The sequence below is a fragment of the Nocardia ninae NBRC 108245 genome (assembly GCF_007990755.1).
In the GTDB taxonomy this organism is placed as follows: domain Bacteria; phylum Actinomycetota; class Actinomycetes; order Mycobacteriales; family Mycobacteriaceae; genus Nocardia; species Nocardia ninae.
Window position 1 is genome coordinate 1 of the sequence record NZ_BJXA01000045.1, and the last position, 57079, is coordinate 57079.

Consider the following 57079-nt stretch of genomic DNA (forward strand, 5'->3'; position numbering starts at 1 on the left):
CTTCAACGTATAGCTTTTGGCGGTAGTCGAAGCATAACTACCGGAGACTCGAATGCTGGCGGAGGCAGTGTGAGCGAGCAGGCGAGGGCTGCTGTCGTAGCCGCGTTGATTGAGCTTGCTCGAAGCGCTGATGTTCGCAATCGGGCCGATGCTGGCCATGGGCTGGCAGCATTTGCTGAAATGCCTGATGCGAAAGCCGTATTGATCTCGCTTGTTCTGGATGCCGACAACACGTTCGTCACCGCTGTTACGGCGGAGGCGCTGCTGCGCCGGAAAGATGTTGTGGGACTTGGGGTGGTCGCCGCCTCGTTCGCCGACGCGGATGGCAGTCAGTCCGAATGGATCGGGACGGCGTTGAACGACGTGTACGGGGTGTTTGCTGACGAACGAGACGTTGCGGTACGAATCTGCTCGACGTTGTCCCGTGACCCGGATGCCCAAATCAGGCGTGGGGCAATCGATCTGATCGGCTTGCTGGAACGGATCGATCCTGTTCTTCGTCCCATGTAACGGTCGTTGCTGAGACTATGCAGGGTCGGCGAGAGTGGAGAGAGTTCACCACTCGCGTTCTTCGGATACGCCGATGATGTAGCCGTCGGGATCTTGGAAGTAGAACAGTTTCATGCCGTGTTCGGTGTGTTCTTTGATCACGTTGACGAGGGGGCGGATTTTGGTGGTGTAAGCCTCGTGGTCTTTGACGGAGAGGTAGAACATGCCGAAGGCGCCGGTGGGGAAGTTTTGGAGTTGGGGGAGCCATTGGCGCAGGTTGTCTGCGTTGTAGACCATGAAGGCGAAGTTGCCTTGCCAGGTGAGCATGCGGATGTCGTCTTCGGGGTTGTCGCTGCCGGGGGCGGCTTCGAAGCCGAGGCTTTCGTAGAAGGCGACGGACGCGGTGGTGTCTGCGACGCCCAGGCAGGGGGCTACGCCGGTGGCTTTCATGGGGAACTCCTTCTGTGGGTTGGGGTTTCGAGTGATGTCAGGCGCCGGTCCATGGCTGGCTGATGCAGAAAGGTTGACCGGAGGGGTCGAGTAGGACGGTCCAGTTTTCGCCGCCGGGCTGGTGGTCGGATTTGGTTGCGCCGAGGGCGAGGAGTCGTTGCTCGGCTGCTGCGACGTCAGGGAAGGCGAGGTCGAGGTGGAAGGGTAGTTCGTCGGCGGGCCAGTTCGGGGCGGTGAACTTGGTGGCGGTGTAGAAGACGTAGGCGGTGGTGCCGTCGGTGATCATGAAGGCGGTGGGGACACCGTTTTCGTCGGGGAATTCTTGGGTGAGTTGCCAGCCCAGTGCCGCTGCGTAGAACTCGGCGAGGGCTCGGCCTTCGTGAGCCCAGAACGCATAGGAGGAGACCGTGCCGGTGGGGGCGGGGTTCGTCATGGCTGTTCACCATCGCTTTCCGTGCGTCGCTGGGTTGTGGGGTGGTTGTGAACGGCGGCGTCATCAGGGAGCTCGTACCGCTGGGCGAATGTTGAGCAAATCGCACTGAGTACATTTGTACCTTAAGGCGCGGCGGTGCAACAGGAGGTTGTGACGCGTCTCGCATTAGGTACATATGTACCCTGATGGGCATCTACCCGCGGAAATAGCTCTGATGGAGGCGCAGTGGCCGACGAACCAGCCGTCGAGGCCAAACCTGTCCGGCGACGGCGGTTCGATCCGAACCGCCGTCGCCGCATTGCGGAAGCCGCGATCCAGGTCATCGGCGAACGCGGCGTGGAGGGTCTCACGCACCGGGCCGTCGCCGAGGCGGCGGACGTTCCGATTGCGGGCACGACATACCACTACAAGGACAAGGAAGACCTGCTCCAAGCGGCGCTGGAAATTTGCGTGGCCGACTATGCCGCGATCATGGCGGCCATCCCGTCCAGCAATCCCGACTTGACGATCGCCGATGTCATCGACCAGACGGCGGATGCGCTCATCGGATGCTTCACCACCGAGCGCACCATCACGACCGTCCAGCTCGAGCTGTATGTCGCGGCTATTCGACGCCCCTCGCTGCGGCCGATCGCCGACCGCTTCATCGGGGCTACTCGAACGATGTATGCCCATTACGCCGATCAGCTCACGGCCACCCTGCTCGCCGACGCCGCGCAGGGAATTACGTTGCGCGGCATGGCAAGTGCGGAGCCCCCGACCCGGGACCAGATCCGCGACCTACTCCTTCGCTGTCTGCCCCGGTAGTCAGCTGAATACGGGTGTGTGGTCGGTCGCCGATGCGCCGACTTGACCTGAACCATTGTTGATGTTCGACGCTTGTAGTCATCACCTGCACGCGTCGAAAGGACCTGTTATGACGGAGAATCCGATTCAGCTCGCAGTGATCGTGGGAAGCACCCGGCCGGGGCGCTTCGGCCCCACGGTCGCCAACTGGTTCGTCGAACATGCCGAACAACGTGCCGACGTCGCGATCGATCTCATCGATTTGGCGGAAGGTGAACTGCCACAACATGATTCCGACCACGCAGGCACTCGCTCATCGCAGCCTGTCGGTGCGCGACTGGCGGCGGCCGACGGGTTCGTCATCGTGACACCCGAGTACAACCACAGCTACCCGGCGCCCCTCAAAAGCGCGATCGATGATCATTACACCCAGTGGCAGGCCAAGCCGATCGGATTCGTCTGCTACGGAGGCGTTTCCGGCGGCCTGCGCGCCGTCGAACACCTCCGCCACGTCTTCGCCGAACTCCACGCCGTCACCGTCCGCGACACCGTGAGCTTCCACGGCGCCGCCCAAGTCTTCGACGCGACAGGCAAACCCGCGGACCCGAAGCCCCCGGCCGTAGCCGCCGATCAACTCCTGGACCAACTCGTCTGGTGGGGAGCTGCCCTCCGTTCGGCCCGCGCCGAACGCCCCTACGTGGCCTGATCAGCGCGTGGCGCGGTGCGGGCCCGGGTGATCCTTGCGGCGGATGCAGGCGACACCGGCGCGGGGAAGCACTGCGCCACAGCGTGGTTCGCTGACGATCCGGCTCAGGTCGCCGACGTCCACTCCGGCGCGGGCGCGCGCCAAGGCGGCGCGCAGAGCGGATTCGGGATCGGGCCCGTCCGGACCCCACCCCTGCGACATTGCCGCATTGATCTCGTCTTTCGACATCACCCGGGCGATGGTCTCGTCGAGCAGTCCGGCGGCGACGACGGTGCGGATGAGGCCCTCCGGTGCTGATTCAGGCCGGTAGTCCCAGCCGTCGAGGCCGATATCTTCGGCAAGCACGTCGAGCAGAACGAGGGCTTGCCACAGCTCGGTGACTTCATCGAGAGTCAGTTGTCCGCAATGGATCAGCGCATTCGCCATGTCATAGGCGGCGTCTGCCCTGCGTGGACCTGCGCAGAGAACCTCGATGACGCCGACGCCATCGACAATCCTGCTGGCGAATACGACGCGGTGCTGTTTGCCGAGTACGTCGAGGGTGTTCCAGCCGGCCAACCGATCGCTGGTGCCACGGTTGCTCAAAGGGTGGGAGCCTGCTGGATTACCGCACAGCGTAAGCAGATCGACCAGGACGGATTCGCATTCGGCAGCTGGTAGATCCTCGAGATACTCGACGAACGCGTCGGAGAACTCGAACTCCGCCTGGCCGCCGGGGAACGATTCGCCTTTCCTCACCGATTCGCGACGCGCTCAGCCGCAAGGGTCCGCACCCTGGACTCGTCGACGCCGAGCCGGACGCACACCTCTGCGAGGTCGAACTTCCGGGTCCGCTTCGAAGCGAGATCGGCTGCGGCATCAAGGATTGCGAGTTGGGCCTCGCGAATCTTGCGCATGTCCTCGTCGATCCGATCGGCCGAATCCACAACGGCCACTGGCCGGCCGTGGCTGGTCAGTATGATGCGCTGTTCTTCGCTCGCTGCGACCAATCCGGACACGCCTTTGCGAGAAGCGGTGGTGATGGGCACCCGAACAGAAGTCATACTGCAAAACTACCTAGAAATAGGTAGAGATGCAATGCACGGAGGTCTGTTAGTGACCGGTGCTGGTCAGGGTGGCGGGGAGGGGTTGGCCGCAGTTGTTGGGAGTGGGGGTGTTGGTGAGGTGGTCGGCGAACCATTGGATGACGCGGGGGGCGACGGCTTTTTCGTTGGCGTTGTCGTGGCCGACGCCGGGGTTCCATTGGGTGGTCACGGGGGTGCCTGCGGTGCAGTAGCGCTCGACGAGGGCGGCGGTGAATTTCGGGGGGACGAGGGTGTCGTCGAGGCCTTGGGCCAGGTAGACGGGGATGCCGGGGGGCATGTCGGGGGCGCGGTTCTCCTCGAAGGCGCGGCGCCAGGCGGGGTCGGCGAGGGGGTCGCCGTTGAAGTAGTCGCCCATGCCGGGGACGACGGTGAGGCGGGCGAACAGTGCCACGAAAGGTGTTGCGGCGCAGCCGGCTGCCGCCATTTCCTGGTTGCGCGCGGCGGCCTGCGGGGTGAGCAGTGCGTTGGGGTCGAGCTGGGGGTAGGCCTTGGCGTACTGGGTGGTGAGGAAGGGGGTGACGGCCCAGCCGTTGAGAAGTTGGGGTGGACTCTCGCGGAGGATGCCCGCGATATCGGAGGCGGGGGCGGTGGCGGCGTCGGCGACGAGGTGGAGTTCGGGGGCGTAGGTGGGCGTTTGGGCGGCGGCGGCCAGGGAGATGAGGCCGCCCTGCGAGACGCCGTAGATCAGCATGTCGGTGCCAGCGTGCGCGTCGGGCATGTTGCGGGCGGCGCGGGCGGCGTTCACGGTGTCGCGGCCCTGGTCGGTGGCGACGAGGTAGTGCTCGCCGTCGCCGGTGCCCGCCGCGCCGGCGTAGTCGCTGGCGGCGACCACCCAGCCGCGGCCGAGCGCGTCGTTCAGCCAGGGCATAGATGAGGCGATCTCGGATTGCCTGCTAGGTGCGCATTCGGCGCCGAGGCTGACGGTGCCGTGCGCGAAGTTCAGGATGGGTCGATCGGTGCCGTCGGTGAGGGGCGTCCAGATCATGCCGGAGGACACCGTCGGGGTGCCGTGCCGGTCCTGCGACCAGTAGAGGATGCGCTGGCCGTGTCCGTTCACGCCCGGTAGCGACATCGGGGACGAACGGATCACGGTGCCCGGCGGGCCGGGTGAAATGCCTTGTGGCACTTGATAGAACGCGTCCAGTCGAGACTGCTCCGCGTCCTGTCGGGCAGCTTGGGTGACGACCGTTCCATACCAGCCCACCGCCACCGCGAGCACGACCAGCTGCACGCTCACCGCGACGGGCCGCCACCAGCGCAGCGTGCTCGCGCGGGGCAGCGGAGCAGTCAGCCGGACACCGCGGACCACCATCGCCGCGCCGGTGATCAACAGCGTGAGGATGGTCCACGCGGTGAAATCCAAGCCGGTACGAAACGGCAGCGTCGCGAGGATCACGCCGGCAAGCACCTGCCAGCCCGCGAACGCCGCGGAGGCGACGAGCACGTCATCGCGGCGCGCACCGGACGCCAGCCCGCAGACGCCGAGCCCGATCCAGCACGCCCCGACCCAGATCAACGACGTCGACACCGACATGGTCAGCGCGGCGATACCGAGCGCACCGAACCCGATGGCGACCAGCGCCTCGACGCCCAGCAACCGTTCAGTGCGCACGTATCCGGCGGACTCGTGGTCCGGCCGCTGATTGTCGGCTCGCGCCCACCACCACCGTGCGGCGGCAGACCCGCCGAGCATCAGCATCGCGGCCGCGACAACAACCCGTCCCTCGATGAGCGAGACACCGAAGGGCGAGTACAGCAGAACACCCGACACGAACACAGCCAACCCGGGCAGCCACCACGCGATTCCGCGTACGTCCCAGGTCCGGGCCTTGCCGGTCGCCACCTTGTCATCCTGACGCTCGCTCACGGCTGCGCCTCGCCGACGCTCGGCTCCGCCGTGCGCGAGGGCGCACTGTGCCTTCGGTTCACTCGCTGACGCTCGCTCACGGCTGCGCCTCGCTGACGCTCGGCTCCGCCGTGCGCGAGGGCGCACTGTGCCTATGGTTCACTCGCTGACGCTCGCTCACGGCTGCGCCTCGCTGACGCTCGGCTCCGCCGTGCGCGAGGGCGCACTGTGCCTATGGTTCACTCGCTGACGCTCGCTCACACCGCCGCCTCCGTCCTTCGGTTACGCGGCAAAAAGCTGGATGCCGACAACTCTACGGACGGCTGACGAACGGTCGATGTGATCTTCGTCGGCCTGTGGGGTCAGCGGTCCCGCCACCGCCGTCGCGCCCATTTTCGCGCCGCCGGGCTGACGGCGAGAATTGGGAGGAACAGTACGAATCCGACCAATACGACCGGAATCAGCAGGTAGATGAGTAGCTCGCCGAGGATTTGAACGATGGTCGGAATCGCGAACGGCACCGCCAGCGCCGCGAGCGTGATCGCCACCGGATAGGCCCCACCCGAGGCTGCGGCGATCGCCGCGATCGCGAATCCGGCCGCGAGGACGAGCCCCAACAGGGCGACGAGATAGTTGTCCCACCATGCGTGTTGTTTCGTGTGAATCGAAGCGCCTCCCAAGACGTCGGGTCCGACCCAGCCGCAGAGCCTAGCGCGGTGTCGCCACCATGACCGGCAAAGGCACGGAACACATTGTGCTGGTCAGGAACTCAGCGCGACCGGCTGAACGGGCGGTGGTGTCGCTGCGCGCGGCGTTTCCTTGCGTGTGTTCAGCCACGCGCCGACGAACATCAGCGCCGCCCCGACACCCTGCACCGGCGAGATCGTTTCACCCAGAACGACCCAGGCGCAGGCCAATCCGAATGCGGGCACCAGGAACATGGCGGTCGCGGCGGTCGCGGGCCCGACCTGCCCGACGGCGCGGTAGTAGAGGACGTACGCCAGCGCGGTCGGCAATACCCCGAGATAGGCCTGGTTGAGCCAGAATTCGAGACCGAGCTCGGACCAAGCGACGTCCGGCAGCGCCGGTGCGGCGAGCACCCCGAGCGCCACCGTGCCCGCCGCGGACGCATAAACGGTGACAGTCGGGGCGGCGAGGCGAGTAAGGATCGGCGCGCCGAGCATGGTGTAGCAGGCCCAGCAGGCCGCGGCGGCCAAGAAGGCGAGGTCGCCGAGCAGGCGGTTCCCGCCGGACGACGGAATGCCGACGAAGAAGACGACGCCGCCGGCCACCGCGGCGGCAAGGCCGAGTGCTCGCGCACCGGACGGGCGCGTACGCGAGCGCACGGCCAAGACGACGACGGTGATGACCGGCGCGGTCATCGGCACGATCACGCTGCCATCGGCTGCGGGCGCGAGGGATAACCCCAGGAAGAACAGAACGTTGTAGCCGAAGACGCCGATCAGGCCGAGCCCGGCGACGCGGGTCGCCTCCGTCGTCGGCAGCCGGGGCAGCCGCAGCACGATCACCAGCACCACGGTGCCCACCAAGAACCGCAGGAATCCGGCGACCTCGTGCGGCACATCGTGCACCGCCAGCTTCGAGGAAGCGAACGCGCTGCCCCACAACGCCATGACCAGCACAAGCAAGAGTCGAATACGCACGCTTGCGATCCTGGTTCCGAGACCGGTGCGCGGTATTGAACGCTGGTGCGGTGACAATGGTTCGGTGGCCGAGCAGGAATGGGTGACGTACCGGCGGATGGCGCACCGCCCGGTCGAGGTGATGCACGCGCACTTCGAACGGCACGTCTACCACCTGCACAGCCATGAGACGTATTCGTTCGGCCTCACCGAGTTCGGCGCGCAGAGCTTCGATTGCCGCGGTGCGTCACGGGTGAGCGCGGCGGGCATGGTGATGGCGTTCAACCCGGATGAGCCGCACGACGGCCACAGCACCACCGAGCTCGGTTTCACCTACTCGATCGTGCACATCGGCACCGAGCTGATCACCGACCTGCTGGCCGATCAGACCGGACGCCCCACCGGCCTGCCGCTTTTCGCCGACCCCGTCCTGCCCGACCCGCTGTTGTCCTCAGCGCTGCATCGCCTGTGCGCCAGTCTGATTCGACCCGCGACCGAGCTGGCCGCGGACGAGGCGCTGGCCGCATCGGTCGCCGCCATGGTGCGCCGCGGTGCCCGCCGCCCCCTGGTGAACTCGTCGGCCACCCTGCACGGTGGCGCGAGCGCCGACATCGCCCGCCGCGTCCGCACCGTCCTCGACGACCGCTACCTCGACCCGCTCTCCATGGACGACCTCGTCGAAGCCAGCGGCTGCAGCCGTTTCGCCCTCTACCGTGCCTTCCGCACCACTTACGGTCTCTCCCCGAGCGATTACCAACGCCTGCTCCGCCTCCGCGCCGCCCGCCGCCTGATCGCCGCAGGCCACCCCGTCGCCCGAGCCGCCACCGAATCCCGCTTCGCCGACCAAGCCCACCTGACTCGCTGGTTCCGCCGCTGCTACGGCATCACCCCCGGCATCTACGCCACCGCCGCTTGAATCGCGAAACCGGGCGGTACCAGGTAACCGGATCGACTACCGAACCTCGGGCGGCCGCGGCCACGGGTTGTCTTCGATGTGTTCGACGGACTGATTGAACCGGGCGATCAGTCTGCTCAACTGGTCGACGTCGGTGTCGTCCCAGTCGGCGACGACCGTGCCGATCCCTTCGCGGCTCTGTCGGCGGTCGGCGGCCAGTACTTCGAGACCCTTGCTGCTGGCTTGGATCTTGCGGGCGATGCCGCCGTCGGGGTCGGGGACGCGGTCGACGAGGCCCTGCTTGAGCATCGCGGCGACCTGGCGGTTGATGGTGGAGATGTCGAGTTGGAAAGCTTCGGACAACTCGCGCAGGCTCAGAGCGGTGTCGAATTCCAGCCTGGTGAGGATGAGGAAGGCCGAGCGGTCGAGCTGGAAGCCGGGGCGGCGGAGTAGCGACGCGGGGAAGTGCCGGGCGAGCAGGGTCAGCTCGAAGACCAGGCGGGTGAGGGCCGCGTTGTCGGCGGGACCGGATTCGGACATGGGGCTCACTATGTCGTGTTCGTCACGACGATATCAAATTGTGCACGATACACATCGTGTGTAGCGTGCACATTCGTGACTGTTGCTGCCGACGCGTCTTCGACCGCCTCCGATACCGATGACGGACGGCGCCCGGCGCCTGCCGTGCTCATCGCGACCCTCGGTATGGTCGGTGTCGTCGTCTCGCTGATGCAGACGCTGGTCATCCCGATCATTCCGACGTTGCCGGACCTGCTGAACACCTCCGCGTCCAACGCCTCCTGGGTGGTTACCGCGACGCTGCTCGCCGGTGCGGTGGCGACGCCGATCAGCGGTCGCCTCGGCGACATGTTCGGCAAGCGACGGGTGCTGTTCGCCAACCTGCTCTCGCTGGTCGCCGGTTCCGTGGTCTGCGCCACCTTCTCCGCGCTGGTTCCCGAGATCGTCGGGCGCTCGCTGCAGGGTGCGGCGGTCGGCGCGATCCCGCTGGGCATCAGCATCATGCGCGACGAACTGCCGGCTGAGAAGGTGGGTTCGGCGATGGCGATCATGAGCGCGACGCTCGGCGTCGGCGGTGCCCTCGGCCTGCCGCTGGCCGCGGTGATCGCGCAGAACGCGGATTGGCACATGCTCTTCTGGACCGCGGCGGGCCTCGGCCTGGTCTGTGCCGTCCTGGTTTTCGTGTTCGTGCCGGAGTCGCCGGTGCGCACCCCGTCCCGGTTCGATTTCGGTGGCGCGCTGGGCCTTTCGATCGCGTTGCTGGCGCTGCTGATTCCGATCACCAAGGGTGCGGACTGGGGCTGGGGCAGCCCGACGACGCTGATCCTGTTCGCGGTGTCGCTGGTGGTGTTCCTCGGCTGGGGTTGGTACGAGCTGCGCCAGGGGGCGCCGCTGGTCGACCTGCGGGTCTCGGCGCGGCCGCGGGTGCTGTTCACCAACGTGGCCTCGATCGCGGTCGGCTTCGCGCTCTACGGGATGTCGCTGACCTTCCCGCAGCTGCTGATGGCGCCCGAGCAGACCGGTTATGGTTTCGGCCTCAGCATGGTGAACGCCGGATTGGCGCTGGCACCAACCGGTTTCGTGATGATCCTGCTCTCGCCGGTGTCGGCGAAGCTGTCCGCCGCCCGTGGTCCGAAGATCACGCTGGCGCTCGGCTCCGCGGTGATCGCGGCGGGCTACCTGTGCGCCGTAGTGCTGATGAACAGCGTCTGGGAGATCATGCTGGCGTCGATGATCGTCGCCGCGGGCGTCGGCCTGGCCTACGCCGCGATGCCCGCGCTGATCATGGGTGCGGTGCCGATCACCGAGACCGCGGCGGCCAACGGGCTCAACTCGCTCATGCGCTCCGTCGGTACCTCCACCTCGTCGGCGGTGATGAGCGTCGTGCTCGCGCACATGACCATGCAGCTCGGTGTGCACGTCTTCCCGTCCCGCGACGGATTCCACACCACCTTCCTCATCGCCACCGCGGCCGCCGTGGTCGCGATCGTGCTGACCACGCTGATTCCGATGCGCAAGGCGCCGGATGCGGCGGCGACGGTGGGGCACGCCTGACCCGAACAGCATTGAGGCCGGCCCGAGTTCGCTCGGGTCGGCCTTGTCTGATTCCGGGGCAGGCGGATTCGCCGCGCACATCGATGCCTGCACACCGAGCAGTAAGGCGAGCGACGTACTGCCCGTGATCAGTCGTCCTGGCTTACCGCCTCGGTGTAGCGGCGGGCCAGCGTGCGGATGTGCGCGACCAGCTCGGGCGGACCTTCGACGCGGAAGTCCATCATCAGCATGCTGAGGTAGATGGCGATGGTTTCCAGGGCGTCGGCACCGGTCACCAGCACGCAGGTGTCGGCGTCGACGGCTTCCACGACACCGACGGCGGGATTGATTCGGGCGATGACGGTTTCGGCAGGGGCCAGGACGGTGACCCGTGCGTGCACCTTCCATGCGGTGCTCGCGATGTGCCGCATGACGAAGGCGACCAGGTCGTCGTCGGGCAGGGCGCGAGCGGCGAAGCGGCGGCTGCCCGGGCTCGCCTGCTGGATTCTGGCGACGGGAATCGCACTCCAGGAATGGGTTTCGAGATGGTAGGCGACCAGGTACCAGCGGCGCTGCCAATTGATGAGTCGATAAGGTTCGACTTCCTCGCGGTGCGCCGGGTCGATCTGGTCGATCGAAACCGTTGCCCCGTCCCGGATAGCACCGGCCAGTGTGGTCAGGACCGCGGCCGGGACCGGGGCGTCCGGTTCCCTGGAGCCGGTGGTGGCCGGGCCGATGGCGGTGGCCTCGCGCAGCGCGGTCACCTTGCGCTGCAAGCGTTTCGGCAGGATCTGGTCCAGTTTGGCCAGGGCGCGGGTGACGTTGTCGCTGATATCCGCGATCCCGGTGGCGCCGTCCTCGGCCAGCCCGACGGCGACCGCGACGGCCACCGCCTCGTCGTCGTCCAGCAGTAGCGGCGGCATGGTGGAGCCGCGACCGAGCCGGTAACCGCCGATCGCACCACGTTGCGCCTGCACGGGATAGCCGAGTTCGCGGAGGCGTTGGATGTCGTTGCGCAGGGTGCGATCGGTGATGTCCAGCCGCTCGGCCAATTCCCGGCCGGTGTGGGCGCGGTCCTGTAAAAGCGCCAGCAAACGCAGCACGCGCACTGTGGTCGGCGTCACATCAAGCCTCTCGAAAATTAGGAATGATATCAGCCTAATGGACTCATAAGCTCATGTCAGAAGCAAGGAACACCCACTCGAAAGGCCCTGACATGAACGCCACCAGCACCGCCATCGCCACCCTGAACCCCGTCTGGCGCGACGTGCTCGCCGAGTCCTACCGCGCGCTGGCAACCGTGGTCGCCGGCGTCCGCGATGACCAGTGGCAGCTGCCGACCCCGTGCTCGGCGTGGAATGTGACGCAGGTGGTGCAGCACGCCGCGGGCGATCAGCTCGCCTACGCCGCGACCCTCGGCATCGGCGGCGGCCCCTCCGAGAACCCCTTCGAGCCGTCCGGCCACATCGACGGCGCACCGGCCGCGTTGGTCGGCGACGCGATCGAGCAGACCGCCGCCGCTTGGGCGACCGTCGCCGACGGCACCGAATCCGTGCCGACGCCGCTGCCGCACGGCGTCCTCGCCACGCCGGTCGCCGCCGTGATGGGCGCGCTGGACGCCGCGGTGCACGCCTGGGACATCGCGATGGCCACCGGCCAGCCGTCGCCGCTGACCGAGGAATTGGCCGGCTATCTGCTCACCGCCGCGCGCTCCGGACACCCCGCACCCGGCAGTGGCGAGGAGACGGAAATCGTTGAGCCGCTGCGTCAGTGGGGCGCCTACGCCGCGATCGTCGATGGTAAGTCCGAGGACACCGCGGTCGATGAACTGCTGCGCTACCTCGGTCGTGACCCGCAGGCTTGAGGCACCGAGCGCGGCGCAATTCCGGTTTGCCGCCGACGCGAGAAACGCACCCCTTTTGACTTCCCGCACCCGAAATCGCAGGCGATTCGATGGGTGTGGGGGATCAAAGGGGGTGCGGTCGTTAGGAGCGGGCAGATATCACCGAGCGGTGACGAACCCCTGCGCGACCATCCAGTCGCGGGCCACCTCGGCCGGCTCCCGGCCCTCCACGTCGACCTGACGATTCAGCTCGGTGATCTCCTCGTTGGTGAGGCGCCGGGAGATCGGCTCCAGGACGGTGGCGACCTGGGGGTGGGCGTCGGCGAAGGATTTCCGCATCACCAGTGCCGCATTGTATTTCGGGAAGAAGGCCTGATCATCTTGCAGCAGCACGAGATTCAGGGCGGGAATGCGTCCGTCGGTCGCGGCGACCGAGCCGAACCGGCACTGTTTGGCGTCGGCGGTGGCCTGATAGACCACGGCATCCTGCACGATCTGCTTACGAACCTTGCCCGCGTCGATGTTGTACTTGCGGGCCAGACCGGGGAATCCATCCTGGCGCACATTGAATTCGGTGCCGACGCAGGTGGCCGCGGCCGCAGGGTCTTTCGCGATCAACGCGGCGTAGTCCGACAACGTCCGGACGCCGGTCTCTTCGGCGGTACGCGAGCTCGTCACCAGAGCGTAGGTGTTGTTCATCGGCGCCATCGCCGTCCACACCATGCCGTGCGCGGCGAGGTCGGCCTCGCGGACCGCCTCGAACTGGCCGACCTCGTCCGGGATCGGGGTCTCCTTGCCGAGGTAATTGATCCAGCCGGTGCCGGTGTAGTCGTAGGCGACATCGATCTGGCCGTGCAGCTGGGCGTCGCGAAGACTGTTGGAGCCCTGGATGTTCGTCAGGTCACGCACCTCGGCGCCTGCCGCGGACATGGCGAATTCGATGAGATAGCCCAGAATGTTCTGCTCGGTGAAGTCCTTGGAGCCCACGATGATTCGGGCGCCTTCGAGTTCGGGCACCGGACCGATGCTGCCCGGCCCAACCCGAAGCGGCACCGCGCCACCGGATTCCAGTCCACAGCCCGCGACCAGCAGCAGCCCGGCCGCCGCCGCAAGGCCACGCCACCACCGGTTCACTTCAGCCCCCTCGGTCCGAGAAACTGCTCGGCGAGCGCGCCGAGCCAGTCGACCAGCAGGGCGAGCGCGACCGCGAGAACGGCGCCGACCACCAGCGTGACGTTGTCGCGCAGCTTGTAGCCGGTGTCGATCAGGATGCCGAGACCACCGGCGCTCACCAGGAACGACAGGGTCGCGGTGCCGACCGCCAGCACCAGCGAGGTGCGCAGGCCGGCCAGGATGTAGGGCACGGCGAGCGGGAACTCGATGCGGCGCAACACCGTTGCCGCCGACATGCCCTGTCCGCGCCCGGCGTCGGTGAGGGTTTGATCGACCTGCTGATAGCCCAGGATGGTGTTGCGCAGCACCGGAAGCAACGAATAGAACGCGATCGGCGCGACACCGATCCAGAAGCCGGTGGTTCGCGTGGCGAGATAGCACAGCACGATGAGGCCGACGGCCGGTGCGGCCGCGCCGATATTGGCGATGCCGACGAAAACCGGTGCCAGACGGCGGTATCCGGGCCGGGTGAGCAGGGTGCCGAGCGGCACGGCGACCACAACGACGATCAAGACGACGGTCGCCGAGATCACCACGTGCTGCCAGGTGACGGTCATGATGTTGCGGGCATTGAGGCTGGCCTGCTGGGTGGTGGTCAGGTCCCGGGCGAAGGCCCACACCAGCACGCCCGCGGTGAGCAGCAGCACGACCACCGGTTGGATGAGCAGCCGGATGCGCTCGGCCCGGCGCTGAGCGGCGGGCGCGGACGTCGCGGGTGGTGTGCCCGTGGCCGCCGTCACGGGGCTGCTCCCGGTGCGGGGCGGCCGGAGCCGTGCTCGGCGCGCATCGCCGACAGGTGCGCGACCAGCGTGTCGATGGTGATCAGCCCGGCGTACTCGCCGCGCTTGCCGGTGACCACCGCGTTCGCCGTCTGATCGGCGAGCAAGGCCTCCAGTGCGTCCTGCAGGGTCGACCGCAGCGACAGCGGCTCGCCGATCGGGGATCCGGTGCCGCGCAACGAGTTCGCGTGTGCCAGGTGGTCGGCCGATACCCAGCGCAGCGGTCGTCGTTGCTTGTCGAGCACCAGCGCCCACGGCCAGTCCTGCCCGGCCAGCGCGGTCCGCAACGCCTCGACCGGCTCGTCCTCCGTGGCGGTCGGGCATTGCCCGAGTTCGACATCGCTCACCCGGGTGAGGGTGAGCTGTTTGAGCGACGCGTCCGCGCCGACGAAACCCGCGACCGTCTCGTCCGCGGGGTCGGCGAGAATCGCCGCCGGAGTGTCGTACTGCAGGATGCGGGACTGGTTGCCCAGCACCGCGATCCGGTCGCCGAGCTTGACCGCCTCGGTGAAATCGTGGGTGACGAAGACGATGGTCTTGCCCAATTCGCCTTGCAGCCGCAGCAATTCGTCTTGCAGCAGACCGCGGGTGATCGGATCGACCGCGCCGAACGGCTCGTCCATCAGCAGTACCGGCGGGTCGGCGGCGAGCGCGCGGGCGACGCCGACGCGTTGCTGCTGGCCGCCCGACAGTTGCCGGGGGTAGCGGTCGCGATAGGTGTCGGGGTCCAGGCCCACCAGGTCCAGCATCTCGTCGGTGCGGGCCGCGATCTTCTTGCGGTCCCAGCCGATCAGGCCGGGCACCGTCGCGACATTCTTGGCGACCGTCATGTGCGGGAACAATCCGGCCTGCTGGATCGAGTAGCCGATGCCGCGGCGCAACTGGTCGGGGTTCATCGACGCGGCGTCGCGCCCGCCGATGGTGATGGTGCCGGAGGTGGGCTCGATCAGCCGGTTGATCATCCGCATGGTGGTGGTCTTGCCGCAGCCGGAAGGCCCGACGAGCACGACGATTTCGCCCGCCGGGATGGTCATCGACACCTGGTCGACGGCCGGATCGCGCTGGCCTGGATAGTGTTTGGTGACGCCGTCGAGCACGATCTCCTCGCCGGACACCGCCGATTCGATGGCGCCGGAACGGGTTTCGGTGTCAGTCACGGATTCCCCTCGAGGTGGTGAGACGCCCGATCAGGACGTAGATCCCGTCCAGTACGAGCGCGAGGACAACGATCAGCACCGTGCCGACCAGGGCCTGCGGCACCGCGTTCGGGCTACCGAGGCGGGCGAGGCCGGAGAAGATCAGGTTGCCGAGTCCCGGGCCCTTGGCGTAGGCGGCGATGGCGAGAATGCCCATGATCAGCTGCGTGCTCACCCGCATGCCCGCCAACACGGCGGGCCAGGCGAGGGGGAGTTCGATGGCAGTCAGTATTCGCAGCCGGTTCATGCCGACGCCGCGGGCCGCGTCGGTGACCGCGGGATCCACCGAGGACAGGCCGATGATGGTGTTGCGCAGGATCGGCAGCAGGGCATAGAGCACCAGCGCGGTGATCGTCGGGGCGACACCGAGGCCGAGTATCGGGATCAGCAGGCCGAGTAGCGCGAACGACGGCACGGTGAGGATGGCGCTTGCCACCGCCGTCGCGATCGATGAGCCGAGCGGGCTGCGGTGCACCAGAATGCCGATCAGCACCGCGACGATCGTCGCGAGCAGCACCGACTGCACCACCGCTGACACATGCAGGTAGGAGTCGATGAGCAGCTGATGTCGCCGGTGTACTACGAAGGTCCACAGCGTGTCCAGGGTCCTACCTCCCCGTCGCCCGGTGTCCTGGGAGGGTAGCGCGGATTCGGTTCGCCCGGACGGTATTCCGGGCGGCGGCGCGCCGCCCGGAATCGAGCTCCGAGGTCAGACCGCGGATCGGATATCGGTGTGGCCGAAGTCGTTGCCCTTGTACAGCAGTGGCTTCTTGGTGACGGTGGCGAGTGCGTACGCGAAGCAGTCGCCCAGGTTGAGCTTTGCCTTATGCCCGCTGCCCTTGCCGAAATCGCGATACGCTGCCCGAGCGATGGCGGCTTGCTCGAGCGAGACCGGGACGAGTTCGATCTGTGCCCGATCCATCAGTTGTTCTGCGCGTCGCGCCAGCACCGGATTCGGATGCCGGTCGACTTTGATCGATACCTCGAAGTGATTGACGACCGACATCGCGAGGCTGTGGGTCGATCCGAGAATCTCGATGAACGAGTCGGATTCGGGTTCCTCGTTGAGGATGGCGAGCAGAGCGGACGCATCCACGATCATGCGGGCAACCCCTCATCATCGTAGAGATCGTCCGTGGTCAGCGGCTCGTATCCGGACTCCTTCATGATCGCGTGGATATCTGCGGCAATCATCCGGAGTTCTTCGAGCCGAGTGTGCTGCTCGGCGTCCAGTTCTTTCAACATGCGTTTCAGTGCCTCCTCGACAACGCTGGTTTGGGACATCCCCGTCCGCTCCGCTGCCTCACGCACCAAGGCGTGCACCTTCTCATTTTTTATGTTCAAGCCCATTGGGTTCTACCTTCCAGGACCGGGATGGTAGAACTCTACCGCTAGCGGGCTCGGGAAGGAAATGGTTTTTCGAGAGGGGAACCGTGATGCCCGCTTGTTCGTCCAACTCAGCAAGGACCAACGACGGTCGCGAGCACGATGAACCGGGGGACAGATGGCGGAGCGACAGGTCAGCACCTCGCATCGGGTGCGTTCCCACAGCGCGGGTGCCAGACACGGTCGTCCAGACCGGCGGACCGGCCCATGGCTCGCGGTGGTGCTGGTGGTAGTCGCGCTCGTGGTGGCGGGGGTGTTGGGAGTGCTCTGGTGGCAAGACCATTCGAACCCGGCGGCGATCGTCGGGCAGCGCGGCACCGAGTTCCCGGTGATCGATCGCTCGACGCTGGACCAGACGCAGGCTCGAATCGTCGCGGTCACGGAGCGGGAGTTTCGTGACCCGGGCGCAGGCACCAAGTACGCAGAAGGGGTGACCGAACCGTGGTGCGCGGACTTCGTGAGCTGGGTGATGCGCGAGGCAGGCGCACCGCTGGCGAACCCGAATTCGGGCTCCTGGCGGATCCCCGGGGTGTACACCCTGCAGGAGTACTACGCGAGCACCGGAAGGTTCGCGCCCATCGGCTACCAGCCGCGCACCGGTGACGTGCTGCTCTACGACGGCACCAGCCCGTTCGGTCAGCACACCAACATCGTGCTGAAGTCCGACGCAGGCACCGTGACAACCATCGGTGGAAACGAGTTCGGTGAGATCAGCATCCACACGTTCCCGTTGGCCGAGGCCGGGGGAATTGTCGGATTCGGGCGATTGTGAGAACCGTTGTCGGCCAACGGCGGTCGGTACGGGGTGCGCGGGGCGGGCGAGCCGCGGTGATAGCCCTACGATAGAAGTGGCGGCGCCCGGCAGCGCCGTCGCCGATCCCCGCCCTGCCTCCCCCTCATCGGCAGGACGGGGATCTCGGGTTCAGACTCGTGCAAGTTCCGGGCAATGTCGGTCGCGTAGCGTGTCGAGTGTCCATCGAGAGGTGAGGGTTCCGGAACATCTGATGCAGCCGAGCGACGAAACGAGCAGCGATCCCGCCTGGATCGACTATGCCGACTTCGGCGAGCGCTTCGTCACCGCCGCGGTGACGAAGGACCGGATCGAGGCGGCGGTGGCCGGGATGACCGGCCGCGGCATGACGATCGGCCCGTTCTCGCTGGGTCCGGCCGGCCTCGCGGGTTTTGTCGCCGAGGGCAAGGTCGGTAAGCCGGAGGTGGTGCACAGCGGTCCGCACGTCACCTTCCAGGTCACCGTGCCGGTGTCACTGGCGCTGAAGGTGATGCTCGGCGGCAAGAAATTGCGGCTGGAAGCACGCGTCGAGATCGATCTGACCCTGCACGCGCGTACCGCCGACCCCCTGCTGATCGTCATCGACATCCCGCCGGTCACCCCGCCCGATGTCAGCTTCGTGCTGCGCGCCCAAGCGGTGGACGCGGCCGGGGAACTGCTGCTCGACCCGATCGCGGGACTGGTGCAACGTGAGGTCGCGGCCAGGGTGAACGGCATGCTCGCCGACCCGCAGGCACGGCGCAGCCGAGTCTTCGACGTCGAGGCCATCGTGAGTGGCACCCCTTCGGTGCACCGTCAGCAGGCCGAGTTCGACTGGATCGGCTACGACGAATTCGGGCATCGGTTCTTCTCCCACATCGTCACCCGGGATCGGGTGTTCGACGTGGTGGAGCGGATGGCGGGACGGCCGATCGAGGTCGGGCCGCTCAAGACCGGGCCGGGCAAATCGGCGACGGTCACCGTGCGCGGCAATGTCCGCGTGCCGCAGCTGGCCGACAAGGCGGACACACCACGCGCTTTCGACCTGACGCTGCCGGTCAGCCTCGACATCACCGTGGACGTGCTGAAGGCCAATCGCTATCGCGCCGATGTGGAGGTGCCGCTGGTGTTGACCGCGCGCGCCGCCGACCCGCTGCTGATCGTGATCGACGTGCCGCCGCCGGACCCGGACGATATCCGGCTGGAGTTCAAGGCGCACGGTGTTCGCGCGGCGACGCTCGGTGCGCTCGCGGGGATCAAGAAGCAGGTGATCGCCCAGGTCGCCGGGGTGGTGCGGAAAGAGCTCGCCGACAGCTCGGGTCGGACGATAGACGTCGCCGCTCGTATCGGATCGTCGGCTCCCCGGAGTACTCCTGGCGCGTCCGAATCTTCAGAGGCCGACTCCGCAGACTCGGCAGAAGCGTCCAGCCGGACCTAGCCGCCGGTACCGCTCGCCGGTGATAGTTCGCGTCTCGTGCCAGCAGTAACCGATTCTTGCGAAGCCGAGTCTTCGCGAACTACAGCGTGCCGGATTCCGGTATCCCATGCCCGGAGCAGGTCGATCCCCATGTGACCAATGTGAAAGGGTGTGTCCCGTGGGTCTGGCGGTTCCCAAGTGAATATGGTGAAATAAGTACACGTTCGAGGCTCCCGGCGCGTACGCAATGTTTGGGGAAGGTGCGCCGGGCACGCTGCCAGCCATAGTCGGGGTTGCGCGAAGGAGTCCTACGATGCGTTCCATTTCGGTGTCCCGGCGTGAGCTATTCGGGTATGCCGCAGCCGCGGCCGCGCTCGGCATGACCGCCGCGGCGACACCCGCCACCGCCGCCGATGCCTACGGCACCCTCATCGACTACTCGGGCGGCGTGCCGTCGGCGGAGTCGATCAGGGACGCCGGGCATCTCGGCGTGATCCGGTACGTCTCCGACCGGCGTCCCGGTGCGGAGTGGATGGCGGGCAAGCCGCTGCGTGCCGACGAGGTGGACCAGCTGCACGAGGCCGGCCTGTATATCGTGTCCTGCTATCAATTCGGTAAGGGGCCCACCGCCGACTGGCGCGGCGGACTGGAGGCAGGCAAGAAGCACGCCCAGCGCGGGCTCGACTTGCACCGTGCCGCAGGCGGTCCCGACAACGTGCCGATCTACGCCTCCATCGACGACAACCCGACCGCGGTCGAATTTGCCACCATGATCGCGCCCTATCTGCTCGGCTGGGAGTCGGTGCTCGGCAAGGAGAACACCGGCATGTACGCCAATGCCCCCACCATCGAACTGGCCCGCGTCGCGGGCCTGGGTTCCTGGTATTGGCAACACAATTGGGGCTCGAAGGGGGTCCTGCACCCCGCCGCGCACCTGCACCAGTTCGAGATCGACAAGCGCTCACTGGACGGCATCGGCATCGACCTCAACAACATCCTCGCCACCGACTTCGGTCAGTGGTAGCCCGCCGAATGTAGGCCCTGTGTCGAAGTCCCACCCGGCCGGATGACACGGCCCTAAGTCTGGCAGTGGCTCAGCGGCGCTTCACGCAGATCGGGTTCCTCATCGGGCACCACCCGCAACGTCGGCCGCGTGTCCGGTGCCTCGTGATCGCCGAGCCAGGAGAACAGCGACCACCGGGACAAACCGGAGAACGCCGAACCCAGGCTGGTGAACGAGAACGAGGAGATGGCCGACCCGAACGAGCCGATGGAGCCGATCGACAGCACCGAGCCGACGCTGCCGATCGAGAGGATCGAGTAGGCCGAGCCGATGGACAGGATGGAGCCCTCGGATCGGATGGACAGTATCGATCGATGCGAGCGCCTGCTCCGAATGGAGCGGCCGGGCCGTATCGAATGTTCGATCGTCGCCATAGTTAGCGGTCTACCACAATCGCCACCCGCTCATGCGTCATCGCGGCGATTCGGCAGCGGGATGTCGTACAGACGACAAAGGCGGCGACCACAATGGGTCGCCGCCTTCATCCGAAAATCATGCGACGGTGAAGAATCCGAGCGTCGGCAGGAACGAGCAGGTGCGCGGGTCGGCGTCGTCGGCCTTGGTGGTCAGCGAGCCGGACACCACCGCGACGACCCGGCCGGAACCGGTGTCGGCGATCGCGGACAGCGTGGCCGGGCCACCGGGGTTGATCTTGGCCTCGTCGGTCAGCGGCTGGAAACCGGTCTGCCGGGTATCCAGGTTCATCCACTGCACCGTCATCGGCGGGTTCTGCTCCGCTGTCGGCGCCTTGGTGCCGAGCGCGGTGAACACGAACCCGGCCTGACCGGCCTTCGGTCCGGGCGGCGGCAGCTGGGCCGGGCCGGACACGGCGAGTGCGGTACCGATCGAGTCGGCGGTCGGGCCGATGCAGCCCTTGCCGATGGTCGGGTACAGGAACTGGGCGATGACCGGGCCGTCCTGCGGCAGTTCGGGGCCACCGCCACCGCTGCCGTCCAGGAAGGTGATGATCCGTTCCAGCGTGGACTTGATCTGCGGCGGCAGGCCCAGCGTCGCGAGCAGCCTGCGGGCTTGATCGAGGATGGCGGACTGCGGACCAGCCGCGATATCGGCGGGGCCGGCGATCGAACCGATGATGGCGGGGGCCAGGGCGGCGAGGGCGTCGATCGGGACGCCTTCCGGAACCATCGGCACGGTGTTCGGGGACGCCGCAGGCGCGGGCGCGGGCGCCGCGACTGCAGTCGTCGGCGCGGCAAGCGTGGCACTCGCCGCGATGGCGAGCGCGGACAATGCAATCCGCGATCCTCGGGTGCGAAGCACTGGTCTAGCCGTCCTTACCTCGGGTACATCTGGGGCCGATGCTGAAAAGCCATCGTTTCGGGGGTCACTCTAGGGACATCGCGGCTATGTGTACAGCTGCAGCGCCCTACTGATGGTGCGGACGATCAGTGTTATCAGACGTTAGCGTGCCCCAGGTGTTACTGGTGTTAAAGGTGATGCAAATGTTATCAGTGATTCCCATGGAGCCACTGATGCCAGGGTGCGACGACCGGGATCGACGCTGCGGTTAATCTAGTCGCAGCCGTCCATCCTTGTCGCCGAACACTCGCATCGCCGGGTGCCGGGCCGACGTACCGCACCCGAGTCGAAAGCCTGCGATTTGAACCGTCAACTCCGATGGGCTGTCTCGGCACTCGGTCTGTCCGTGCTGGCCAGGCTGCTCTGGATGTTCTTGAACAAGAACGGGATCAACGTCGTCGACCTCCACGTGTACGTGGACGGCTCGGCGTCGCTGCTGACCGACCGGCTCTACGACTTCACCTACGCGGAGAAGACCCCGGACTTCCCGCTGCCGTTCACCTATCCACCGTTCGCGGCGCTGGTGTTCTTCCCGCTGCACTATCTGCCCTTCACGGTCGTCGCCGTCGGCTGGTTGCTGGCCACCGTCGCCGCGCTCTATGTCGTCGTGCGGATCGCGCTGGAATTGATCCTCGGCACGGAGCGGGTGCGCGAGCCGGGCTGGCAGGCCGCCGCCGTCGGCTGGACCGCGCTGGGCCTGTGGATGGAGCCGGTGCGAACCACGATCGACTACGGCCAGGTCAACGTCTTCCTGGTGCTCGGCGCGATGGTCGCGGTGCGCAGTTCGCGGTGGTGGTTGTCCGGCGGGCTGATCGGCGTCATCGCCGGGATCAAGCTGACCCCGGCGATCAGCGGCCTGTACTTCGTCGCGCAGCGGCGCTGGCTCACCGTGGTGTGGTCGGCCGTGGTGTTCGGCGCGACGGTCGGGATCAGCTTCCTGATCGCCCCGCACATGGCGGACCATTACTTCGGCAAGCTGCTCGGTAAGGCCGATCGGATCGGTCCCGTCGGCTCGGTGTGGAACCAGTCGCTGCGCGGCGCGCTGAGCCGGATCCTCGGGTACGACGTGGAATCCGGCCCGTGGTGGCTGGCCGGGGTGCTGGTCGTCGCGGTGCTGGCCCTGCTGGCCTGGCGGGCGCTCGCGTTCGACGACCGGATGGGCACGCTGATCGTGGTGCAGATGTTCGGGCTGCTCGTCTCGCCGATCTCCTGGTCGCACCACTGGGTCTGGCTGCTGCCGACGGTGCTGTGGCTGCTCTACGGTCCGCTGCGGCAGGCGCCCGGCGCCAAGATCATGGCGGGCTACTGGCTGGTGACGACGTTGATCGGGGTGCCGTGGGTGCTCTCGTTCGCCCAGGACTCGATCTGGACCATCCCGCGACCGGCGGTGCTCGCCTGGCTCGGCACGGTGAACGTGCTCGGGGCGCTGGTGTTCTTCGTCTGGGTGATCAAGGTCGGCCGCCGCTCGCAATCCGACCCGGCGGAGACGGCGCGCGTGCTCGCCGTGGGCCGCACGCGCGCCGCCTAGGGGTATCAGCCGAGCTGTGCGGCGAACTGGTCGATCTTGCGGGCCAGCTCGACGTCCAGCGCGGTGAGACCGCCGGAATCATGGGTGGACAGCGCGAACCGCACCTTGCGCCAGCGGATATCGATGTCGGGGTGATGGTTGGCCGCCTCGGCCGCCTCGGCGACCTGACGGACCAGCTCGATGCCCGCGAGGAAGCTGGGCGCCTGGACGGTGCGCGTCAGGACATCGCCGTCCCTGGTCCAGTCCGGCAGTTCGGTCAGGGCCTCGGCGAGTTCGGTTTCGGTCAGCAACGGAGCACTCATAACCCCGGTTCTACTCCTGTGCCGGGAGTGATGTCCGTCATTGTCGGATCAGCCGAGCGCAGCGCGTCGCGCGGGCCGGCGCGGCGGCGCGAAAAGGTCAGGCGGCGCGCGCCTGCTTGAGCGCTTTCTTCAGGTCTTTGCCGCAGATGCCTGCGGCTTCGCACTTCTTCATACGCATAATGACCACAGGGCATTTCAGGCAGCGCGTCTTTTTTCGACAGCACTTTTTCTTCGGTTTCAAGCGTGAAACCTGCTTAGCCTTGACCTTGCCCATGTCGGTTAGCATACCCTTAGTACGGTGCCTGAAGCGTTGGGGTGACCCGAACGCAGGTAGGGTGTATATGGCCGCAATGCCCGGTGAGTTTCGATTCTCCACCTGTTTGCAGGGGTCGGCCGGTACCAACACCTAACAGCAGGAGGATTCAGCGTGTCGTCTGCGCGCGATTTTCGCAACGTCGCCATCGTGGCCCACGTCGACCACGGTAAGACGACGCTGGTCGACGCCATGCTCCGCCAATCCGGCGCCTTCGCCGAACGAGCCGAGCTCGTCGATCGGGTGATGGACTCCGGTGATCTGGAGCGCGAGAAGGGCATCACCATTCTCGCCAAGAACACCGCGGTGCATAAGCACCACCCGGACGGTTCCGTCACCGTCATCAACGTGATCGACACACCGGGCCACGCCGACTTCGGTGGTGAGGTCGAACGCGGCCTGTCCATGGTCGACGGTGTCGTGCTGCTGGTCGACGCCTCCGAGGGTCCGCTGCCGCAGACCCGGTTCGTGCTGCGTAAGGCACTTGCCGCGTCGTTGCCGGTGATCCTGGTGGTCAACAAGACCGACCGTCCCGACGCCCGGATCGAGGAGGTCGTCGAGGAGAGCCACGACCTGCTGCTCGACCTGGCCTCCGATCTGGACGACTCCGCCGCCGAGGCCGCCGAGCTCGCGCTCGACCTGCCGGTGCTCTACGCCTCCGGCCGTGAGGGCAAGGCGTCGAAGGAGCGTCCGGAGAACGGGCACGCCCCCGACGCGGAGAATCTCGACGCACTGTTCGAGGTGCTGCTCAACAACATCCCGGCGCCCAAGGGCGACCCGGCCGCGCCGCTGCAGGCGCACGTCACCAACCTGGACGCCTCGGCGTTCCTCGGCCGCCTCGCGCTGGTCCGCATCTACCAGGGCGAGCTGCGCAAGGGCCAGAACGTCGCGTGGATGCACGCCGACGGCGTCAAGCAGGTGAAGATCACCGAGCTGCTGCAGACGATCGGTGTCGAGCGGCAGCCCGGCGAGGTCGCCGTGGCCGGTGACATCGTCGCCATTGCGGGCATCCCGGAGATCATGATCGGCGACACCCTCGCCGACATCGACAATCCGGTCGCACTGCCGCGGATCACCGTCGACGAGCCCGCCATCTCGGTGACCATCGGCACCAACACCTCGCCGCTGGTCGGCCGGGTGCAGGGCCACAAGCTCACCGCCCGCATGGTGAAGTCGCGCCTGGACCAGGAACTGGTCGGCAACGTGTCGCTGCGCGTGCTCGACATCGGCCGCCCGGACGCCTGGGAGGTGCAGGGCCGTGGTGAGCTCGCGCTGGCCATCCTGGTCGAGCAGATGCGCCGCGAGGGCTTCGAGCTGACCGTCGGCAAGCCGCAAGTGGTCACCAAGCAGGTCGACGGCAAGGTGCACGAGCCCTACGAAGAGCTCACCATCGACTGCCCCGACGAGTACCTCGGTGCGGTCACCCAGCTGCTGGCCGCCCGCAAGGGCAAGATGGTGCAGATGGCCAACCACAGCGCGGGCTGGGTGCGGATGGAGTTCATCGTCCCGTCGCGCGGCCTGATCGGCTTCCGTACCGACTTCCTCACCGAGACCCGAGGCACCGGCATCGCCAACGCCGTGTCGCACGGCTACGCGCCGTGGGCAGGCGAGATCCGGGCTAGGCACACCGGTGCGCTGGTGTCGGACCGGGCAGGCACGGTGACCCCGTTCGCGATGATCCAGCTCGCCGACCGCGGCCAGTTCTTCGTGGAGCCGGGTGCGGACACCTACGAGGGCATGGTCGTGGGCATCAACCCGCGCGCCGAGGACCTCGACATCAACGTGACCCGCGAGAAGAAGCTGACCAACATGCGCAGCTCCACCGCGGACGTGTTCGAGACGCTGGCCAAGCCGCTGCACCTCGATCTGGAAGCCGCGATGGAGTTCTGTTCCGACGACGAGTGCGTCGAGGTCACCCCGGAGGTGGTCCGCGTGCGCAAGGTCATCCTCGGTGCGACCGAGCGTGGTCGCGAGAACTCGCGCCGGAAGGCTCGGGACCGGGCCGCGCTGTAAATCGCGGTAGAGTGCGCAGCGTGAGCTCGGGGGCTGTATCTGGTCGCGCCACGTGGCGCACGCTGCTGGTCATCGTGACGGCATCGTTGACGGTGTTCGCCGGTTGCACGGCGAACCCGCCACCGCCGATCGAGAGCACCGACAGCCCGAAGACCACGCCCGCCAAACCGGGCAAGACGACGGTGGTCGCCGCGATCGACACCATCGGTATCGGCTTCAATCCGCACCTGCGTTCGGATCAGTCGCCTGCCACGGCGGCGTTGAGCTCGATGGTGCTGCCCAGCCCGTTCCGTCCGGTGCCGAACCCGGTGGCGCCCAACGTCACCGACTGGGTGCCGGACACCTCGCTGATCAGCACGGCCGATGTCACCGCGCAGGAGCCGTTCACCATCACCTACACGCTGCGCAACGAGGCGAACTGGTCCGACGGTGCGCCGATCGCCGCCGAGGACTTCCAGTTCCTGTGGCAGCAGATGATCTCCCAGCCCGGCGTGGTCGACACGGCGGGCTACCGGTTGATCACCGACATCGGCTCCGCGGGCGGCGGCAAGACGGTGACGGTGACGATGCGTGAGCCGTACCCGGCGTGGCGGCAGCTGTTCGCCAATCTGCTGCCGTCGCATCTGATGAAGGATTCGCCCGGCGGATTCCAGGACGGCTGGGTGCAGAGCATCCGGGTATCGGGCGCGCAGTTCGCGATCAAGAACATCGACCGCGGCCGCGAGGAGATCCTGCTCGAGCGCAACGCCCGCTTCTGGGGTACGCCGGCCGCGCCGGACGAGATCCTGTTGCGGCGCGGCGGAACTCCCGCGCAGCTGGCGGAGTCGCTGCGCACCAACGACGCGCAGATGACGCTGGTGCACGGCGGGGTCGCGACGCAGGCGCAACTGGCCGCCATCCCGTCGGTGCGCACCGCGATCATGCCGCAGTCGCGGGTGCTGCAGCTCGCGCTCAACGGCCGGACCGGACCGGTGAGCGATATCCGGGTCCGCCGCGCGGTGCTCGCCCTGCTCGATCCCGCGCTGCTGGCCACGGTCGGCGCGCAGACCGGCGGCTGGGTGGAACCGGCTCGCGCGCAAATACTTTCGCCGTCCGACCCCGGCTACGCGCCGACCGCCCCGCCGCGCCCACCCGCCGAGGAAGCCTTCGCGCTGCTCGCGGACGCGGGCTACGGCCGTGCGCCGGAGCCGCCGCCGGTGAATTCGCCGACCTCGCCTGCGCCGACCCCGCGACCGGTCGCGAAAAACGGTAAGTCGCTGACGATGCGGATCGGTGCGGTGGAGGGCGACCTCACCGCGCTCGCGGTCGCGAACACCGCCGCCGACCAATTGCGCAGTGCCGGAATCGATGCCACGGTGCGCAGCGTGGCCGCCGACCAGCTGTACGGCCGCGAGCTCGTCGAAGGCACGGTCGACGCGATAGTCGGCTGGGAGCGTGCGGGTTCCGATCCGGCCACCGTGCTCGCCTCCCGATATGGTTGCCCGCCACCGGATCCCGCCACGGGCACCGCGGGAACCGCGCAGCAGAGCGCGGATCCGGCGCGGCGCGCGCCCGCCAACTTGTCCGGCGTGTGCGACCCGGCGCTGCAGTTCCCGATCGATGAAGCGTTGCGCGGCATCGAAACCGGCCGCGTTATCGCCGAGGCCGAGCCCAAGCTGTGGGAGCTGGCCACGGTGCTGCCGATCGTGCAGGACAACCTCGTCGCCGCGGCGGGCCCCCGGGTCGACGGTGCGTCGCTCAGCGGCAGCATTCAGGTCGGCATCTTCGGTGACGCCGGACAGTGGCGAAAGATCCAATGACCGGCGGTCTGCTGCTGGTGCACGCGCACCCGGACGACGAATCCATCACCACCGGCGGCACCATTGCGCACTACCGCCGCCGCGGCGTGCCGGTGACCGTGCTGACCTGCACCCTCGGCGAAGAGGGTGAGGTGATCGGGGACGAGTGGGCACAGCTCACCGCCGACCGTGCCGATCAGCTCGGCGGCTATCGCATCCTCGAACTGACCAGGGCATTGCAGGCTTTGGACGCCGCGCCGCCGCGCTTCCTCGGCGGGGCGGGGCACTGGCGGGATTCCGGCATGGCGGGCACCCCGGCGGCGGACAAGCCGCGCGTCTTCGTGAAATCCGGCGACGAAGCGGTGCAGGCGCTGACCGAGGTCATCCTGGAGCTGCGGCCCCAGGTGGTGATCACCTACGACCCGAACGGCGGCTACGGCCACCCCGACCACATTCGCGCCCACCAGATCACCACGGCCGCAATACCCGCCGCGGCCGAACGCGGTTGGGACACGCCGAAGTTCTACTGGACCGTCACCGACACCGACATGCTGCGCCAGCACACGGCCGCGCTGGCCAAGCGCACCGTGGACGGGCTGCCCGGCAGGCTGCCGCCGGGCTGGCGGCTGCCCGCCGAGGGTGAGCTCGCGAGTGTGCCGAGCCGCACCGTGACCACCACCCTCGACGTGTCCGACGCGCTGGCCGCCAAACGCGCCGCGCTGCGTGCGCACGCCACCCAGGTGACGGTGGCGCCGTCCGGCCGCGAATTCGCGCTGTCCAACAATGTTGCTCAGCCGGTACTGCCGGAAGAGTGCTTCGTCCTAGTGCGCGGTCGCCGGGGTCCGGTCGGATCGGATGGCCGTGAACATGATCTGTTAGCCGGGCTTGAATAGCGAACTTCTGTCGATTGTCCGGCTAGCCTTCCGCAGTTCCTGCCATATCACGGCATAATCACCGAATGCCTCCTGAACTGCGAATATTCGTAGCTTGAGGGTTGCTGTCACCCCGAAAACTTTCGCCGGGTACCGTTCCCGTGATCTCGAATTCATCGATGTGGAGGGCGAAGCGGTTCATGACGGCGGTCGGCGACAAGGCGCACCTCAGCATCGAGGACGAGGGGTATCACAAGAGTCTCAAGCCGCGGCAGTTGCAGATGATCGCCATCGGTGGCGCCATCGGCACGGGGCTGTTCCTGGGCGCGGGCGGCAGGCTCGCCAACGCGGGACCCGGCCTGTTCCTCGTCTACGGCGTCTGCGGATTCTTCGCGTTCCTCATCCTGCGCGCGCTCGGTGAACTCGTGCTGCACCGGCCCTCGTCCGGGTCGTTCGTCTCCTACGCGCGCGAGTTCTTCGGCGAGAAGGCCGCGTTCGTGGCCGGCTGGATGTACTTCCTCAACTGGTCGATGACCGGCATCGCCGACACCACCGCCATCGCCCAGTACTTCCACTACTGGTCCGGGTTCAGCAGCGTCCCGCAGTGGCTGCTCGCGCTCATCGCCCTGGTCGTGGTGCTCAGCATCAACCTGATCTCGGTGAAGTGGTTCGGCGAGATGGAGTTCTGGGCCGCGCTGGTCAAGGTGTTCGCGCTGAGCGCGTTCTTGATCGTCGGCACCATCTTCCTCATCGGCCGCTTCACCGTGCAGGGGCATCCGACCGGGCCGAGCGTGATCGCGGAGAGCGGCGGACTGTTCCCGACCGGTGTGCTGCCGCTGGTCGTCGTGGTCTCCGGCGTCGTGTTCGCCTACGCCGCGGTCGAATTGGTCGGCACGGCGGCGGGCGAGACGGAGAACCCGGCCAAGATCATGCCGCGCGCGATCAACTCGGTGATCGCCCGCATCGCCATCTTCTACGTCGGCTCGCTGGTCCTGCTCGGCCTGCTGCTGCCTTACACCGCGTACACGGCCAAGGAAAGCCCGTTCGTCACCTTCTTCACCATGCTCGGCGTGCCCGGCATCGGCAGCGTGATGAACCTGGTGGTACTCACCGCCGCGTTCTCCAGCCTCAATGCCGGGCTGTACTCGACCGGGCGCATCCTGCGGTCCATGTCGATGAACGGCAGCGCGCCGAAGTTCACCGGCGTGATGGGGCGCAACGGCGTTCCCTACGGCGGCATTCTGCTGACCAGCCTGATCGCGCTCGTCGGCATCGCACTCAACGGTGTGGTGCCGGACCGGGCCTTCGAGATCGTGCTGAACATGGCCTCGCTCGGCATCGTCGCCTCCTGGGCCACCATCGTGCTGTGCCAGCTGCAGCTGTGGCGGTGGTGCCAGCAGGGCAAGGCGGAGCGGCCGTCGTTCCGCATGTTCGGCGCGCCCTATACGGGCCTGCTGACGCTGGTGTTCCTGTTCTTCGTGGTGGTGCTGACCGGTTTCGACTATCCGGTGGGCACCTGGACCGTCGCCTCGCTGGCGTTGATCATCCCGATGCTGATCGTCGGCTGGCTGGTCGCGCGCAAGCGGGTGCTGTCCATCGCCGAGGAGCGCGCGGGCTACACCGGCGAGTTCCCGGTGGTCGCCAACATCCCGATGGATGGGGACAAGTGATCATGCGGGTCCCGCCCGCGGCAACGCCGGAATAGACTCGTTCGCATGTACAACTGGTCGGTCCAGGACGCGATCGTCGCGTTCGTGGACAGCATGAAGCCGAACTGGCAGGCGCAACACGACCTGTACCTGAGGGTGCTGTACGGGTTCGTCGATATGCAGAGCCACCTGCTGACCCTCCTCGGCTTCCCACCGGTGCCGTGAGGGCGGCCGTCGACGGTCAGGTGCCCGTGACATACCGGGAACTCCCCACCGCCGCGCTGCCCTGGCTGGCGCCGCTCACCTTGGCGGTGCTGGTGCTCGACGCGGTCATCACGCTCGCGCTGGAGGTGCTGTACCTGCCGTTCTACTTCGGCAGCACCGCGTTCCCGCTGTCGGGTGTGCTGGCCGGTGCGGTGAATGTCGCGCTGGTGCTCGGCGCCCGCGCCGTCTCGCCACGGACCGCCGCGATGTTCTTACCCCTGGCCGCTTGGACTTTCGGGTTCCTGCTCTGCGCGAGCACCGGTCCCGGCGGGGACATCATGCTCGCCAGCGACTGGCGCACCGTGCTGCTGCTGTTCTGCGGTCTGGTGCCGCCGCTGGTGTTCATCTACGTCCGCGTGAATTCGGGGTTGTTCAGCAAGCGTTAGCGACGGCCCAGCTGACCGGGGGTCACCGCATCGATGAGGGCCCAGGCTTCGTCGAGTGGGATATCGACCACGTGATACCGCTTCTTGCCCGCGGCGGCCGCCGCGACCAGGGTGGCGACGCCGGCCCGGCGCTGGAAGAACGTCTGCCGGACGGTCCAGCCGATCACGCCGGGCGCCTCCAGGCAGTCGCGGTCGCGGTCCAGTGAGCCCGAACGCGTGATCAGCCAGGTCGGGCTGGTGGGGGTCGCGGGGAGCACGGTGTGGCCGAGGCCGCGATAGCGGTCCTCCGCCAGCGCGAGCGCGACCGGAACCAGTAGCACGGGCACCAGCCACCACCACGGCGAAAAGTCCGCGCCCGCAATGGAAAAGGCCAGCATGACGAGCGCCGCCACGGCGATCGGCGTCAGCGTGCGGGTATGGCGCCTGCGGCGGGCGACCGGTCCGTGCGCGAGCAGCGGTGCGCGACCGGGGCTCGGGCCTCCGGCAGGCCGGGCGATGGTCTTGTCCTGGGACTCGTTCGGTGCGAGCAGGTGGCTCAGGGTGTGCTCGATGGCGGTGCGTGGCGCCTGGGGGAGGATCTTCTGGCGCGGGTTCTCCCCGACCATGATCGCCTCCAGTTCGGCGGCGCCGGCCAAACGCAGCAGCAGCGGCTCGTTCACCGTCGCGCCGCGGAAGCGAGCCAGATCCAGGGTGATCTGGCGGGTGGTGAACAGGCCGTGCCGCAAATGCAGCGTCCGGCCGTCGTCGGTGACCCGCAGGCCGAAATACGTTGTCAGATAACGGGCGCACGCGGCGAGGCTGACCACCAGCACGATCACCGCGACGAGCGCGATGGTGCCGAGGGCGATGATCACCGCGCCGCCGTTCTCCACCCGCTGCACGGCGTCGGAACGGAACAGCACCTGGCCGACGCCGTACTGGAACGCCAGACCGACGATCGGCGCGACGATCGCGAAACCCGTCAGCGACAGTGGCGCGTACCGAACCCAACTCGGATTCCAATGGGCGATCTCGCGTCGGGACCGTGCCTCCGGGGCTTTCGCCATCGTGACACCGGTTGGGTCAACGGTCGGATCAGGTTGTCCGGTAACGCTTTGCGGCGTTCCGGTGTGCGCGAGTAGGGCGGTACGTAGATCGGGCACCAATCGTGCGTCCAGCGCGTCCAACTTGAACTTCTCGCCCGACTCTGCCTGCTGCCCGGTGCCGATGGCCAGCACCGCGAGCCCGAGCAGACGGTGCAGCAGGTCCGCCTCGATGTCCACCGACCGGATCCGCGACCGCGGCACCGCCAGCTTCTTACGCTGAATCAACCCGGTGCGCAGTTCGACATGGGTCGGCCCGACCCGATAGGTGGTGGTGAACCAGCGGGTGAGCGCGAACCCGACAATCAATATGAGCGGGAAGACACTCCACACATGATTGCCGCTGCTGGTGCCGAGGATTACCGAGCCGATCAGCACCGGAATGAACTTGATCACCTCGGTGACCGGGTGCACCAACAACATTCGCTTGTCCAGCCGCGACCACGGTTGATCCGTCTCCGGCGCGAGCGCCTCCACCGAATTCACGTTGCGTCTCCGCGATGCTGCGCGGCGATCCGGGTCAGCCGGGTCACCGTCTCCTCGGCCACCGGCAGGTCGAGGGCGGAGATCTGCACCGCGCCCGCGGACGAGGCAGTGGTCACCGTGACCGTGGCCAGCCCGAGCAGCCGCTCCAAGGGTCCGCGTTCGGTGTCCACCGTCTGCACCCGCGAGATCGGTGCGACCCGGCTCTCCTGTGACAGCCAGCCGACCCTGGTGTAGACCGCCTCCTCGGTGACCTCCCAGCGATGCACCGCGTACCGCCACCACGGCACCACCGCGATGTTCAGCACGGCGAGCACCAGCGTCACCAGGAACACCACCAGCTGCCACCCCCGGTGTCCGGAGTCGAGGATCGCCCAGACGAGCTGCGCCGCGAACGGAACCACCCAGACCAGCGCGCCCTGCACGGTCCACAGGAGTTTGGCCTTGGGGCTGGGACGCCAGGCCGGATCGGCCATGATCGTGCGCGGCTGCGACATGCTTGCCATGGTTCCATGAACTTCGGCCGCCGGGGCTGCCGATCGTGCGCGGCGCGGCGGACCTGGCAGCCGTACCACACCGGTCGCCGCGGGATCTTCCTGGCCCGGCGATGGAATAGGGCCGCGCTTCGCGCAGTTGTCAACGCTCACACGGTCCCTCGTTCACAGAGGGCGCGTGGTGAGCGCAGCGTCCCGGCCCGGTGAGTCCCGGTCGCTACGCTCAGTCATCAGCATCGGAAGGAGACAGGTCCGGATGGTTAGCGCATGATCGAGGACGTGACTGAGCGCAGCGAAGGCACCATATACACAGCACCGCCGGTCACGGCGGAGCCGAGCGTCAGCGAGGCGCAGCCGTGACTGAACTGCCGAGCCCGACTATTCCTGCTGCACCGCCTTCGCCATCGGCTATGCGGAGGGCGCTGCGGCGAGCCCGCGACGGCGTCACGTTGAACGTGGACGAGGCGGCCGTGCTGCTGCATGCGACCGGCGATGATCTGAAGGATTTGAGTCACAGCGCGGCCAGAGTCCGCGACGCGGGGCTGGAGTCGGCGGGGCGGCCGAAGACGATCAGCTACTCGCGCAATGTCTTCATCCCGCTGACCCGATTGTGTCGCGACAAGTGCCACTACTGCACGTTCGTCACGGTGCCCGGCAAGCTGCGCGCCGAGGGCAAGGGCATGTTCCTGGAGCCCGACGAGGTGCTCGACATCGCCCGACGCGGCGCGGCACTCGGCTGTAAAGAAGCACTCTTCACGCTCGGCGATCGCCCCGAGGACCGCTGGCCCGAGGCCGCGCAGTGGCTCGACGAGCGCGGCTACGACTCCACCCTGGACTACCTGCGCGCCGTCTCGATCATGGTGCTGGAGGAGACCGGCCTGCTGCCGCATTTGAATCCAGGTGTGATGTCGTGGGAGGAGATCTCCCGGCTCAAGCCGGTCGCGCAGTCGATGGGCATGATGCTGGAGACCACCGCAACCAGGCTGTTCACCGAGAAGGGCAACTGCCACTACGGCAGCCCGGACAAGGATCCGGCGGTCCGGCTGCGCGCCATCACCGACGCGGGCAGGCTGTCGGTGCCCTACACCACCGGCCTGCTGGTCGGCATCGGCGAGACGCTGACCGAGCGCGCCGAGTCGATCATGGCGATTCGTAAGCAGCACAAGGCTTTCGGACACATCCAAGAAGTGATCATCCAGAACTTCCGGGCCAAGGACGACACCGCCATGCGCGATGTCCCCGACGCGGGCATCGAGGAGTTCCTGGCCACCATCGCGGTGACCAGGCTGCTGCTGGGCCCGGACGTGCCGGTGCAGGCGCCGCCGAACCTGGTGTCGCACGAGGACTGCCAGGCGCTGATCGACGCGGGCATCGATGACTGGGGTGGCGTGTCGCCGGTGACGGTGGACCACGTGAACCCGGAGCGGCCGTGGCCGAACCTGGACACCCTCCGCGAGATCACCGAGGCGGCCGGTTACCAGCTGGTCGAGCGGACGTCCGCGCATCCGAAGTACGTGCGGGCGGGCAGTCCGTGGATCGATCCGCGGATCGGCGTACACGTCGCCGCGCTGAGCGATCCGGCGACCGGCCTGGCGAACCCGGACGCGATGCCGGTCGGCCTGCCCTGGCAGGAGCCGGACCAGTCCTGGGAATCCGCAGGACGGGTCGACCTGAACACCGCCATCGATACCGAGGGCCGCAACACCGAGAGCCGCAGCGACTCCGCGATCGGCCAGGACGTGGTCGGCGCGTTCGGTGATTGGGACACCATCCGCGAACAGGCCCGCGATCTCGCGATCGTCGCGCCGGAACGGCTCGACTCCGAGGTGCTCGCCGCGCTGCGTGCGGCCGAGAAGGACCCGGCCGGGCTCAGTGACGCCGAGTATCTGGCCTTGGCCACGGCCGACGGCGCGAACCTGGAGGCCGTCGCCGCGCTGGCCGATCAGCTGCGCCGCGACACCGTCGGCGACGACGTCACCTACGTGGTGAACCGGAACATCAACTTCACCAACATCTGCTACACCGGCTGCCGGTTCTGCGCGTTCGCCCAGCGCAAGGGCGACGCCGACGCGTTCACGCTGAGCATGGACGAGGTCGCCGACCGGGCCTGGGAGGCGCACGTCGACGGCGCCACCGAGGTCTGCATGCAGGGCGGCATCGACCCCGACCTGCCGGTCACCGGCTACGCCGACATCGTGCGGGCGGTGAAGCAGCGGGTGCCGTCGATGCACGTGCACGCGTTCAGCCCGATGGAGATCGTCAACGGTGCTTCGCGCGGCGGGCAGAGCATCCGGGACTGGCTGGTCGCGCTGAAGGAGGCCGGCCTGGACACCATCCCTGGCACCGCCGCCGAGATCCTGGACGACGAGGTGCGCTGGGTGCTCACCAAGGGCAAGCTGCCGACCTCCGCCTGGATCGAGGTGATCACCACCGCGCACCAGATCGGCCTGCGCTCCAGCTCGACCATGATGTACGGCCACGTGGACAACCCGAAGCACTGGGTCGGACACCTACGCGTACTGCGCGGAATCCAGGACGAGACAGGCGGTTTCACCGAGTTCGTGCTGCTGCCGTTCGTGCACCAGAGCGCGCCGCTGTACCTGGCGGGCGCCGCACGACCGGGCCCGACCAACCGGGACAACCGGGCCGCGCACGCGCTGTCGCGGATCATGCTGCACGGCCGGATCGACAACATCCAGACCAGCTGGGTGAAGCTCGGCACCACCGGCACCAGGGTGATGCTCACCAGCGGTGCCAACGACGTCGGCGGCACGCTGATGGAGGAGACGATCTCCCGGATGGCGGGCTCGCAGCACGGCTCGGCGAAGACCGTCGCGGAACTGGTGGACATCGCCGCGGGTATCGGACGGCCGGCCCGGGAACGGACCACCACGTATGGCGTTCCGCAGCACAAGTTTTCGGCACTGCCGCTTTCGGTCGGTTAGCCGCGTAGGCTTTCGGTGGCGCTGCACGAGAAGTGGCGTGCGGAACATCTGAAGTTAGGCAAGGCTGACCCGGAGTAGCGTGGGGTGTCCGGATAGGGTTTCGCTGGGCGGACTATCCCCGCAAGGTGAGGACAGACTAGGAGAACGGCAGTGCCGTACATCATCGCTGAACCGTGCGTTGACGTGAAGGACAAGGCATGCATCGAGGAATGCCCCGTGGACTGTATCTACGAGGGTGGTCGCATGCTGTACATCCATCCCGACGAGTGCGTGGACTGTGGTGCATGTGAACCGGTGTGCCCGGTGGAGGCGATCTTCTACGAAGACGACACCCCGGACCAGTGGAGCGGCTACGTGAACGCCAACGTCGACTTCTTCAACGAGCTGGGCTCGCCCGGCGGCGCGACCAAGGTCGGCCAGGTCGACCACGACCCGCCGTTCATCAAGGAACTGCCCCCCATGGCGAGCGAGTAGCTCTGCCGTGTCCGTTCGTGGCCGGGTCAGCAGTCTGCTTCCCGATTTTCCCTGGGACACCATCGCTTCGGTGAAGGCGAAGGCGGCGACCCATCCCGGCGGGATCGTCGACCTGTCGGTCGGCACCCCGGTGGACCCGGTCGACCCGCTCATCCGCGCGGCATTGAGCGCGGCGGCCGCGGTGCCGGGTTATCCGGCCACCCACGGCACGCCGGAGCTGCGCGCGGCCGCGGTCGACGCGCTGAAGCGGCGCTACGGGATCACCGGCCTCGACCCGGCGGCGGTGCTGCCTGCGATCGGCACCAAAGAACTGATCGCCGGACTGCCTCGGCTGCTGGGCCTCGGTGCGGACGACCTGGTCGTCATCCCCGAGGTCGCCTACCCGACCTACGAGGTCGGCGCGCTGCTCGCGGGCACTCAGATCGCGCGCGCCGACGGGCTTACTCAGCTCGGTCCGCGCACGCCTGCCCTGCTGTTCGTGAACTCGCCCTCGAACCCGACCGGGCGCGTGCTGGGGGTCGACCACCTGCGCAAGGTCGTCGAGTTCGCCAGGGAGCGTGACGTGATCGTCGCCTCCGACGAGTGCTACCTCGGCCTCACCTGGGAGGGTCGGGCGGTCTCCATCCTCGATCCCGAGGTGTCCGACGGCGACCACACGAACCTCCTTGCCGTGCATTCGCTTTCGAAGACGTCCAACCTGGCGAGCTACCGGGCCGGTTTCGTCGCGGGCGATCCCGCGCTGATCGCCGAGTTACTCGAGGTGCGCAAGCACGCGGGCATGATGGTGTCGTTCCCCATCCAGGCCGCGATGACCGCCGCGCTCAGCGACGACGCGCACGAGTCGCAGCAGCGTGAGCGATACCGGGCACGGCGGGAAATCCTGCGAAAGGCCTTGCTGGAGGCTGGTTTCCGGATCGATCACTCGGAGGCCGGACTGTACCTCTGGTCGACCCGCGGCGAACCGTGCCGGACCACCCTGGAGTGGCTCGCCGAGCGCGGCATCCTCGCCGCCCCCGGCGACTTCTACGGGCCGACCGGCGCCGAACACGTGCGGATCGCGCTGACCGCCACCGATGAGCGCATCGCCGCCGCCGCCGAACGACTGACCGCAGGCTGACTACCGGCCCCGACGACACGCCAGATTACTGACGGCTGGGCCGAAGCCTCGGCAACGCCGGAGCGCTAGCCTGGGGTATGGACGCTGTCACGGTTGTTCCTACCCCGAGTAACGAGCCGGTGCATTCGTACGCGCCGGGCAGTCCCGAGCGGGAGCTGCTGGTTGCCAAGCTCGCTGAGATCGCCGCGGAATCCGTCGAGGTGCCGCTGGTGATCGGCGGTAAACACCGGCCGGGGATCGGCGAGCGGCACGATATCGTCGCGCCGCATCGGCACAGTCACGTGCTGGGAACCTATACCGATACCACGCATTCGGAAGCGCAAGGCGCGATCGACGCCGCGATGGCCGCGGCCCCGGGCTGGCGCACCCTGCCGTTCGACGAGCGGGCCGCCGTTTTCCTGCGGGCCGCCGATCTGCTGGCGGGGCCGTGGCGGGAAACGCTGGCCGCGGCGACCATGCTCGGGCAGTCGAAGTCGGCGCAGCAGGCCGAGATCGACGCGCCGTGCGAGCTGGTCGACTTCTGGCGGTTCAATGTGGCGTTCGCGCGGCAGCTGATGACGCAGCAGCCGGAGTCGAGCGCCGGGGTGTGGAACCGGCTCGACTATCGGCCGCTGGAGGGTTTCGTCTACGCGATCACGCCGTTCAACTTCACCGCGATCGCCGGAAACCTGCCCACCGCGCCCGCCCTGATGGGCAATACCGTGGTGTGGAAGCCGTCGCCGACGCAGACGCTGTCCGCGTTCTACACGATGCGGTTGCTCGAAGCGGCCGGCCTGCCGCCGGGTGTGATCAATATGGTGACCGGTGACGGCATCGACCTGTCCGAGGTGGCGCTGGCCGATCCGCGGCTCGCCGGGATTCATTTCACCGGGTCCACCAAGACCTTCCAGTATCTGTGGCAGCAGGTCGGCGCGAATATCGGCCGGTACCACGGTTATCCGCGGTTGGTCGGGGAGACCGGCGGCAAGGACTTCATCGTCGCGCACCCGTCGGCCGACCCGGATGCGTTGCGGGCCGCGTTGATTCGTGGCGCCTTCGAGTATCAGGGGCAGAAGTGCTCGGCCGCTTCCCGCGCCTATATCGCGCGTTCGGTCTGGCGCAAGATGGGCGACGACTTCCTGCATCTCACCGACGGACTGACCTATGGCGACGTGGCCGACCTGTCCAATTTCGGTGGCGCACTGATCGATCGACGCGCCTTCGACAAGAACGCGGCCGCCATACGGCGTGCCAGGGACGCGGGAATCACCATCCCCGTCGGTGGCGGCTGCGACGACAGCGAAGGGTATTTCGTCCGGCCGACGGTGCTGCTCGCGGACGACCCGCACGACGAGTCCTTCGGCACCGAGTATTTCGGGCCGATCCTGTCGGTGCACGTCTACGACGACGCCGAACCCGGCTCCTATGCGTCCATTCTGGCCGAGGTCGACACGGCGGCGCCGTACGCGCTGACCGGTGCGATCTTCGCGCAGGATCGGCAGGCGATCGAACAGGCGAGTGCGGCACTGCGATTCGCGGCGGGCAACTTCTACGTCAACGACAAGCCGACCGGTGCGGTGGTCGGGCAGCAGCCGTTCGGCGGCGCCCGCGCCTCCGGCACCGACGACAAAGCGGGCTCTCCGCTGAACCTGTTGCGCTGGGTGGCGCCGCGCACGCTCAAGGAAACCTTCGCTCCGCCGAGCGAATACACCTACCCGCACATGCAGGCGTGATCGACGTGAATCCGCTGCGCCCCCTCATCCTCGCCGCGGCGGAGTCGCCGCGGTTGAAGCGGGCGCTCACCGGCATTCCGGTCACCGCCGATATCGTGCGGCGGTTCGTGGCGGGGGAGACGCGCATCGACCTGATCGGTGTGGCGCGGACACTGTTGAACAGCGGGCGGATGGTGAGTGTGGACTTCCTCGGGGAGAACACCACCGACCGGAATCAGGCCGATGCCACCGTGGCCGAGTATCTTTCGCTGATCAACGATCTGGCCGCGCTGGACCGGCCTGCCCTGCCGGGGATCGCGGTGCCGCCGGTAGAGGTGTCGGTAAAGCTGTCCGCACTGGGCCAGGCCTTGCCGGTGGACGGTCCGGCGATCGCCACGGAGAACCTGCGCATCTTGTGCACCAAGGCCGCGCAGGCCGATGTGTGGGTGACCGTCGACGCCGAAGACCACACCACCACCGCAGCCACGCTGGCTACCGTGCGGGAGCTGCGGGGCGAATTCCCCTGGCTCGGTGCGGTTTTGCAGGCTTACCTGCACCGGACCGAGACGGACTGCCGCGAGTTGGCCGGGCCTGGATCGCGAATCCGGTTGTGCAAGGGTGCCTATCGGGAACCGCCCGAGGTCGCCTTCCAGCGCGCGAGCGAGGTGACCGACTCGTATCTACGCTGCCTCGAGGTGCTCATGCGCGGCGAGGGTTATCCGATGGTCGCCTCGCACGACCCGGTACCGATCGCCGCCGCCGCGGATCTCGCGGCGGAAAGCGGCCGCGGCCCAGATCGTTTCGAGTACCAGATGCTGTACGGCATCCGTGACGCCGAGCAACTGCGGTTGGCCGCCGCGGGCAGCGCGGTGCGGGTCTATGTGCCCTACGGCAGCCAGTGGTACGGCTATCTGACCAGGCGGCTGGCCGAGCGGCCCGCCAACCTCGCGTTCTTCCTGCGCGCTCTCGTCAGCAAGTCCTGAGGGTCCGAAAGTTTCTACACCAGTGGCTTTCCCAGTCGCATCCGCCTGCGCAGATCGAACAGGTAGATATTCAACGGGAACAGCCGCGCCTGCTTCGGCAGCCGGTTGTGTACGAGGGAGATGCCCCGCAGCAACCGATCGAAGCGGGCCTGGTCGCGTTCGGTCCAGGTCATCCGCATCTCGTCGCGCACATGCTGTGGCAGCAGCCCGGCGACAATGAACCGCTGCAGCTTGGCGAAGGTGAATCGGACTGGGCGCGGCATCATTTCGAGGTCGATGAGGCCGTCGAAGTAGTCGCGCAGGGCGGGCTCGATGCGGTGCTGCGCCAGGGTCTGCTCCCACCACGGGAAGAACTCCGCGCGGCTGGCGGGCCACATCTCCGGCCGCATCTGCAGGGTGGTGCCGAGTCGCGCGCTGTACTGGTAGAGCGCCTCGGCGGTCGCCGGGTCAAGCGGTCCGTGCATGCGGGTGTAGAGGTCTTCGATGCCCCAGTAGATCGTGCCCGCTACCCACAACTGAAGTTTCGGGTCGAAGGCGTTGTACTTGACCGGGCTCTGCGGGCCGGAGCGGATGGGACGGTGCGAGCGGTTGACCGCCTCGCGGTAGGCCACACGCTCCTCGTCGGAACCCATCATGGCGACGGCGATGTAGGTCAGTGTGGTGCGCAACCGCTTGACCGGGTGCAGGGTGACCTTGCCGCTGTCCACGGTGCTCTCCAGCACGCCGCGGCCGACCGGGCGCAGGCTCAGCTGCATGATCACGTTGGCGGTGCCGCCGAGGAAGGCCGCGAGGCCGTCCATGTACTGCTCGACGCTGGTCGGCGTGAGGGGCTCGGCGAGCTGCGGAACCGGGTCGTGCGCGGGGGTGCGCAGCGGTGCGGTCATCGTTGACCTCGTCTTTCGGTGGCCGAACGCGCCGTAGGCGGGCGAACGGATGAGAAGGTTCTTAACTCACCTTCTCACTGCCTCGTCGGCTGTGTCAATGATGCGCTGCAATGGTTCTTGTGTCATCGTATCGGCGATCCGGATAGGCTGGCAGACATGGCGAGGCTGAGCAGACTGCTGCCGTTGGTGCGGAGCGCCGGTCCGGAAGACCGCAACCAGGCCCGTGTGCTCGACGCCGCGATGGTGGCGTTTCTGGACTTCGGCATCAAGCGGACGAGCATGGTCGAGGTGGCCCGGCGCTGCGGTCTCTCGCTGGCCACGCTGTATCGGCGCTTCGCCAGCAAATCAGACCTGATCGAGGCGGTCGGCTTGCGGCAGACGCGCGAGTTCGTCGAGGAGGTCGACGCCGCCCTGCAACGGCAGGTCGACCGCGACGCCGACGCGCAGGAACAGATCGTCGAGTTGTTCGCCGCGTTCATCACCGGCCTGCGGAACAACCGGCTCGTGCACCGACTGCTGGCCACCGAACCCGAGCTGGTGCTGCCGTACCTCACCATCAAGGGTGCGCCGGTCCTCGAGCTCGGCCGGGACTACGTGGCCGAGTTCATCGCCCGGCTGCAGCAGGAGGGCAAGTTGCCCGCCTACGACCCGGAGCCGCTGGCGGAGATGATCGCGCGTACCGCGTTGTCGCTGGCGCTGACGCCGCAGACCGTGATTCCGCTGCACGACGACGCGGCGATCCGGCAGTTCGCGCGTGATCACGTGGTGGTGTCGTTCCGGGTGCCCTGAATCCCTTCGGCCGCAGCGTGATCGGTCGAGTCGGCGGAGCTATTCGGCCACGAGCAAGCCGACCGTGGCCATCGGAAACGCGGCCATGAGGTCGAGAGTCTGTTCGGCGGCGGTGCCGTGGGTGTGCGCGACCACCACGAAGCCGGTGCCGTACGAGGCGGAGGCGACGTCGGGCGGGCCGATATCCGACCAGCCCCACTTGGTGCCGCGCACGAACGGCCAGCGGGCGGTACCCCAATCCTGTTCGGTGCCGTCGGCGGCCGTGGCGCCCGCCGCGGCCATCCATTCGAAGATCGGCGATCCCGGGTCGGTGCGCAGTTTCATGATCAGGAAGTCGGCCACGTCCGCAGTGCTCGTCGCGGCCAGGCCCCACTCGCCGAAGGACTGGGTATCGGACAGCTCGTATTCGGCCGCAATCGCCTCGATCGCCTGCGGATACTTGGCCTCGATCGCGCTCGCGGCGCCGTCGTCGGAGTAGCGGATCATCTGCTCGGCGAGTTCGCGATCGTGCTCCGCGCCGTCGCCGTGCCGCAGGGCGTAGTCGGCCAGGTAGAGCTTGACCAGCGACAGCGCCGCGCGGGACTCGTGTTCGTTCGGCGTACTCCAGTCGCTGCCGCCTGCCACGGTGCGGAACGAGAGGGCGGTGCGCGGCGGTACCAGGTCGGGCTCGAACGGTTTCGCACCGGCGGTGGGTGGGTGAAAAGCGAAGCAGAGTGCAATGGCGAGCACCGCGATGGTCCCACGGTTCACGAGTCCTCCTAGCCGCGTCCCCTTTGTGCCGAATGCCCGTCTTTATCGAGATAACACTGCTCGACGCTGAAATAGCGGCAGGACATGCGTGGGTTCGGCGGATTTGTGCCGGAAGGGCTACACCAAGCGCAGGCCGAGCTTGCGGCGGAGGCGGAAGTCGAGCAGGTAGGCGTTGACCGGGAACAATCGGGCCGGGCGGGGGAGCAATGTCTCGGCGGTGCCGATAGTGCGCAGGATGTGGGCGAGGGCGCGGTCGTCGCGCGCGGACCAGGTGAACCCCATCTGGTCGCGGAGATGTTCGGGGAGCAGGCCGGTGACGAAGAAGCGGTGGATCCTCGCGAAAGGCAGCCGCAGCGGTAGCGGCAGCATCTTCAGATCGACCAGATCGTGGAAATAGTCGCGGATCGGCGGATCGATCGTGGTCATGGCCAGATGCCGATCCCAGTAGGCGGCAAAGGCTTTCCGGTCGGCGGGCCACATGTCCGGGCGCACCTGCAAGGTGGTGCCGAGCCGGGCGCTGTGCCGATAGAAGGCGTCGGCGGTCGCCTCATCCATCGGCCCGTGCAGTCGCGTGTAGGTGTCCTGCGCGCCCCAGTACAAGCAGGCGGCTACCCACAGTTGCAGGCCGGGATCGAAGGCGTTGTACCGCACCGGGCTCGACGCGGTCGAATGCACCGGGCGGTGGGAACGGTTGACGGCGTCGCGGTAATCGGCTCGCTCGGCGTCCGTGCCGAGCATGGCGACGGCGAGATAAGTGATGGTCGTGCGCAGTCGCTTGACCGGATGCAGCATGACGTTTCCGCTGTCGACGGTGCTCTCCAGAACGCCGTAACCGACCGGCCGGGTGCTGAGCTGCATGATGACATTCGCGGCGCCACCGAGCAGGCCGGCGACGCCGTCGATGAACTGCGTGATGTCGAGCTCGTCCGGCGGTGCGGCGTCGTGCGTCGGTGCGCGAAGTGGCCTGGTCATCGTTGACCCCTGTCTCATTGAGAAGGCTATGCAGCAACTGTCTCACCGCCTCATCGGCTGTGTCAACCGTCACATCGACCGGTATTTACGGGTGCTCGGCCGAGGTTCCGGGAGCGCGGCGACGTGCGGGAAGTAGTTTGGGCGCATGTCGTTCGGTCCGCCCTTGCTGCTCAGTTCCCTGCACCCGCTCGCCGTCGCCAGCGGTGCGGATATCCCGGATGCCGTCACCATCGACGGGGTGACGCTGTCGCGCAGCGATCTGCTCGGCGCCGCGACTTCGGTGGCCGAACGCGTGGCCAGGGCCGATCGGGTCGCGGTGCTCGCCGAGCCGACGGTGACCACGGTGCTCGCGGTGGTCGGCTGCCTGATCGCCGGCGTGACCGTGGTTCCGGTGCCGCCGGATTCGGGCACCGCGGAGCTCGCGCACATCCTGGCCGACTCCGGGGCGCAAGCCTGGCTCGGAAAGGCCCCTGCGGGTAGCGAACTGCCGGTCGTGCCGGTGCGGGTGCACGCCAGGTCGTGGCACACCTATCCGGAACCCGACGCCGCGACAACCGCTTTCGTGCTCTACACGTCCGGGACGACCGGCTTGCCGAAAGGTGTTGTGCTCAGCCGCGGCGCCATCGCGGCCGGGCTGGACGCGCTCGCCGACGCGTGGGCCTGGACCGCGAACGATGTACTGGTGCACGGGCTTCCGCTGTTCCATGTGCACGGACTGATCCTCGGGGTGCTCGGCCCGCTGCGGGTCGGCAGCCCGCTCGTGCACACCGGCAAGCCGACCCCGCAGGCGTATGCCGCCGCGCCGGGCACGCTGTATTTCGGGGTGCCGACGGTGTGGTCGCGGATCGTCGAAGACCCCGACGCCGCAAAGCAATTGGCTGATGCGCGGCTGCTCGTCTCCGGTAGCGCGCCGCTGCCGGTTCCGGTGTTCGAGCGGTTGCGCGAACTCACCGGACACGCGCCGATCGAGCGGTACGGCATGAGTGAAACCATGATCACGCTGTCCACCCGCGCCGATGGTGAGCGCCGTCCCGGTTGGGTCGGTACGCCGGTGCAGGGTGTGCGGACCCGGCTACGCGACGAGTCCGGCGCCGACGTCGCGCACGACGGCGAAAGTATCGGTGGGCTCCAGGTTTCCGGCCCGATGCTCTTCGACGGATACCTCAACCGGCCCGACGCCACCGCCGAAAGCTGGACCGAGGACGGGTGGTTCAAGACCGGCGATGTTGCCGCCATTGATCCGGATGGCTTCCATCGCATCGTCGGCCGGGAATCGGTGGACCTCATCAAATCCGGTGGCTACCGCATCGGCGCGGGCGAAGTGGAGACCGTGCTGCTCGGCCATCCCGAGGTCGCCGAGGTCGCCGTCGTCGGCCTCCCCGACCCCGACCTCGGCCAGCGCATCGTCGCCTTCGTCGTATTACGCGGCACCGCACCCGATTCGATCGAGCAAGACCTGATCACCCATGTCGCGGAACAACTCTCGGTCCACAAGCGCCCCCGCGAGATCCGTGTTGTCGACTCGCTGCCCCGCAACGCCATGGGCAAAGTGCAGAAGAAGCGGCTCACCTGACTTGCACCTGCCGCGCACGAAACTCGTAGCGATTCGTGTGCGGCACCTCGAACGCGCGCGTCGAGAGGAGATGATTGCGGCAGGTCAGGATGCGCGGCGCTGCTGTCGGTCCGTACGCGTTGGCGGGTGACACAGCACCACGGAGAATCGCGAGAGCGATTCTCCGTGGTGCCGAGGAGCGATCAGTCGTTCGCGTGCAGGGCGGCGTTGAGTTCGATGCCGGTTCCCTTGCGGGGCACCACCTCTACCGCGCCGGTGACGGAGTTGCGACGGAACAGCAGGTTGTGCTGGCCGCTGAATTCGGCGGCCTTCACGAGGGTGCCGTCCGGGGTGCTGACCTTGGTGCCTGCGGTCAGGTAGAGGCCTGCTTCCACCACGCAGTCGTCGCCGAGCGGGATGCCGAGACCGGAGTTGGCACCGAGCAGGGAGCGCTCGCCGATGGAGATGACGGTGGTGCCGCCGCCGGAGAGGGTGCCCATGGTGGAGGAGCCGCCGCCGATGTCGGAGCCGTCGCCGACCACGACGCCCGCCGAGATCCGCCCCTCGACCATCGAGTTGCCGAGGGTGCCTGCGTTGAAGTTCACGAAGCCCTCGTGCATGACCGTGGTGCCGGACGCCAGGTGCGCGCCGAGGCGGACCCGGTCGGCGTCGCCGATGCGCACGCCGGAGGGCAGGACATAGTCGACCATGCGCGGGAACTTGTCGACGCTGTACACGGTCACCGGACCGCGGGCGCGCAGCTTGGCACGGGTGATCTCGAAACCTTCCACCGCCGCCGGGCCGTGATTGGTCCACACCACATTGCTCAGCAGTCCGAACTGGCCGTCCAGGTTCACCCCGTGCGGCCGGACCAGCCGGTGCGAGAGCAGGTGCAGCCGCAGGTAGACGTCGTGCGCGTCGACCGGTGCGGCGGACAGGTCGGCGATCGTCGTGCGCACCGCGACCACATCGACGCCGCGCGCCTCGTCGAACCCGAGCAGCGCCGCGTACTCCGCGGGCGCGTCGTCCAGCCGCTTGGTCCCCGTCTCGGCGAACTCGCCGAGTTCCGGACTCGGGTACCAGGTGTCCAGGACGGTCCCGTCCGCGGTCACATTGGCAATACCGACTGCAGCTGCTCCCTGAGTACTCACGTCCACAGAGGTTACCGACCCATCGTCACCAGCGGTGACCCCGCTCCGCCCATGTGCGGCGGTGCCGTCGCGGGTGAGGCGGTCGTAGGGTGGATAGGTGACCATTGACCTGCGGGCCGACCCGATTACGCTGACCGCCGCTCTCGTCGATATCCCGAGTGTTTCGCGGGACGAGGCGGTGATCACCGACCTCGTCGAGCAGGCGCTGCGCGAGCAGACCAGTGGGTTCGAGGTGCTGCGGCACGGCAACGTGGTGCTGGCGCGCACGCATCGGGGGTTGCCGACGCGGGTGGTACTGGCCGGGCATCTCGACACGGTGCCGATCGCCGACAACGTGCCCGGGCACTTCACGGTGAACGCGGCGGGGGAGCGGGTGCTGTACGGGTGCGGGTCGGTCGATATGAAATCCGGCGACGCGGTGTTCCTGCACCTGGCCGCGACCGTCGCCGAACCGGTGCATGATCTGACGCTGATCTTCTACGACTGCGAGGAGATCGCCTCGGAGTTCAACGGGCTCGGGCACATCGAACGCGACCTGCCGGAGTGGCTCGCGGGTGACCTCGCCGTGCTCGGCGAACCGTCGGGCGGCTGGATCGAGGCGGGTTGCCAAGGAACGCTGCGGGTTCGGCTGTCCACCGCCGGAATCCGCGCACACTCGGCGCGAGCCTGGTTGGGCGACAACGCGATTCACCGCCTGGCGCCGATCTTGCAGCGGCTGGCCGACTATCGGGCCCGCGAGGTCGACATCGACGGGTGCGTCTACCGCGAAGGCTTGTCCGCGGTGCGCGTGTTCGGCGGGGTGGCGGGCAATGTGGTGCCCGACGCCGCCGAGGTGGACGTGAACTTCCGCTTCGCGCCGGATCGCACGGTCGCCCAGGCCATCGAGCACGTCCGCGAGGTCTTCACCGGTCTCGAGCTGACCTTCGAGGTCACCGACGCCGCACCCGGCGCGCTGCCCGGCCTGACCGCCCCGGCCGCCAAGGACCTGATCGCCTCGGTGAACAGCCACGGCGGCGGCGGAGTGCGCGCCAAATACGGCTGGACCGACGTCTCCCGCTTCGCCGCCCGCGGCATCCCCGCCGTGAACTTCGGCCCCGGCGACCCCAACCTCGCCCACAAACGCGACGAACACGTCCCCGTCGACCAGATCACCGCCGTCACCGCCATGCTGCGCACTTACCTCACCGGCGGTCGAACGGACTGATCGGCCGTGGCCATTGCGCCGCTGACCTGAGCCACGCGTCGGGCACGTGGGCCCATGCAAGGCGGTCCAGTAGTCAGCTGCGGACATCGGCGGCGCTCGCAGTGGGTCGGCTCGTAGGTCGCGCGGATCGCGAGGCTTTGCCGGTCCGCAGGTTGCTGGTCTGCCTCGCTGGTGGGTCGGGTCGCTGAACGTGGGACGACTTCTCGGCTCCCGGCAGTTGCTCCGCTCGCCGCCCGGTAGCGTGAACGCATGTCCACTGACGCCGCTGACCGCGAGGTTGCCAACAAGCCGAAGTCGACAGCCAAGTTCCGCGGGCCAGTCATGTTCCGCCGCGACCGCAAGGACGGTATCGGCACTGCCGACCGGAATTTGCTGGATCGGCGCGGTGACACCGATTGGGTGCACACCGACCCGTGGCGCGTGCTGCGCATCCAAGCCGAGTTCGTGGAGGGCTTCGGCGCGCTCGCCGAGGTGCCGCGCGCGGTCACCGTCTTCGGTTCGGCGCGCACCGGACCGGATCACCCGGAGTACCAGGCGGGCCGGGCGATCGGCGCCGCGCTGGCCAAGGCCGGTTTCGCGGTGATCACCGGCGGCGGGCCGGGCGCGATGGAGGCGGCCAACCGGGGAGCGTGCGAGGCGGGCGGCTACTCGATCGGCCTCGGCATCGAGCTGCCGTTCGAGCAGAGCCTCAACGACTGGGTCGATCTGGGCATCAACTTCCGCTACTTCTTCGTCCGCAAGACGATGTTCGTGAAGTACTCCGAGGCGTTCATCTGCCTGCCCGGCGGCTTCGGCACCCTGGACGAGCTGTTCGAGGCGCTCACCCTGGTGCAGACCCGCAAGATCACCCGTTTCCCGATCATCCTGTTCGGCAGCCGCTACTGGTCCGGCCTGGTCGATTGGCTGCGCGACTCGCTCGGCGGCTCCGGCAAGATCTCGCCCGGTGATCTCGAGCTGATCCACGTGACCGACAGCGTCGAGGAGGTCGTGCAGATCATCCTCGCCAACGCGGAGGCGAACGGCGCGGAGAATGCGCTGGGCACGGAGGATCAGTGGTGACCGAGCCAGTGCAGCCGTACGCGATCTGTGTCTACTGCTCCGCGAGCACGGTGGATCCCGTCTACCTCGAGCTGGCCGCCCAGGTCGGCGCCGAGATCGCCCGGCGCGGTTGGCAATTGGTGTCCGGCGGCGGCAATGTCTCGATGATGGGCGAGGTGGCGATCGCGGCACGGGCGGGCGGCGCGAACACCATCGGCGTCATCCCGAAACATCTGGTGCACCGGGAGGTCGCCGATGTCGACGCCGACGAGCTGATCGTCACCGACACCATGCGCCAGCGCAAGCAGACCATGGAGGACCGCGCCGACGCCTTTCTCACGCTGCCCGGCGGCATCGGCACGCTCGAGGAGTTCTTCGAAACCTGGACCGGAGGCTATCTGGGACAGCACAATAAACCCGTGGTGTTGCTGGACCCGAATGGCTTCTACCGAGGCCTTTTCCAGTGGCTCGACGAACTGCACGACCGTAAGTTCGTCCCCCAGCCCGCCATGGACCGCATCACCGTGGTCACCGATCTACCGTCGGCCTTCGCGGCGTTGGAGGCGCGAGCAACACCTTCCTGATGAGGAGCATGGCAAGTGAGTGATCGTGTGAGCCTGCTGAACCTGGCCAAACACCTACCCGCGATGGCGCTCGACGCACCGGGCATGCTGCGCAACGCGACGGGCATGCTGGTGAAGCCGGACAGCAAATCCTCTGTCGGGCTGTACTTTCAGCGCACCGCACACCGGCACCCGGACCGCCCGTTCCTGCGTTTCGAGGGCACCACCTACACCTACGGCGCGGCCAATGCCGCGGCGAACCGCTACGCGTCCGTGCTCGCCGAGCACGGGGTCGGGCGCGGCGACGTGGTCGGTGTGCTGATGACGAACCGGCCCGAAACCCTGTTCGTGGTGCTGGCTTCGGTGAAACTCGGCGCCACCGTCGGCCTGCTCAACCACAATCAGCGCGACCAGGTACTCGCGCACAGCTTCGGGCTGCTGAACAGCGTGCTCAACGTGATCGGCGAGGAATGCAAGGAAGCGCTGGACTCGCTGTCCGAGCCGCTCGCGAATACGTTGTCCGCCAACGACTTGCAGGTCGCCGCCGAGTCGGCGGCGGCCACCGATCCGCCGGTGTGCGCGGAGATCACCGCCAAGGAGCGGGCTTTCCTGATCTTCACCTCGGGCACCACCGGTCTGCCGAAGGCCAGCGTGATGACGCACCTGCGCTGGACCAAGAGCATGGCGGGCCTCGGCGGCCTCGGAATTCGCCTGCACGGCAACGACACTCTGTACTGCTGCCTGCCGCTGTACCACAACAACGCGCTGACCGTCGCGCTGTCGGCGGTGGTGTGCGCCGGCGGCACCCTGGCGCTCGGCAGGCAGTTCTCGGTGTCGCGTTTCTGGGACGAGGTGATCCGCGAGGAGGCCACGGCCTTCATCTACATCGGTGAGCTGTGCCGGTATCTGCTGAACCAGCCCGCGAAGCCGACCGATCGGCAGCACCGGGTCCGGCTCGCGGTCGGCAACGGGCTGCGCCCGGAACTGTGGGACGAGTTCAAGCAGCGGTTCGGCATCAACCGGATCGTCGAGTTCTACAGCGCCAGCGAGGCGAATGTCGCTTTCATCAACGCGTTCAGCGTGGACCGCACCGCGGGCTTCGGACCGCTGCCGTACGCGGTGGTCCAGTACGACGAAGAGACCGGAAAAGCCAAGCGCGACAACAACGGTCGGCTGCGCAAGGTCGGCACCGGCCACGTCGGGCTGTTGCTGTCCAAGGTGACTGACCGCTCGCCGTTCGACGGCTACACCGACAAGGAAGCCTCCGAGGCCAAGTTGCTGCGCGACGGTTTCCAGCAGGGCGACGTCTGGTTCGATACCGGCGACCTGGTCCGCGACCAGGGCTGGCATCACATCGCGTTCGTGGACCGGCTCGGCGACACCTTCCGCTGGAAGGGCGAGAACGTCGCGACCACCGAGGTCGAGGGCGCGCTGACCCGATCCGACGCGATCGCCGAGGCGGTCGTCTACGGCGTAGATGTGCCGGGCACCGACGGTAAGGCGGGCATGGCCGCGGTGACGCTGAGCCCGGACGCGGAGTTCGACGGCAAGGCGATCGCCGAGCTGGCCTACCGGCAGCTACCCGGCTACGCCGTCCCGCTGTTCATCCGCGTGGTCGACGAACTGGAGCAGACCTCCACCTTCAAGAGCCGCAAGGTCGAACTGCGCAAGCAGGGCTACGCCGACGGCGACGGCACCCTGTACGTCCTGGCGGGCCGCTCCAACGGCTACGTCCCCGCCTACGACGACTACGCCGAGGATGTGGCCGCAGGCCGCGCCCCGAAGAACTGACAACCCCTGCTGGCGCGGTACCGCTCGTACACCGGTCGGTACAGTCGGAGAATGTCCCGCACCACCGTTACGCCGCTTCCTACGCTGTGCGGCAAGCCGGTGGCGACCGATCGGGCGCTGGTGATGGCGATCGTGAATCGCACGCCCGATTCGTTCTATGACAAAGGCGCCACCTTCACCGACGCGGCGGCCATGGACGCGGTGGCCCGCGCGGTGGACGAGGGTGCGGATCTGGTCGATATCGGCGGGGTGAAGGCGGGCCCTGGCTCGCTGGTCGACGCCGCCGAGGAAGCGCGGCGGGTGATCCCGTTCGTCGCGGCCATTCGCGCGAAATACCCCGAGCTATTGATCAGCATCGACACCTGGCGGGCCGAGGTGGCGCTGGCTGCGGTCCAGGCGGGTGCCGACCTGATCAACGACACCTGGTCCGGCGCCGACCCGGGTCTGGTGCAGGTGGCCGCCGAGCAGGGCGTCGGAATCGTGTGCAGCCATACCGGCGGTGCGGTGCCGCGTACCCGTCCGCATCGGGTTCGCTACGCCGATATCGTGGCCGAAGTCACCGACACCGTGGTGCGGGCGGCCGAAAACGCCGCTGCCGCCGGTGTGCGCAAGGATTCGATTCTGATCGATCCGACCCATGATTTCGGCAAGAACACTTATCACGGGCTCGAGTTGTTGCGCGGAGTGGACGTTCTTGTAAATACCGGGTGGCCAGTCCTGATGGCACTCAGCAACAAGGATTTCATCGGGGAGACTCTAGGTGTCGATCTTTCCGAACGGCTGGAGGGCACATTGGCAGCAACAGCATGGTCGGCCGCCGCCGGCGCCAGAGTCTTCCGCGTCCACGAAGTCGCCGCGACCCGGCGGGTGGTGGACATGATCGCCGCGATCCAAGGCGTCCGGCCCCCAGCACGCACCCTGCGAGGTTTGGTATGAAATTCCACCACCGCGAGCCCCACTGGGCGACGACGAATACCTGGGACACCCCCGACTGGACGGTCGACGAACTCGTCGCCGCCAAGGCCGGCCGCACCGTTTCCGTGGTGCTGCCCGCCCTGAACGAGGAAGACACCGTCGCCGACGTGGTGGCCAGCATCATGCCGCTGCTCGGCACCCTGGTCGACGAGCTGGTCGTGCTCGATTCGGGCTCGACCGACGCCACCGCCGAGCGGGCCGCCGCCGCGGGCGCCGAGGTGATCACCCGTGAGCAGGCGGTGCCCGAGCTGGACCCGGTGCCAGGCAAGGGTGAGGTGCTGTGGCGTTCGCTGGCGGTCACCAGCGGCGATCTGATCGCCTTCGTCGATTCCGACCTGATCGACCCCGATCCCGCTTTCGTGCCGAAACTGCTCGGCCCGTTGCTCACCGTCGACGACATGCACCTGGTCAAGGCCTACTACCGCAGGCCGCTGCGGCAGGGCGGTGCGGTGGACGCGCACGGCGGCGGCCGGGTCACCGAGCTCGTCGCCCGCCCGCTGCTCGCCGCGCTGCGTCCCGAGCTCTCGCAGGTGCTGCAGCCGCTCGGCGGCGAATACGCGGGCAGTCGTGAGCTGCTCACCGCGGTGCCGTTCGCGCCGGGCTACGGCGTGGAGATCGGCTTGCTGCTCGATACCTACGACCAGCTCGGGCTGTCCGCGATCGGGCAGGTGAACCTGGGGGTGCGCACGCACCGCAACCGTCCGCTGGCCGATCTGGGCGTGATGAGCAGGCAGATCCTGGGCACCGTGCTCGGCCGCAGCGGCGTGCAGGACTCCGGGGCCGCGCTCACCCAGTTCCCGCTGATCGGCGATGCCTTCACCGCGCACAGCACCGAGGTGTCGCTGGCCGATCGGCCGCCGATGAATACGCTGCGCCCCGCGTGGGTAGCGGCCTGAGCACAGCCTGATCAGTGAACCCGGGTGCCGTCGGCGCTCGGGTTCACTGCTTTTTCGTCCAATCACCTGCGCTGGCAACGGATGCGATTTGTGCATTCGCGATTTTGCCCAGCGCGTTAGCTGATCGGACGCTAGGGTGGGGATGGTCTTACGTTCGATTTCTGTACTTCATGGTTTCGCGTCCATCGCACGCTCATGAGCAGGAGATACGTCGATGACTATTGGTGAGCTACCCAAGCAGGACACGCGGCAACCAGAGTTTGCCGGTCCCGATTACACGCTGGCGACATTGCGGGTGAACGGTCACGTTTTCCCGGTGGCATTGGAACCGAGAGTCAGCCTGCTCGACGCCCTGCGCGAATACCTCCGGCTCACCGGCACCAAGAAGGGGTGCGACCAGGGTGCCTGCGGAGCGTGCACGGTATGGGTCGACGGTAAGCGCGAATTGTCGTGCCTCACCTTGGCATTGAGCGTGGAAGGGCGCGAGGTCACCACGATCGAGGGCGTCGCGGAGGGGGAGGAACTGCACCCGGTGCAGCGCGCGTTCATCAGCTGCGACGGCTTCCAATGCGGCTACTGCACGCCGGGACAGATCATGTCGGCGATCAAATGCATCGAAGAGGGCCACACCGGCAGCGACGCGGAGATCGCCGAATGGATGAGCGGCAATATCTGCCGCTGCGCCGCCTATCAGAACATCAGGGACGCGATTAAGAGCGCAGAGGCCGAGCTGGGGGAGACCCGATGAAGCCCATCGCCTTTGCCCGCGCCGAGACGGTCGACCAGGCACTCGCCGCGGTGACCGCCCGCCCGAACACCGTATTCCTCGCCGGCGGTACCACTTTGGTGGACATGCTGCGGATCGGTGCGATGGAGCCGGACAACGTCGTCGACATCAACCGGTTGCCGCTCACCGATTTGGAGCACCGCCCGGACGGCGGCCTGCGCATCGGCGCGATGGTCCGGATGAGTGAGGTCGCCGCCGATCCCGGTGTCGTCGAACGCTTTCCGTTCCTGTCCATCGCGCTGGCGAAGGGCGCGTCCGCGCAGATTCGCAATATGGCCTCGATGGGCGGCAATCTGATGCAGCGGGTGCGCTGCCCGCAGTTCCGCGATATCGCCTACGCCTGCAACAAACGCGTCCCGGGCAGCGGGTGCGGCGCGCAGGAGGGACTGCACCGCGGCAATGCCGTATTGGGCACCAGCGAGCACTGTTTCGCCATGCACCCCTCCGATATGGCCGTCCCGCTGACCGCACTCGACGCCGTCGTGCAGGTGCAGGGACCGCGCGGCACCCGCGCCATCGCCTTCGACGACTTCTTCCTCCTGCCCGGCGACACACCGCATCTCGAACATCCGATCACCGCCGACGAGCTGATCGTCCGAATCGACGTGCCGCCCTTGCCTTTCGCGCGGAACTCGCACTATCTGAAGGTGCGTGACCGCGAATCCTATGAGTTCGCCGCCGCTTCCGCGGCGGTGGCGCTCGAGCTGACCGACGGTGCGGTGCGTGATGTCCGCATCGGCCTCGGCGGCGTGGCAACTAAGCCGTGGCGCGCCAAGATGGCCGAGGCGCTGTTGATCGGCAAGCCCGCCACCAAGGAGAACTTCGCCGCCGCCGCGGCCACCGAACTCGCGGCCGCCGATGGCAGCCACGAGATGAACCGGTTCAAAATCGAACTGGCACAGCGCACCATGGTGCGAACGCTGGAGACGGTCACCGCGCAGATCACGCAGCGGGGAGGCCGGAAATGAGCGCACCCACCGCCCCGAAGCTCGTCGGCCAGGGCCTCGACCGGATCGACGGGCACGTCAAGGTCACCGGCGCCGCCCGGTATACCGCCGAGATCCCGATGCCGAACGCCGCCTACGGCGTCATCGTCGGCGCCGAGATCGGCAGCGGCACAGTGACATCCATCGATGTCAGCCACGCGTTGCGTGCCGGTGCGGTGGCGGTGCTCACCCACGAGAACCTGCCGCGGGTCCCGTCGGTGCCGCTGATGCCGTCGCTGTTCGGCCAGCCCTCGCCCGGGCAGACCTTCTTTCCCATGCAGGACACCACGATCCACTACTTCGGCCAGCCGATCGCCGTCGTGGTCGCGGACACCTTCGAGGTAGCCCAGCAGGCCGCCCGGCTGGTCGAGGCCACCTACGACGCGAAGCCCGCACTGGTGCAGTTGGACGACGGACGCGCCGAGCAATACCTGCCCGACAGCATCTTCGCGGGCATGGTCCCCGCGTCCCAGTCGCGCGGCGACTTCGCGAGTGCGAGCGCGGCCGCCGCGCACACCGTCGACGCGACCTTTCGTTTCGCCGCCAACCACCACAATCCGATCGAATGCTCGGTCACCGCCGCGATGTGGAACGGGGATTCGGTCACCGTCTACGACGCCACCCAGGGCATCGTGGCCAGTCAGCTGACCATCGCGGCGCACCTGGGCATCTCGCCGAGCAAGGTACGGGTCGTCGCCGATTACGTCGGTGGCGGGTTCGGCGCCAAAGCCCTGATGTGGCCGCACGTCACGCTCGCCCCGCTGATCGCGCGCGAGCTCGGCAGGCCGATCCGGGTGATCCTGAACCGCGAGCAGATGTTCTACGGCACCGGATTACGGGAAGAACAGGAGCAGCGCGTCACCCTGGTCTGTGACGCCGACGGCCGGTTCACCGGGCTGCGCCACCACAAGCTCTCCGTCACTTCACATTTCGACGACTGGGCCGAGCCGTCACTCGAGGTAGCGAGCAAGGCCTATGGAATCCCGCACTGGGAGGGGCAGTATCGGCTGATCAAGGGCAACACGATGACGCCGACCTTCATGCGCGGGCCGGGCGAGGCGTCCGGCATGATCGCGTTGGAATGCGCCATCGACGAACTCGCCGACCAGCTCGAGGTGGACCCGGTCGAGCTGCGGCTGCGCAACCATGCCGCCGTCGATCCGGAGAGCGGAAACCCTTGGAGCTCGGATGGTTACCTCGACTGCCTGCGGCTGGCCGCCGAACGCTTCGGCTGGGACGGCCGTAATCAGACCCCCGGAGCGAACACCGACGGCAACTGGCTGATCGGCTGGGGCGTCGGCACCGCGGGCTACCCGGTGTACGAACCGGGCCAACCGCAGCGCGCCCACGCGCGCTTACGTTCGGACGGCTCGCTGGTCGTGCAGACCGGCACCCAGGAGTTCGGCACCGGTGTCGCGACCGCCATGTCCCAGGTCGCCTGCGACGCGATGGGCATGCCGTTCGACCGCATCCGCTTCGAGATCGGCAACACCGACTACCCGAACATCGCGGCCACCGTCGGCTCGATCGGCGCGAGCGCGGTCAGCGCCGCGGTGCACACCACCTGCACCCAGTTGCTCGCCCAGCTCGTCGAGATCGCGGTCGCCGACATCGACTCGCCGCTGCGCGGCCGGACGCCCGACGAGATCGAAGGCGTCGCGGGCGTGCTGCGGCTGATCGACGACCCGTCGGTGTGCGATGCCTACGCGGAAGTGCTGGAGCGCAACCATCTTTCGGATATCGAGACCACCGGCAGCTGGCGGCCGGACACCACCCCGTCGGGCTACGCGAAGATGAGCTTCGGCGCCCAGTTCGCGGAGGTCGCGGTGGATCCGGAACTCGGCCTGATCCGGGTCCGCCGGATGGTCGGTGCCTTCGCACCCGGCCGGGTGCTCAACGTGAAGCTGGCGCGCAGCCAGGTGCTGGGCGGCATGAATTGGGGCCTGTCCCAAGCCCTGATGGAGGCGAGCCTGCCCGATCCCAGGGACGGTCGCTGGGCCAATGCGTCACTGCTGGAATACCTGCTGCCGGTCAACGCCGACGCCCCCGAGGTCGACATCTCCTTCGTGCCGGTCGACGACACGGTGGTGAACCCGTTGGGCGTCAAGGGCATCGGCGAACTCGGCATGATCGGCGCGGCCGCCGCCATCGTCAACGCCGTGCACCACGCCACCGGCCGCTCCCTCCGCGACATACCGCTGCGCATCGAACACCTGCTCTGAGACGAACCCGCACCCCCCTCTCGGGATCCGCACCGCCTCCGGCGTCCGCAAGCGGTGCAGATTCCGAGACAGGGTGCGCCTGGGGGCTGCACTCTTTGTTGGGGCCCGCATCGCCTCGGGCCGCCCGCAAGCGGCAGGGTCCCAGAGCGGGTGCAACTTGGGGCCGAACATTTGTTGGGGTCCGCACCGTCTCGGGCGGCCCGCAAGCGGTGCAGGCCCCTGAGAAGGGGTGCACCCTTTGCTGACTGCGGGGTGCGGGTCAGCGGTGGATGGGGCCGTCGGTGCGGTCCAAGGGGCGGGCTGAGGCGTTGCCGCGGTCGGCGAGGATCTGGGCGGCGATGGAGATGGCGGTCTCGTCCGGGGTGCGGGCGTTGAGGTCGAGGCCGAGTGGGCTCTTGAGCCGCGCGAGGCTGCTTTCGGTGACGCCGGCGGCGCGTAGTCGATCGGTGCGTTCGGCGTGTGTACGGCGGGAACCGAGGGCCCCGACGAACGCGATCTCCGTGATGCTCAACGCCGCCACAATGGTCGGCACGTCGAACTTGGTGTCGTGGGTGAGCACACAGACCACGGTGCGCCCGTCGATGCGCCCTGCCTCGTGCTCCGTGCGCAGGTACCGGTGCGGCCAGTCCACCACGACCTCGTGCGCGGACGGGAAACGGGCCGGGGTGGCGAAGGTTTCGCGGGCATCGACGACGGTGACCCGGTAGCCGAGTTGACGGCCGGTACGGCTGAGGGCCCGCACGAAATCGTTGGCACCGGCCAGGATCATCCGCGCGGGTGTGGCGAAGACCTGTACGAAAACCCGCGGGCGCGGCGA

General features: G+C 67.6%; 58 protein-coding genes (1 of these 58 cut by a window edge). 32 read left to right on the forward strand and 26 right to left on the reverse strand.

All coding sequences use genetic code 11. The features are described 5' to 3' along the window. Window positions 1-69 precede the first annotated feature (69 nt). Window positions 70-510 carry a hypothetical protein gene (locus NN4_RS27310; protein ID WP_147137305.1) on the forward strand — a complete coding sequence of 147 codons (441 nt, stop codon included), beginning with the start codon at window positions 70-72 and terminating at the stop codon, window positions 508-510. A 45-nt stretch (window positions 511-555) separates the two neighbouring features. Here the strand turns inward: NN4_RS27310 and NN4_RS27315 are convergent, their stop codons facing one another. Both NN4_RS27315 and NN4_RS27320 read right to left on the reverse strand, forming a co-directional pair. Then, the gene (locus NN4_RS27315) at window positions 556-939 is read right to left on the reverse strand and encodes a VOC family protein (protein WP_147137308.1); all 384 of its coding nucleotides are present in this window, start codon (window positions 937-939) and stop codon (window positions 556-558) included. Window positions 940-976: 37 nt separating this feature from the next. Next, window positions 977-1372, reverse strand: coding sequence for a VOC family protein (locus tag NN4_RS27320; RefSeq protein WP_147137310.1), 396 nt, complete (start codon window positions 1370-1372; stop codon window positions 977-979). Window positions 1373-1597: 225 nt separating this feature from the next. On the opposite strand from NN4_RS27320, the gene NN4_RS27325 reads away from it, so the two are divergent. Further along, complete coding sequence (locus NN4_RS27325; protein WP_147137312.1) at window positions 1598-2179, forward strand: TetR/AcrR family transcriptional regulator; 582 nt, start codon at window positions 1598-1600, stop codon at window positions 2177-2179. Window positions 2180-2288: 109 nt separating this feature from the next. Beyond that, window positions 2289-2864 (forward strand): NADPH-dependent FMN reductase, encoded by a 576-nt coding sequence (locus NN4_RS27330; protein ID WP_147137314.1) that lies wholly within the window; start codon window positions 2289-2291, stop codon window positions 2862-2864. On the opposite strand, the gene NN4_RS27335 is transcribed toward NN4_RS27330, so the two are convergent. The 5 genes from NN4_RS27335 to NN4_RS27355 form a co-directional block, all read right to left on the reverse strand. Then, entirely contained in the window at window positions 2865-3602 is a 738-nt protein-coding gene (locus tag NN4_RS27335; protein WP_147137315.1) for a hypothetical protein, read from the reverse strand. It lies immediately after the preceding gene. Beyond that, window positions 3599-3907 (reverse strand): type II toxin-antitoxin system prevent-host-death family antitoxin, encoded by a 309-nt coding sequence (locus NN4_RS27340; RefSeq protein WP_147137317.1) that lies wholly within the window; start codon window positions 3905-3907, stop codon window positions 3599-3601. The genes NN4_RS27335 and NN4_RS27340 overlap by 4 nt, the downstream gene beginning before the upstream one ends. 49 nt (window positions 3908-3956) lie before the next feature. Further along, window positions 3957-5816, reverse strand: a complete 1860-nt coding sequence (locus tag NN4_RS27345; RefSeq protein ID WP_147137319.1) for a lipase family protein — start codon at window positions 5814-5816, stop codon at window positions 3957-3959. Between the two features lie 341 nt (window positions 5817-6157). Next, window positions 6158-6475, reverse strand: a complete 318-nt coding sequence (locus tag NN4_RS27350) for a hypothetical protein (protein WP_147137321.1) — start codon at window positions 6473-6475, stop codon at window positions 6158-6160. An 81-nt stretch (window positions 6476-6556) separates the two neighbouring features. Next, the gene (locus NN4_RS27355) at window positions 6557-7459 is read right to left on the reverse strand and encodes a DMT family transporter (protein ID WP_147137323.1); all 903 of its coding nucleotides are present in this window, start codon (window positions 7457-7459) and stop codon (window positions 6557-6559) included. Window positions 7460-7523: 64 nt separating this feature from the next. On the opposite strand from NN4_RS27355, the gene NN4_RS27360 reads away from it, so the two are divergent. After that, window positions 7524-8354 carry an AraC family transcriptional regulator gene (locus NN4_RS27360; RefSeq protein WP_222595181.1) on the forward strand — a complete coding sequence of 277 codons (831 nt, stop codon included), beginning with the start codon at window positions 7524-7526 and terminating at the stop codon, window positions 8352-8354. Between the two features lie 36 nt (window positions 8355-8390). On the opposite strand, the gene NN4_RS27365 is transcribed toward NN4_RS27360, so the two are convergent. Next, window positions 8391-8873: a MarR family winged helix-turn-helix transcriptional regulator gene (locus NN4_RS27365; RefSeq protein ID WP_135233185.1), complete on the reverse strand. Its 483-nt coding sequence runs from the start codon at window positions 8871-8873 to the stop codon at window positions 8391-8393. A 75-nt stretch (window positions 8874-8948) separates the two neighbouring features. Between NN4_RS27365 and NN4_RS27370 the strand changes: the two genes are divergently transcribed. Continuing rightward, window positions 8949-10406 carry an MFS transporter gene (locus tag NN4_RS27370; RefSeq protein ID WP_222595182.1) on the forward strand — a complete coding sequence of 486 codons (1458 nt, stop codon included), beginning with the start codon at window positions 8949-8951 and terminating at the stop codon, window positions 10404-10406. Window positions 10407-10534: 128 nt separating this feature from the next. Here NN4_RS27370 and NN4_RS27375 read toward each other — a convergent pair whose 3' ends face one another. Continuing rightward, window positions 10535-11509, reverse strand: coding sequence for a helix-turn-helix transcriptional regulator (locus NN4_RS27375; RefSeq protein ID WP_147137325.1), 975 nt, complete (start codon window positions 11507-11509; stop codon window positions 10535-10537). Window positions 11510-11601: 92 nt separating this feature from the next. Between NN4_RS27375 and NN4_RS27380 the strand changes: the two genes are divergently transcribed. Next, complete coding sequence (locus NN4_RS27380; RefSeq protein WP_147137327.1) at window positions 11602-12249, forward strand: TIGR03086 family metal-binding protein; 648 nt, start codon at window positions 11602-11604, stop codon at window positions 12247-12249. Between the two features lie 138 nt (window positions 12250-12387). Here NN4_RS27380 and NN4_RS27385 read toward each other — a convergent pair whose 3' ends face one another. The 6 genes from NN4_RS27385 to NN4_RS27410 form a co-directional block, all read right to left on the reverse strand. After that, a complete protein-coding gene (locus tag NN4_RS27385; protein WP_147137329.1) occupies window positions 12388-13362 on the reverse strand; it encodes a glycine betaine ABC transporter substrate-binding protein in 975 nt (324 codons plus the stop codon). After that, on the reverse strand, window positions 13359-14141 hold the full coding sequence (locus NN4_RS27390) for an ABC transporter permease (RefSeq protein WP_147137332.1): 783 nt from the start codon (window positions 14139-14141) through the stop codon (window positions 13359-13361). The genes NN4_RS27385 and NN4_RS27390 overlap by 4 nt, the downstream gene beginning before the upstream one ends. Then, a complete protein-coding gene (locus NN4_RS27395; protein ID WP_147137334.1) occupies window positions 14138-15337 on the reverse strand; it encodes an ABC transporter ATP-binding protein in 1200 nt (399 codons plus the stop codon). The genes NN4_RS27390 and NN4_RS27395 overlap by 4 nt, the downstream gene beginning before the upstream one ends. Next, window positions 15330-15980 carry an ABC transporter permease gene (locus NN4_RS27400; protein ID WP_147137337.1) on the reverse strand — a complete coding sequence of 217 codons (651 nt, stop codon included), beginning with the start codon at window positions 15978-15980 and terminating at the stop codon, window positions 15330-15332. Before NN4_RS27400 ends, NN4_RS27395 begins: the two co-directional genes overlap by 8 nt. Window positions 15981-16085: 105 nt before the next feature. Continuing rightward, the gene (locus NN4_RS27405) at window positions 16086-16478 is read right to left on the reverse strand and encodes a type II toxin-antitoxin system VapC family toxin (RefSeq protein ID WP_147137340.1); all 393 of its coding nucleotides are present in this window, start codon (window positions 16476-16478) and stop codon (window positions 16086-16088) included. Beyond that, complete coding sequence (locus NN4_RS27410; RefSeq protein WP_147137343.1) at window positions 16475-16726, reverse strand: type II toxin-antitoxin system VapB family antitoxin; 252 nt, start codon at window positions 16724-16726, stop codon at window positions 16475-16477. Before NN4_RS27410 ends, NN4_RS27405 begins: the two co-directional genes overlap by 4 nt. A gap of 154 nt (window positions 16727-16880) precedes the next feature. Here NN4_RS27410 and NN4_RS27415 point away from each other — a divergent pair, with 154 nt between their 5' ends. From NN4_RS27415 to NN4_RS27425, 3 genes are all read left to right on the forward strand, one after another. Then, a complete protein-coding gene (locus NN4_RS27415; RefSeq protein WP_147137347.1) occupies window positions 16881-17534 on the forward strand; it encodes a CHAP domain-containing protein in 654 nt (217 codons plus the stop codon). A gap of 211 nt (window positions 17535-17745) precedes the next feature. Then, entirely contained in the window at window positions 17746-18969 is a 1224-nt protein-coding gene (locus NN4_RS27420; RefSeq protein ID WP_246181113.1) for a hypothetical protein, read from the forward strand. Between the two features lie 292 nt (window positions 18970-19261). After that, window positions 19262-19972, forward strand: a complete 711-nt coding sequence (locus NN4_RS27425) for a DUF1906 domain-containing protein (protein WP_147137350.1) — start codon at window positions 19262-19264, stop codon at window positions 19970-19972. A 53-nt stretch (window positions 19973-20025) separates the two neighbouring features. On the opposite strand, the gene NN4_RS27430 is transcribed toward NN4_RS27425, so the two are convergent. After that, a complete protein-coding gene (locus NN4_RS27430) occupies window positions 20026-20385 on the reverse strand; it encodes a hypothetical protein (RefSeq protein WP_147137354.1) in 360 nt (119 codons plus the stop codon). A gap of 118 nt (window positions 20386-20503) precedes the next feature. Then, window positions 20504-21289, reverse strand: a complete 786-nt coding sequence (locus tag NN4_RS27435) for an Rv1157c family protein (RefSeq protein ID WP_107659136.1) — start codon at window positions 21287-21289, stop codon at window positions 20504-20506. Between the two features lie 298 nt (window positions 21290-21587). Between NN4_RS27435 and NN4_RS27440 the strand changes: the two genes are divergently transcribed. Further along, a complete protein-coding gene (locus NN4_RS27440; RefSeq protein ID WP_147137357.1) occupies window positions 21588-22856 on the forward strand; it encodes a mannosyltransferase in 1269 nt (422 codons plus the stop codon). Window positions 22857-22861: 5 nt separating this feature from the next. Here the strand turns inward: NN4_RS27440 and NN4_RS27445 are convergent, their stop codons facing one another. After that, window positions 22862-23158, reverse strand: a complete 297-nt coding sequence (locus tag NN4_RS27445; RefSeq protein ID WP_147137360.1) for a 4a-hydroxytetrahydrobiopterin dehydratase — start codon at window positions 23156-23158, stop codon at window positions 22862-22864. 97 nt (window positions 23159-23255) lie between these two features. Beyond that, window positions 23256-23432: a hypothetical protein gene (locus NN4_RS45210; RefSeq protein WP_167768842.1), complete on the reverse strand. Its 177-nt coding sequence runs from the start codon at window positions 23430-23432 to the stop codon at window positions 23256-23258. Window positions 23433-23585: 153 nt separating this feature from the next. On the opposite strand from NN4_RS45210, the gene typA reads away from it, so the two are divergent. The 6 genes from typA (at window position 23586) to NN4_RS27470 (ending at window position 30433) form a co-directional block, all read left to right on the forward strand. Then, window positions 23586-25484, forward strand: a complete 1899-nt coding sequence (gene typA / locus NN4_RS27450) for a translational GTPase TypA (protein ID WP_147137363.1) — start codon at window positions 23586-23588, stop codon at window positions 25482-25484. 11 nt (window positions 25485-25495) lie between these two features. Further along, window positions 25496-27283, forward strand: a complete 1788-nt coding sequence (locus NN4_RS27455; protein ID WP_246181114.1) for an ABC transporter family substrate-binding protein — start codon at window positions 25496-25498, stop codon at window positions 27281-27283. Then, the gene (gene mshB / locus NN4_RS27460; RefSeq protein ID WP_147137462.1) at window positions 27280-28155 is read left to right on the forward strand and encodes an N-acetyl-1-D-myo-inositol-2-amino-2-deoxy-alpha-D-glucopyranoside deacetylase; all 876 of its coding nucleotides are present in this window, start codon (window positions 27280-27282) and stop codon (window positions 28153-28155) included. The genes NN4_RS27455 and mshB overlap by 4 nt, the downstream gene beginning before the upstream one ends. Window positions 28156-28334: 179 nt before the next feature. Further along, the gene (locus NN4_RS27465) at window positions 28335-29804 is read left to right on the forward strand and encodes an amino acid permease (RefSeq protein WP_147137464.1); all 1470 of its coding nucleotides are present in this window, start codon (window positions 28335-28337) and stop codon (window positions 29802-29804) included. A gap of 45 nt (window positions 29805-29849) precedes the next feature. Further along, entirely contained in the window at window positions 29850-30008 is a 159-nt protein-coding gene (locus NN4_RS45215) for a hypothetical protein (protein ID WP_167768841.1), read from the forward strand. After that, the gene (locus NN4_RS27470; protein WP_147137365.1) at window positions 30005-30433 is read left to right on the forward strand and encodes a hypothetical protein; all 429 of its coding nucleotides are present in this window, start codon (window positions 30005-30007) and stop codon (window positions 30431-30433) included. The genes NN4_RS45215 and NN4_RS27470 overlap by 4 nt, the downstream gene beginning before the upstream one ends. Here NN4_RS27470 and NN4_RS27475 read toward each other — a convergent pair. Both NN4_RS27475 and NN4_RS27480 read right to left on the reverse strand, forming a co-directional pair. Beyond that, the gene (locus tag NN4_RS27475; RefSeq protein ID WP_147137466.1) at window positions 30430-31938 is read right to left on the reverse strand and encodes a PH domain-containing protein; all 1509 of its coding nucleotides are present in this window, start codon (window positions 31936-31938) and stop codon (window positions 30430-30432) included. The two genes, NN4_RS27470 and NN4_RS27475, sit on opposite strands and share 4 nt — an antisense overlap. A gap of 59 nt (window positions 31939-31997) precedes the next feature. Next, the gene (locus NN4_RS27480) at window positions 31998-32495 is read right to left on the reverse strand and encodes a PH domain-containing protein (RefSeq protein WP_147137368.1); all 498 of its coding nucleotides are present in this window, start codon (window positions 32493-32495) and stop codon (window positions 31998-32000) included. A 353-nt stretch (window positions 32496-32848) separates the two neighbouring features. On the opposite strand from NN4_RS27480, the gene NN4_RS27485 reads away from it, so the two are divergent. The 5 genes from NN4_RS27485 (at window position 32849) to NN4_RS27505 (ending at window position 39702) form a co-directional block, all read left to right on the forward strand. Continuing rightward, on the forward strand, window positions 32849-35437 hold the full coding sequence (locus NN4_RS27485) for a bifunctional FO biosynthesis protein CofGH (RefSeq protein ID WP_147137371.1): 2589 nt from the start codon (window positions 32849-32851) through the stop codon (window positions 35435-35437). A 150-nt stretch (window positions 35438-35587) separates the two neighbouring features. Continuing rightward, window positions 35588-35911 (forward strand): ferredoxin, encoded by a 324-nt coding sequence (gene fdxA / locus NN4_RS27490; RefSeq protein WP_107659126.1) that lies wholly within the window; start codon window positions 35588-35590, stop codon window positions 35909-35911. A gap of 7 nt (window positions 35912-35918) precedes the next feature. After that, entirely contained in the window at window positions 35919-37028 is a 1110-nt protein-coding gene (gene dapC, locus NN4_RS27495; protein ID WP_147137374.1) for a succinyldiaminopimelate transaminase, read from the forward strand. 77 nt (window positions 37029-37105) lie between these two features. Continuing rightward, a complete protein-coding gene (pruA, locus tag NN4_RS27500; protein WP_147137377.1) occupies window positions 37106-38740 on the forward strand; it encodes an L-glutamate gamma-semialdehyde dehydrogenase in 1635 nt (544 codons plus the stop codon). Between the two features lie 5 nt (window positions 38741-38745). Next, window positions 38746-39702: a proline dehydrogenase family protein gene (locus NN4_RS27505; RefSeq protein ID WP_147137469.1), complete on the forward strand. Its 957-nt coding sequence runs from the start codon at window positions 38746-38748 to the stop codon at window positions 39700-39702. A 14-nt stretch (window positions 39703-39716) separates the two neighbouring features. Here the strand turns inward: NN4_RS27505 and NN4_RS27510 are convergent, their stop codons facing one another. Then, window positions 39717-40586, reverse strand: a complete 870-nt coding sequence (locus NN4_RS27510; RefSeq protein WP_147137379.1) for an oxygenase MpaB family protein — start codon at window positions 40584-40586, stop codon at window positions 39717-39719. A 156-nt stretch (window positions 40587-40742) separates the two neighbouring features. Between NN4_RS27510 and NN4_RS27515 the strand changes: the two genes are divergently transcribed. Continuing rightward, window positions 40743-41375 carry a TetR/AcrR family transcriptional regulator gene (locus NN4_RS27515; RefSeq protein ID WP_147137382.1) on the forward strand — a complete coding sequence of 211 codons (633 nt, stop codon included), beginning with the start codon at window positions 40743-40745 and terminating at the stop codon, window positions 41373-41375. A gap of 39 nt (window positions 41376-41414) precedes the next feature. Here the strand turns inward: NN4_RS27515 and NN4_RS27520 are convergent, their stop codons facing one another. Together NN4_RS27520 and NN4_RS27525 are read right to left on the reverse strand one after the other, a co-directional pair. Further along, window positions 41415-42125, reverse strand: a complete 711-nt coding sequence (locus tag NN4_RS27520) for a hypothetical protein (RefSeq protein WP_147137384.1) — start codon at window positions 42123-42125, stop codon at window positions 41415-41417. Window positions 42126-42242: 117 nt separating this feature from the next. Next, window positions 42243-43097 carry an oxygenase MpaB family protein gene (locus NN4_RS27525; protein ID WP_147137387.1) on the reverse strand — a complete coding sequence of 285 codons (855 nt, stop codon included), beginning with the start codon at window positions 43095-43097 and terminating at the stop codon, window positions 42243-42245. A 145-nt stretch (window positions 43098-43242) separates the two neighbouring features. Between NN4_RS27525 and NN4_RS27530 the strand changes: the two genes are divergently transcribed. Continuing rightward, window positions 43243-44670 carry an acyl-CoA synthetase gene (locus NN4_RS27530; protein WP_186818663.1) on the forward strand — a complete coding sequence of 476 codons (1428 nt, stop codon included), beginning with the start codon at window positions 43243-43245 and terminating at the stop codon, window positions 44668-44670. A gap of 182 nt (window positions 44671-44852) precedes the next feature. Here the strand turns inward: NN4_RS27530 and dapD are convergent, their stop codons facing one another. Further along, complete coding sequence (gene dapD / locus NN4_RS27535) at window positions 44853-45800, reverse strand: 2,3,4,5-tetrahydropyridine-2,6-dicarboxylate N-succinyltransferase (protein ID WP_147137390.1); 948 nt, start codon at window positions 45798-45800, stop codon at window positions 44853-44855. Window positions 45801-45897: 97 nt separating this feature from the next. Between dapD and dapE the strand changes: the two genes are divergently transcribed. From dapE to NN4_RS27580, 9 genes are all read left to right on the forward strand, one after another. Next, window positions 45898-47004 carry a succinyl-diaminopimelate desuccinylase gene (gene dapE, locus NN4_RS27540; protein ID WP_147137393.1) on the forward strand — a complete coding sequence of 369 codons (1107 nt, stop codon included), beginning with the start codon at window positions 45898-45900 and terminating at the stop codon, window positions 47002-47004. 249 nt (window positions 47005-47253) lie between these two features. Then, the gene (locus NN4_RS27545) at window positions 47254-48063 is read left to right on the forward strand and encodes an LOG family protein (protein ID WP_147137396.1); all 810 of its coding nucleotides are present in this window, start codon (window positions 47254-47256) and stop codon (window positions 48061-48063) included. Continuing rightward, entirely contained in the window at window positions 48057-48626 is a 570-nt protein-coding gene (locus NN4_RS27550; RefSeq protein ID WP_147137399.1) for an LOG family protein, read from the forward strand. The genes NN4_RS27545 and NN4_RS27550 overlap by 7 nt, the downstream gene beginning before the upstream one ends. Window positions 48627-48641: 15 nt before the next feature. Continuing rightward, entirely contained in the window at window positions 48642-50396 is a 1755-nt protein-coding gene (locus tag NN4_RS27555) for a long-chain-acyl-CoA synthetase (RefSeq protein ID WP_222595183.1), read from the forward strand. 51 nt (window positions 50397-50447) lie between these two features. Continuing rightward, on the forward strand, window positions 50448-51332 hold the full coding sequence (gene folP / locus NN4_RS27560) for a dihydropteroate synthase (protein WP_147137402.1): 885 nt from the start codon (window positions 50448-50450) through the stop codon (window positions 51330-51332). After that, window positions 51329-52267, forward strand: coding sequence for a glucosyl-3-phosphoglycerate synthase (locus NN4_RS27565; protein ID WP_186818664.1), 939 nt, complete (start codon window positions 51329-51331; stop codon window positions 52265-52267). The genes folP and NN4_RS27565 overlap by 4 nt, the downstream gene beginning before the upstream one ends. 214 nt (window positions 52268-52481) lie before the next feature. Then, window positions 52482-53015, forward strand: a complete 534-nt coding sequence (locus NN4_RS27570) for a (2Fe-2S)-binding protein (protein ID WP_370465380.1) — start codon at window positions 52482-52484, stop codon at window positions 53013-53015. Next, a complete protein-coding gene (locus NN4_RS27575) occupies window positions 53012-54022 on the forward strand; it encodes an FAD binding domain-containing protein (RefSeq protein ID WP_147137409.1) in 1011 nt (336 codons plus the stop codon). The genes NN4_RS27570 and NN4_RS27575 overlap by 4 nt, the downstream gene beginning before the upstream one ends. Then, window positions 54019-56262 carry a xanthine dehydrogenase family protein molybdopterin-binding subunit gene (locus NN4_RS27580; protein WP_147137411.1) on the forward strand — a complete coding sequence of 748 codons (2244 nt, stop codon included), beginning with the start codon at window positions 54019-54021 and terminating at the stop codon, window positions 56260-56262. The genes NN4_RS27575 and NN4_RS27580 overlap by 4 nt, the downstream gene beginning before the upstream one ends. A 259-nt stretch (window positions 56263-56521) precedes the next feature. On the opposite strand, the gene NN4_RS27585 is transcribed toward NN4_RS27580, so the two are convergent. After that, window positions 56522-57079, reverse strand: partial view of an XdhC family protein gene (locus NN4_RS27585; RefSeq protein ID WP_186818665.1) — the 3' portion only. It continues 519 nt past the right edge of the window; the window shows 558 of its 1077 coding nt (coding positions 520-1077); the start codon falls outside the window, past its right edge; the stop codon is at window positions 56522-56524.

Excerpts from the sequence above, each read along its gene's own strand:
- NN4_RS27315 (WP_147137308.1), bottom strand. The coding sequence starts at position 939 with ATGAAAGCCACCGGCGTAGCCCCCTGCCTGGGCGTCGCAGACACCACC.
- NN4_RS27320 (WP_147137310.1), bottom strand. The coding sequence starts at position 1,372 with ATGACGAACCCCGCCCCCACCGGCACGGTCTCCTCCTATGCGTTCTGG.
- NN4_RS27330 (WP_147137314.1), top strand. The coding sequence starts at position 2,289 with ATGACGGAGAATCCGATTCAGCTCGCAGTGATCGTGGGAAGCACCCGG.
- NN4_RS27340 (WP_147137317.1), bottom strand. The coding sequence starts at position 3,907 with ATGACTTCTGTTCGGGTGCCCATCACCACCGCTTCTCGCAAAGGCGTG.
- NN4_RS27365 (WP_135233185.1), bottom strand. The coding sequence starts at position 8,873 with ATGTCCGAATCCGGTCCCGCCGACAACGCGGCCCTCACCCGCCTGGTC.
- NN4_RS27380 (WP_147137327.1), top strand. The coding sequence starts at position 11,602 with ATGAACGCCACCAGCACCGCCATCGCCACCCTGAACCCCGTCTGGCGC.
- NN4_RS27405 (WP_147137340.1), bottom strand. The coding sequence starts at position 16,478 with ATGATCGTGGATGCGTCCGCTCTGCTCGCCATCCTCAACGAGGAACCC.
- NN4_RS27410 (WP_147137343.1), bottom strand. The coding sequence starts at position 16,726 with ATGGGCTTGAACATAAAAAATGAGAAGGTGCACGCCTTGGTGCGTGAG.
- NN4_RS27415 (WP_147137347.1), top strand. The coding sequence starts at position 16,881 with ATGGCGGAGCGACAGGTCAGCACCTCGCATCGGGTGCGTTCCCACAGC.
- NN4_RS27425 (WP_147137350.1), top strand. The coding sequence starts at position 19,262 with ATGCGTTCCATTTCGGTGTCCCGGCGTGAGCTATTCGGGTATGCCGCA.
- NN4_RS27430 (WP_147137354.1), bottom strand. The coding sequence starts at position 20,385 with ATGGCGACGATCGAACATTCGATACGGCCCGGCCGCTCCATTCGGAGC.
- NN4_RS27445 (WP_147137360.1), bottom strand. The coding sequence starts at position 23,158 with ATGAGTGCTCCGTTGCTGACCGAAACCGAACTCGCCGAGGCCCTGACC.
- NN4_RS45210 (WP_167768842.1), bottom strand. The coding sequence starts at position 23,432 with ATGGGCAAGGTCAAGGCTAAGCAGGTTTCACGCTTGAAACCGAAGAAA.
- mshB (WP_147137462.1), top strand. The coding sequence starts at position 27,280 with ATGACCGGCGGTCTGCTGCTGGTGCACGCGCACCCGGACGACGAATCC.
- NN4_RS27465 (WP_147137464.1), top strand. The coding sequence starts at position 28,335 with ATGACGGCGGTCGGCGACAAGGCGCACCTCAGCATCGAGGACGAGGGG.
- NN4_RS45215 (WP_167768841.1), top strand. The coding sequence starts at position 29,850 with ATGTACAACTGGTCGGTCCAGGACGCGATCGTCGCGTTCGTGGACAGC.
- NN4_RS27475 (WP_147137466.1), bottom strand. The coding sequence starts at position 31,938 with ATGTTGTTGGTGCACCCGGTCACCGAGGTGATCAAGTTCATTCCGGTG.
- NN4_RS27480 (WP_147137368.1), bottom strand. The coding sequence starts at position 32,495 with ATGTCGCAGCCGCGCACGATCATGGCCGATCCGGCCTGGCGTCCCAGC.
- pruA (WP_147137377.1), top strand. The coding sequence starts at position 37,106 with ATGGACGCTGTCACGGTTGTTCCTACCCCGAGTAACGAGCCGGTGCAT.
- NN4_RS27510 (WP_147137379.1), bottom strand. The coding sequence starts at position 40,586 with ATGACCGCACCGCTGCGCACCCCCGCGCACGACCCGGTTCCGCAGCTC.
- NN4_RS27515 (WP_147137382.1), top strand. The coding sequence starts at position 40,743 with ATGGCGAGGCTGAGCAGACTGCTGCCGTTGGTGCGGAGCGCCGGTCCG.
- NN4_RS27525 (WP_147137387.1), bottom strand. The coding sequence starts at position 43,097 with ATGACCAGGCCACTTCGCGCACCGACGCACGACGCCGCACCGCCGGAC.
- NN4_RS27530 (WP_186818663.1), top strand. The coding sequence starts at position 43,243 with ATGTCGTTCGGTCCGCCCTTGCTGCTCAGTTCCCTGCACCCGCTCGCC.
- NN4_RS27545 (WP_147137396.1), top strand. The coding sequence starts at position 47,254 with ATGTCCACTGACGCCGCTGACCGCGAGGTTGCCAACAAGCCGAAGTCG.
- folP (WP_147137402.1), top strand. The coding sequence starts at position 50,448 with ATGTCCCGCACCACCGTTACGCCGCTTCCTACGCTGTGCGGCAAGCCG.
- NN4_RS27565 (WP_186818664.1), top strand. The coding sequence starts at position 51,329 with ATGAAATTCCACCACCGCGAGCCCCACTGGGCGACGACGAATACCTGG.
- NN4_RS27570 (WP_370465380.1), top strand. The coding sequence starts at position 52,482 with ATGACTATTGGTGAGCTACCCAAGCAGGACACGCGGCAACCAGAGTTT.
- NN4_RS27575 (WP_147137409.1), top strand. The coding sequence starts at position 53,012 with ATGAAGCCCATCGCCTTTGCCCGCGCCGAGACGGTCGACCAGGCACTC.
- NN4_RS27580 (WP_147137411.1), top strand. The coding sequence starts at position 54,019 with ATGAGCGCACCCACCGCCCCGAAGCTCGTCGGCCAGGGCCTCGACCGG.